At 60.9% G+C, this 57232-nt stretch carries 53 protein-coding genes, 1 tRNA gene and 1 other RNA gene (1 of these 55 cut by a window edge); 29 read left to right on the forward strand and 26 right to left on the reverse strand.

Going from position 1 to position 57232, the window contains the following annotated elements; genetic code table 11:
* The first annotated feature begins 271 nt into the window (after nt 1–271).
* The 3 genes from ffs to GFM02_RS28050 all read left to right on the forward strand — a co-directional run bounded on the left by ffs (nt 272) and on the right by GFM02_RS28050 (nt 2637).
* Nucleotides 272–368: signal recognition particle sRNA small type (gene ffs, locus GFM02_RS28040), an RNA gene on the forward strand.
* A gap of 45 nt (nt 369–413) precedes the next feature.
* Nucleotides 414–2291, forward strand: a complete 1878-nt coding sequence (locus GFM02_RS28045; RefSeq protein ID WP_168323460.1) for a DNA polymerase III subunit gamma/tau — start codon at nt 414–416, stop codon at nt 2289–2291.
* Nucleotides 2292–2313: 22 nt separating this feature from the next.
* Nucleotides 2314–2637 carry a YbaB/EbfC family nucleoid-associated protein gene (locus GFM02_RS28050; RefSeq protein ID WP_003544342.1) on the forward strand — a complete coding sequence of 108 codons (324 nt, stop codon included), beginning with the start codon at nt 2314–2316 and terminating at the stop codon, nt 2635–2637.
* A gap of 25 nt (nt 2638–2662) precedes the next feature.
* Here the strand turns inward: GFM02_RS28050 and GFM02_RS28055 are convergent, their stop codons facing one another.
* A complete protein-coding gene (locus GFM02_RS28055; RefSeq protein WP_205930494.1) occupies nt 2663–3280 on the reverse strand; it encodes an MOSC domain-containing protein in 618 nt (205 codons plus the stop codon).
* Nucleotides 3281–3337: 57 nt separating this feature from the next.
* Here GFM02_RS28055 and recR point away from each other — a divergent pair, with 57 nt between their 5' ends.
* Both recR and GFM02_RS28065 read left to right on the forward strand, forming a co-directional pair.
* Complete coding sequence (gene recR, locus GFM02_RS28060; RefSeq protein WP_003544338.1) at nt 3338–3943, forward strand: recombination mediator RecR; 606 nt, start codon at nt 3338–3340, stop codon at nt 3941–3943.
* 11 nt (nt 3944–3954) lie between these two features.
* Nucleotides 3955–5202: a lytic murein transglycosylase gene (locus tag GFM02_RS28065; RefSeq protein ID WP_168323462.1), complete on the forward strand. Its 1248-nt coding sequence runs from the start codon at nt 3955–3957 to the stop codon at nt 5200–5202.
* 108 nt (nt 5203–5310) lie between these two features.
* On the opposite strand, the gene GFM02_RS28070 is transcribed toward GFM02_RS28065, so the two are convergent.
* Together GFM02_RS28070 and GFM02_RS28075 are read right to left on the reverse strand one after the other, a co-directional pair.
* Entirely contained in the window at nt 5311–5766 is a 456-nt protein-coding gene (locus tag GFM02_RS28070; RefSeq protein WP_168268202.1) for a GNAT family N-acetyltransferase, read from the reverse strand.
* Between the two features lie 9 nt (nt 5767–5775).
* Complete coding sequence (locus tag GFM02_RS28075) at nt 5776–7455, reverse strand: MFS transporter (RefSeq protein ID WP_205930495.1); 1680 nt, start codon at nt 7453–7455, stop codon at nt 5776–5778.
* Between the two features lie 198 nt (nt 7456–7653).
* Between GFM02_RS28075 and rimP the strand changes: the two genes are divergently transcribed.
* The 10 genes from rimP to GFM02_RS28125 all read left to right on the forward strand — a co-directional run bounded on the left by rimP (nt 7654) and on the right by GFM02_RS28125 (nt 19913).
* Nucleotides 7654–8259, forward strand: coding sequence for a ribosome maturation factor RimP (gene rimP, locus GFM02_RS28080; protein WP_168323464.1), 606 nt, complete (start codon nt 7654–7656; stop codon nt 8257–8259).
* A 59-nt stretch (nt 8260–8318) separates the two neighbouring features.
* Nucleotides 8319–9920, forward strand: a complete 1602-nt coding sequence (nusA, locus tag GFM02_RS28085) for a transcription termination factor NusA (RefSeq protein ID WP_003555785.1) — start codon at nt 8319–8321, stop codon at nt 9918–9920.
* A complete protein-coding gene (locus tag GFM02_RS28090; protein WP_205930496.1) occupies nt 9917–10609 on the forward strand; it encodes an RNA-binding protein in 693 nt (230 codons plus the stop codon). The genes nusA and GFM02_RS28090 overlap by 4 nt, the downstream gene beginning before the upstream one ends.
* A 101-nt stretch (nt 10610–10710) precedes the next feature.
* Complete coding sequence (gene infB / locus GFM02_RS28095; protein ID WP_077977146.1) at nt 10711–13464, forward strand: translation initiation factor IF-2; 2754 nt, start codon at nt 10711–10713, stop codon at nt 13462–13464.
* A gap of 150 nt (nt 13465–13614) precedes the next feature.
* Nucleotides 13615–14019 (forward strand): 30S ribosome-binding factor RbfA, encoded by a 405-nt coding sequence (gene rbfA / locus GFM02_RS28100; protein WP_020052333.1) that lies wholly within the window; start codon nt 13615–13617, stop codon nt 14017–14019.
* Nucleotides 14020–14032: 13 nt separating this feature from the next.
* The gene (gene truB / locus GFM02_RS28105; protein ID WP_168323466.1) at nt 14033–14965 is read left to right on the forward strand and encodes a tRNA pseudouridine(55) synthase TruB; all 933 of its coding nucleotides are present in this window, start codon (nt 14033–14035) and stop codon (nt 14963–14965) included.
* A gap of 96 nt (nt 14966–15061) precedes the next feature.
* On the forward strand, nt 15062–15913 hold the full coding sequence (locus tag GFM02_RS28110) for an alpha/beta fold hydrolase (RefSeq protein WP_168323467.1): 852 nt from the start codon (nt 15062–15064) through the stop codon (nt 15911–15913).
* A 153-nt stretch (nt 15914–16066) separates the two neighbouring features.
* The gene (gene rpsO / locus GFM02_RS28115; RefSeq protein ID WP_003544317.1) at nt 16067–16336 is read left to right on the forward strand and encodes a 30S ribosomal protein S15; all 270 of its coding nucleotides are present in this window, start codon (nt 16067–16069) and stop codon (nt 16334–16336) included.
* Between the two features lie 347 nt (nt 16337–16683).
* Nucleotides 16684–18822: a polyribonucleotide nucleotidyltransferase gene (gene pnp / locus GFM02_RS28120; protein ID WP_168323468.1), complete on the forward strand. Its 2139-nt coding sequence runs from the start codon at nt 16684–16686 to the stop codon at nt 18820–18822.
* A gap of 74 nt (nt 18823–18896) precedes the next feature.
* Entirely contained in the window at nt 18897–19913 is a 1017-nt protein-coding gene (locus GFM02_RS28125; RefSeq protein WP_168323469.1) for a class I SAM-dependent methyltransferase, read from the forward strand.
* A 3-nt stretch (nt 19914–19916) separates the two neighbouring features.
* Here the strand turns inward: GFM02_RS28125 and GFM02_RS28130 are convergent, their stop codons facing one another.
* The 5 genes from GFM02_RS28130 to fabA form a co-directional block, all read right to left on the reverse strand.
* Nucleotides 19917–20312 (reverse strand): type II toxin-antitoxin system HicB family antitoxin, encoded by a 396-nt coding sequence (locus GFM02_RS28130; RefSeq protein WP_020052328.1) that lies wholly within the window; start codon nt 20310–20312, stop codon nt 19917–19919.
* Nucleotides 20309–20506, reverse strand: a complete 198-nt coding sequence (locus tag GFM02_RS28135; RefSeq protein WP_020052327.1) for a type II toxin-antitoxin system HicA family toxin — start codon at nt 20504–20506, stop codon at nt 20309–20311. The genes GFM02_RS28130 and GFM02_RS28135 overlap by 4 nt, the downstream gene beginning before the upstream one ends.
* Nucleotides 20507–20609: 103 nt before the next feature.
* Complete coding sequence (gene fabI, locus GFM02_RS28140; RefSeq protein ID WP_168304625.1) at nt 20610–21416, reverse strand: enoyl-ACP reductase FabI; 807 nt, start codon at nt 21414–21416, stop codon at nt 20610–20612.
* A gap of 7 nt (nt 21417–21423) precedes the next feature.
* Nucleotides 21424–22656 (reverse strand): beta-ketoacyl-ACP synthase I, encoded by a 1233-nt coding sequence (fabB, locus tag GFM02_RS28145; RefSeq protein ID WP_168323470.1) that lies wholly within the window; start codon nt 22654–22656, stop codon nt 21424–21426.
* 45 nt (nt 22657–22701) lie between these two features.
* The gene (fabA, locus tag GFM02_RS28150) at nt 22702–23217 is read right to left on the reverse strand and encodes a 3-hydroxyacyl-[acyl-carrier-protein] dehydratase FabA (RefSeq protein WP_011649939.1); all 516 of its coding nucleotides are present in this window, start codon (nt 23215–23217) and stop codon (nt 22702–22704) included.
* 301 nt (nt 23218–23518) lie between these two features.
* Between fabA and irrA the strand changes: the two genes are divergently transcribed.
* Nucleotides 23519–23938 (forward strand): iron response transcriptional regulator IrrA, encoded by a 420-nt coding sequence (irrA, locus tag GFM02_RS28155; RefSeq protein WP_028743599.1) that lies wholly within the window; start codon nt 23519–23521, stop codon nt 23936–23938.
* A gap of 221 nt (nt 23939–24159) precedes the next feature.
* On the opposite strand, the gene GFM02_RS28160 is transcribed toward irrA, so the two are convergent.
* Nucleotides 24160–24795, reverse strand: coding sequence for a trimeric intracellular cation channel family protein (locus tag GFM02_RS28160; RefSeq protein WP_131640083.1), 636 nt, complete (start codon nt 24793–24795; stop codon nt 24160–24162).
* A gap of 325 nt (nt 24796–25120) precedes the next feature.
* Between GFM02_RS28160 and GFM02_RS28165 the strand changes: the two genes are divergently transcribed.
* Nucleotides 25121–25594: a hypothetical protein gene (locus GFM02_RS28165; protein ID WP_003544300.1), complete on the forward strand. Its 474-nt coding sequence runs from the start codon at nt 25121–25123 to the stop codon at nt 25592–25594.
* A gap of 3 nt (nt 25595–25597) precedes the next feature.
* Here the strand turns inward: GFM02_RS28165 and GFM02_RS28170 are convergent, their stop codons facing one another.
* Nucleotides 25598–26386, reverse strand: a complete 789-nt coding sequence (locus tag GFM02_RS28170) for a YdcF family protein (RefSeq protein WP_168323471.1) — start codon at nt 26384–26386, stop codon at nt 25598–25600.
* 68 nt (nt 26387–26454) lie between these two features.
* Complete coding sequence (locus tag GFM02_RS28175) at nt 26455–27177, reverse strand: YoaK family protein (RefSeq protein WP_168323472.1); 723 nt, start codon at nt 27175–27177, stop codon at nt 26455–26457.
* Nucleotides 27178–27410: 233 nt separating this feature from the next.
* Here GFM02_RS28175 and GFM02_RS28180 point away from each other — a divergent pair, with 233 nt between their 5' ends.
* Nucleotides 27411–27647, forward strand: coding sequence for a DUF2798 domain-containing protein (locus tag GFM02_RS28180; RefSeq protein WP_018244246.1), 237 nt, complete (start codon nt 27411–27413; stop codon nt 27645–27647).
* A gap of 351 nt (nt 27648–27998) precedes the next feature.
* On the opposite strand, the gene GFM02_RS28185 is transcribed toward GFM02_RS28180, so the two are convergent.
* Nucleotides 27999–28355: an SPW repeat protein gene (locus tag GFM02_RS28185; RefSeq protein ID WP_168323473.1), complete on the reverse strand. Its 357-nt coding sequence runs from the start codon at nt 28353–28355 to the stop codon at nt 27999–28001.
* Between the two features lie 118 nt (nt 28356–28473).
* Entirely contained in the window at nt 28474–28905 is a 432-nt protein-coding gene (locus tag GFM02_RS28190; RefSeq protein WP_168323474.1) for a DUF3775 domain-containing protein, read from the reverse strand.
* A 203-nt stretch (nt 28906–29108) separates the two neighbouring features.
* On the opposite strand from GFM02_RS28190, the gene GFM02_RS28195 reads away from it, so the two are divergent.
* Nucleotides 29109–30092, forward strand: a complete 984-nt coding sequence (locus tag GFM02_RS28195; protein ID WP_168268230.1) for a zinc-dependent alcohol dehydrogenase family protein — start codon at nt 29109–29111, stop codon at nt 30090–30092.
* Nucleotides 30093–30101: 9 nt separating this feature from the next.
* Here the strand turns inward: GFM02_RS28195 and GFM02_RS28200 are convergent, their stop codons facing one another.
* On the reverse strand, nt 30102–30941 hold the full coding sequence (locus GFM02_RS28200) for a 3'(2'),5'-bisphosphate nucleotidase CysQ family protein (protein ID WP_168323475.1): 840 nt from the start codon (nt 30939–30941) through the stop codon (nt 30102–30104).
* A 64-nt stretch (nt 30942–31005) separates the two neighbouring features.
* Here GFM02_RS28200 and GFM02_RS28205 point away from each other — a divergent pair, with 64 nt between their 5' ends.
* From GFM02_RS28205 to GFM02_RS28215, 3 genes are all read left to right on the forward strand, one after another.
* Entirely contained in the window at nt 31006–32592 is a 1587-nt protein-coding gene (locus GFM02_RS28205; protein ID WP_168323476.1) for an AAA family ATPase, read from the forward strand.
* Nucleotides 32593–32845: 253 nt separating this feature from the next.
* Nucleotides 32846–33178: an ArsR/SmtB family transcription factor gene (locus tag GFM02_RS28210; RefSeq protein ID WP_168323477.1), complete on the forward strand. Its 333-nt coding sequence runs from the start codon at nt 32846–32848 to the stop codon at nt 33176–33178.
* 240 nt (nt 33179–33418) lie between these two features.
* Complete coding sequence (locus GFM02_RS28215; protein WP_168323478.1) at nt 33419–33874, forward strand: hypothetical protein; 456 nt, start codon at nt 33419–33421, stop codon at nt 33872–33874.
* 1489 nt (nt 33875–35363) lie between these two features.
* On the opposite strand, the gene GFM02_RS28220 is transcribed toward GFM02_RS28215, so the two are convergent.
* The 5 genes from GFM02_RS28220 to GFM02_RS28240 all read right to left on the reverse strand — a co-directional run bounded on the left by GFM02_RS28220 (nt 35364) and on the right by GFM02_RS28240 (nt 39311).
* Nucleotides 35364–36755 (reverse strand): reverse transcriptase domain-containing protein, encoded by a 1392-nt coding sequence (locus GFM02_RS28220; RefSeq protein WP_168323479.1) that lies wholly within the window; start codon nt 36753–36755, stop codon nt 35364–35366.
* Between the two features lie 508 nt (nt 36756–37263).
* Nucleotides 37264–37977, reverse strand: a complete 714-nt coding sequence (gene socB / locus GFM02_RS28225; RefSeq protein WP_168323480.1) for a type VI toxin-antitoxin system SocB family DNA replication inhibitor toxin — start codon at nt 37975–37977, stop codon at nt 37264–37266.
* On the reverse strand, nt 37955–38503 hold the full coding sequence (gene socA / locus GFM02_RS28230) for a type VI toxin-antitoxin system SocA family antitoxin (RefSeq protein WP_130772019.1): 549 nt from the start codon (nt 38501–38503) through the stop codon (nt 37955–37957). The genes socB and socA overlap by 23 nt, the downstream gene beginning before the upstream one ends.
* Nucleotides 38504–38701: 198 nt before the next feature.
* Nucleotides 38702–38777: transfer RNA gene (locus GFM02_RS28235), tRNA-Ala, on the reverse strand.
* Between the two features lie 150 nt (nt 38778–38927).
* Nucleotides 38928–39311 carry a TIGR02300 family protein gene (locus GFM02_RS28240; RefSeq protein WP_168323481.1) on the reverse strand — a complete coding sequence of 128 codons (384 nt, stop codon included), beginning with the start codon at nt 39309–39311 and terminating at the stop codon, nt 38928–38930.
* A gap of 276 nt (nt 39312–39587) precedes the next feature.
* Here GFM02_RS28240 and aroA point away from each other — a divergent pair, with 276 nt between their 5' ends.
* From aroA to rpsA, 3 genes are all read left to right on the forward strand, one after another.
* A complete protein-coding gene (gene aroA / locus GFM02_RS28245; protein ID WP_168323482.1) occupies nt 39588–40946 on the forward strand; it encodes a 3-phosphoshikimate 1-carboxyvinyltransferase in 1359 nt (452 codons plus the stop codon).
* A 72-nt stretch (nt 40947–41018) separates the two neighbouring features.
* The gene (cmk, locus tag GFM02_RS28250) at nt 41019–41666 is read left to right on the forward strand and encodes a (d)CMP kinase (RefSeq protein ID WP_020052312.1); all 648 of its coding nucleotides are present in this window, start codon (nt 41019–41021) and stop codon (nt 41664–41666) included.
* A gap of 176 nt (nt 41667–41842) precedes the next feature.
* On the forward strand, nt 41843–43546 hold the full coding sequence (gene rpsA, locus GFM02_RS28255; protein WP_168323483.1) for a 30S ribosomal protein S1: 1704 nt from the start codon (nt 41843–41845) through the stop codon (nt 43544–43546).
* Between the two features lie 77 nt (nt 43547–43623).
* Here the strand turns inward: rpsA and GFM02_RS28260 are convergent, their stop codons facing one another.
* The 3 genes from GFM02_RS28260 to GFM02_RS28270 all read right to left on the reverse strand — a co-directional run bounded on the left by GFM02_RS28260 (nt 43624) and on the right by GFM02_RS28270 (nt 47040).
* Complete coding sequence (locus GFM02_RS28260; RefSeq protein ID WP_168323484.1) at nt 43624–45189, reverse strand: hypothetical protein; 1566 nt, start codon at nt 45187–45189, stop codon at nt 43624–43626.
* A 231-nt stretch (nt 45190–45420) separates the two neighbouring features.
* Nucleotides 45421–46047 (reverse strand): ribonuclease D, encoded by a 627-nt coding sequence (locus GFM02_RS28265; protein ID WP_020052310.1) that lies wholly within the window; start codon nt 46045–46047, stop codon nt 45421–45423.
* A 183-nt stretch (nt 46048–46230) separates the two neighbouring features.
* On the reverse strand, nt 46231–47040 hold the full coding sequence (locus GFM02_RS28270; protein WP_168323485.1) for a MerR family transcriptional regulator: 810 nt from the start codon (nt 47038–47040) through the stop codon (nt 46231–46233).
* Nucleotides 47041–47209: 169 nt separating this feature from the next.
* Here GFM02_RS28270 and GFM02_RS28275 point away from each other — a divergent pair, with 169 nt between their 5' ends.
* Both GFM02_RS28275 and GFM02_RS28280 read left to right on the forward strand, forming a co-directional pair.
* Nucleotides 47210–48490 (forward strand): 4-aminobutyrate--2-oxoglutarate transaminase, encoded by a 1281-nt coding sequence (locus GFM02_RS28275; RefSeq protein ID WP_168323486.1) that lies wholly within the window; start codon nt 47210–47212, stop codon nt 48488–48490.
* A gap of 66 nt (nt 48491–48556) precedes the next feature.
* Nucleotides 48557–50038, forward strand: coding sequence for an NAD-dependent succinate-semialdehyde dehydrogenase (locus GFM02_RS28280; RefSeq protein ID WP_168323487.1), 1482 nt, complete (start codon nt 48557–48559; stop codon nt 50036–50038).
* A 45-nt stretch (nt 50039–50083) separates the two neighbouring features.
* Here the strand turns inward: GFM02_RS28280 and GFM02_RS28285 are convergent, their stop codons facing one another.
* Nucleotides 50084–50293, reverse strand: a complete 210-nt coding sequence (locus tag GFM02_RS28285; RefSeq protein WP_168323488.1) for a SlyX family protein — start codon at nt 50291–50293, stop codon at nt 50084–50086.
* Between the two features lie 181 nt (nt 50294–50474).
* On the opposite strand from GFM02_RS28285, the gene uxaC reads away from it, so the two are divergent.
* Together uxaC and GFM02_RS28295 are read left to right on the forward strand one after the other, a co-directional pair.
* Nucleotides 50475–51890, forward strand: a complete 1416-nt coding sequence (gene uxaC / locus GFM02_RS28290) for a glucuronate isomerase (RefSeq protein WP_168323489.1) — start codon at nt 50475–50477, stop codon at nt 51888–51890.
* On the forward strand, nt 51887–53344 hold the full coding sequence (locus GFM02_RS28295) for a mannitol dehydrogenase family protein (protein WP_168323490.1): 1458 nt from the start codon (nt 51887–51889) through the stop codon (nt 53342–53344). Before uxaC ends, GFM02_RS28295 begins: the two co-directional genes overlap by 4 nt.
* 164 nt (nt 53345–53508) lie before the next feature.
* Here the strand turns inward: GFM02_RS28295 and GFM02_RS28300 are convergent, their stop codons facing one another.
* The 3 genes from GFM02_RS28300 to GFM02_RS28310 form a co-directional block, all read right to left on the reverse strand.
* Nucleotides 53509–55959: a GcvT family protein gene (locus GFM02_RS28300; protein WP_168323491.1), complete on the reverse strand. Its 2451-nt coding sequence runs from the start codon at nt 55957–55959 to the stop codon at nt 53509–53511.
* Nucleotides 55960–56835 (reverse strand): phosphotransferase, encoded by an 876-nt coding sequence (locus tag GFM02_RS28305; protein WP_168323492.1) that lies wholly within the window; start codon nt 56833–56835, stop codon nt 55960–55962.
* A gap of 70 nt (nt 56836–56905) precedes the next feature.
* Nucleotides 56906–57232, reverse strand: the final stretch of a protein-coding gene (locus tag GFM02_RS28310; RefSeq protein WP_168323493.1) for an ABC transporter ATP-binding protein. 750 nt of this gene lie beyond the right edge of the window; 327 of the gene's 1077 nt are visible here — the last part of the coding sequence; its start codon lies beyond the right edge, outside the window — the gene reads right to left on this strand; it ends in the stop codon at nt 56906–56908.

Raw genomic sequence — 57232 nt, forward strand, 5'->3', positions numbered from 1 at the left:
ACCGGCCGGCGCGCGTCGTAGCCAAGCTCTACGGCCAAGCCGGCCGGTCGATCAGGCGGCCCGTTTCAGCCAACCCGAAGGGCCGGGCATCTTTCCGCCAGGGCAGAGGCGATCGGCTCGGACGTACCAAGGGGTATGCCCTTCGCCAATCGCCTCTGCCCTGACGAAAATCTGCTCCGGCAGAATGCTGCAATCTGATCGGGAAAGGCTCTAGCAGTTTTTTCGCATGTTGGCTTGCTTTTGATGACGATATTGCCGATATGTGCATCCGGGAGGTTGGTGGTGGACGAGCCACTCGCCAACCGGGTCAGGTCCGGAAGGAAGCAGCCCTAACGAGCCCGGCACGGGTCATCGTGCCAGCCTCCCACCTTCTCTCCACGAAGTGCCCGACGATCCGGGCGACAAGCAGGGCGATGAGCGACACCGAGCGACAATCAAAAGATGCCGCCTCGACGGGCACCGGATACCGAGTGCTGGCTCGCAAATACCGCCCCAAGGATTTCACGGACCTGATGGTCGGCCAGGAGCCGATGGTCCGTACCCTCACCAACGCCTTCGAGACCGGCCGCATCGCGCAAGCCTACATGCTGACCGGCGTGCGCGGCGTCGGCAAGACGACGACGGCGCGCATCCTGGCGCGGGCGCTGAACTACAAGACATCGGAAATCGACAAGCCGACGATCGACCTTCGCACGCCGGGCGAGCACTGCCAGGCGATCATGGAAGGCCGGCATGTCGACGTAATCGAGATGGATGCCGCTTCTCATACCGGCATCGACGATATCCGCGAGATCATCGAGCAGGTGCGTTACCGGCCGGTTTCGGCGCGCTACAAGGTCTATATCATCGACGAAGTGCACATGCTGTCGACACAGGCTTTCAACGGCCTGTTGAAGACATTGGAAGAGCCGCCGGAGCATGTGAAGTTCATCTTCGCCACCACCGAGATCCGCAAGGTGCCGATCACCGTGCTGTCGCGCTGCCAGCGCTTCGACCTGCGCCGCATCAGCGCCTCCGATCTCGTCGGGCTGTTCACGACGATCGCGGCCAAGGAAGGCATCGAGGCGGAAGCCGACGCGCTGGCGATGATCGCGCGTGCTGCCGAAGGCTCGGCGCGCGACGGCCTGTCGCTGCTCGACCAGGCGATCGCCCATGGCGCGGGCGTCGTGCAGGCGGAAGCCGTGCGCGGCATGCTCGGCCTTGCCGATCGCGCCCGGATCGTCGATCTCTTCCAGCATATCGTCAAAGGCGATGTCGCCGCCGCCCTCGGCGAGTTCCAGAACCAGTACGAAGCCGGTGCCAATCCGGTGGTGGTGCTGACCGATCTTGCCGATTTCACCCATCTGGTGACGCGGCTGAAATATGTGCCGGATGCGGCAAACGATCCTTCGCTCAGCGAGGTCGAGCGCACCAAGGCGGCGGAATTCGCCAAGGGCGTTGCGGTGACGACGCTGTCGCGCATCTGGCAGATGCTGCTCAAGGGCATTCCGGAAACGGAAGGCTCGTCGCGGACGGCAGGGGCGGCCGAGATGGTGTTGATCCGGCTTGCGCATGCCGCGCATCTGCCGGCGCCCGAGGACGCGGCGCGGCGGCTTGCCGAATTTTCCGGCGACAATGCCGGGACACGGCCCTCCTCCTCGCCGTCCGGCAATGGCGGCGGCAACGGTACACGGGTTCCCTATCAAAGCAGTGTCGCGGCGCGTGCAGCGGAAACCGCGCCGAGCCAGCCGCCGTCTTCCGCGCCGGTGGCGATGCTGCGTGCCGTGCCGAGCAGCCAGCCGGAGACCATGCCTGTCGGGCGGATCGAGCCAAAACCGGCGGAGGCACCGAAGCCGCTCGTCCCGGTCAATTCGGTCAATGATATCGTCAACCTCGCCACCGAGAAACGCGATCCGAAGCTGAAGGCGATGGTGCGCACCTTCTTGCGCCCGGTTCGGATCGAAGCCGGCCGGCTCGACGTCAGCCTGGCTCCCGGTGCGCCGACGACGCTGCTCAACGAGCTTGCCGTCAAGCTGAAGGAATGGACCGGCATCCATTGGATCGTCAGCCTCAGCCGCGACGAGGGTCAGCCGACGCTTGTCGAAGCGGAGGCCAGGGTGCGGGAACAGCATGTGATCGACGCGCGCCAGGACCCTGACGTGGCGGCAATCCTTGCACATTTTCCCGGTGCTAAGATCATCGACGTGCGCGTACGGGCGCCCGAACCGGAGGAGGAAGGCGAGGCGACGCCACCGGCCGCCGCCGAATCCGAGGAAGGTGACATCCTGCCGGGCGACGACATAGAATTCTAAAGTTTCAACAAGGAGCGAGACGATGCGCGACATCATGGGCATGATGGGCAAAGTCAAGGAAATGCAGGCCAAGATGGAGCAGATGCAGGCGGAGATCGCCGAGCTCACGGCCGAAGGCAAGGCGGGCGGCGGTCTCGTCGCCGTGGTCATCACGGGCAAAGGCGAGCTGAAGAGCCTGAAGATCGATCCGTCGCTGTTCAAGGAAGACGATGTCGAGATCCTCGAGGACCTGATCGTCGCCGCCCACAAGGACGCCAAGGACAAGGCCGAGGCGCTGGCCGCCGAAAAGACCAAGGCGCTGACGGCAGGCCTGCCGATCCCGCCGGGCTTCAAGCTGCCGTTTTGATCTATACGCCACGTATGCCCAGTGGTCAGCGTCCGGCTTCCAACAACGCTCTCAGCTTGTAGTGGATCGGTGCGGCGAGATATCGCGATCGGTCCGCCTCGGACAGGCGGCGGCCGAACGTCTTTATCAGCTCCGGCATCGTGACTTTCTCTCCCGCAAAGGGTCGATAATCGACAGGCATCCCAGCCTCGGCTACGCCACCTTGGATGACGCGGCAGTAGATGCCGGGACGAGCAGCGGCTGTATAGCGTTTGACGAATTTCGGATCGGCCATCCTGGCGGCGAAGGTGGCGCAGGGCATGCGACATGCGGTGACTTCGAGGATGATGTCCCCCGATGTGAACCGGTCGCCGACGGCGACGTCGCGATTGTCGAGGCCTGAGATCACCATGTTTTCGCCGAAGGTGCCGGGCTCGTAGGGCTGGCCAAGCTCCGTGCCCCACCAGTCGAGCGTCAGCGATCCCTCGACATAGACCGCCTGGTCGACGCCGCCATGATGTTTGCGGTTGCAGATCGCATCGCCGACGAGACCTTCGGCGTCGATCATCACCGCGCCGTTGACGGCGTGTTTGAAGATGCCGGTCTTGTAGCTCTTGCCCGGCAGTCTTTCCGGATTGCTGATGCACAGGGCCAGGATTTTCATGAGATGGCCGATCCTTCCGCGATTCCGTTTTCGTTCCATATCAGTTAAGAACGGCGCATGGCAAAACGAGTCACCGGACCCGAAATCGAAAAACTCATCCAGCTTCTGGCGAAGGTGCCGGGCCTCGGGCCGCGCTCGGCGCGCCGGGCGGCACTGCATCTGATCAAGAAGAAGGACCAGCTGCTCGGCCCGCTGTCGAATGCGATGGGCGAGGCCTATGACAAGGTGAAGATCTGCTCGCGCTGCGGCAATGTCGATACGGTCGACCCCTGCATTGTCTGCACCGACGTCCAACGCGATCAATCCGTCATCATCGTCGTCGAGGACGTATCGGATCTCTGGGCGCTGGAGCGGGCAGGCGCGATGAACGCCGCCTATCATGTGCTCGGCGGCACCCTGTCGCCGCTCGACGGGGTCGGTCCTGATGATCTCAACATTCGCGGCCTGATCGACCGGGTCGGGGAAGGCGGTATCCGGGAACTGATCATCGCGGTCAATGCCACCGTCGAGGGACAAACGACGGCGCATTATATTACCGACCAGTTGCAGGGGCTCGACGTGAAGATCACGCGGCTGGCGCACGGCGTGCCCGTCGGCGGCGAGCTCGACTATCTCGACGAGGGCACGCTTGCGGCCGCGCTTCGAGCGCGGACTGTGATATGAGGGGTTTGGCTATGCCGAAGAGCACGGGGATATTCGCACTCGCTTTAACGGCAGCTCTCCTGCCCCTCTCCTGTTACGCGGCCCCTTCAAAAACCGATGTCGAGGTGCAGTTCGAAAAATGGGTGCAGGCCGACCTCTGGCCGGAGGCGAAGGCGAACGGCATTTCGGAGAGGGTCTTTCAAGCCGCTTTCTCCGGCATCACGCTGAACTGGAACCTGCCCGATCTCGCTCCGCCGGGTTTCCCGCCGCCGAAGGAGCAGAAGCAGACGCAGGCCGAATTTTCCTCGCCCGCTCCCTATTTCAACGAGGACCAGCTGAAGAAGCTTGCCGCAACGGGACGCGGCTTTGCCGCCCAATACGGCTCGACGCTGAAGCGGATCGAAAAAACCTATGGCGTGCCGGGCTCGATCGTGCTGGCCATCTGGGGCCGGGAGACGGGCTTCGGTGCGGCGAAGATCCCGAATTCGGCGATCGAGGTGCTGGCGACCAAGGCCTTCATGTCGACGCGCAAGGAGATGTTCCGCACCGAGTTGGTGGCCGCACTCCATATTCTCGACGGCGGCGACGTCACACCTGCCAACTTCAAGGGTTCGTGGGCGGGCGCACTCGGCCAGCCGCAGTTCATGCCGACCAGCTATCTGAAATATGCCGTGGATTTCGATGGCGACGGTCACCGCAATATCTGGACCTCGGTGCCCGATACGCTCGCCTCGATCGCCAATTACCTGGTCAAGAAAGGCTGGCAGCGCAACCGCGACTGGGGCTTCGAGGTGTCGATACCGGAGGCGGTCTCCTGCGCGCAGGAGGGACCCGATCTGGCAAAGCCGCTGTCGCACTGGGCCTCGCTCGGCATCGACCGCATCTCCGGCAAGGGCTTTCCCTCCGGCGAAATGAAGGCTGAGGGCATGATGCTGGTTCCGGCCGGCCGCGACGGACCGGAATTCATCGTCACGCCGAATTTCTACATCATCAAGGAATACAATAATTCCGATCTCTACGCGCTTTATATCGGCAATCTTGCCGACCGGATCGCCTATAATGGCGGCGCCTTCCAGGGCAGATGGGGCGACGTCGGCAAGATGCTGCGATCGGACGTCGCCGCCATGCAGAAGGCGCTGGAACGGCAGGGTTATGATGTCGGAGGTTCCGACGGTCTGCCGGGCTACAAGACCCGACGTTCGATCGGCCAGTGGCAGGCTAAGAACGGCATGAAGCCGACATGTTTTCCCGAGGCGACGATGAAAGGCAAGCTGAAGTAATCGGCTTTAGAGCGGTTCAGCTTTTCATGGAAACGCCGAACCGCTCTAACCTTTTGTTTTGACGCAATTCCGGACGGAAAACCGCTTCGCACTTTTCCTGGAATTGCTCTAGAGAGTGCGTTTCAGCCCTTCATGGCTGGCAACGAAACCGAGCCTCTCGTAGAAGCGAATCGCATCCTGTCGCGCCTTGTCCGATGTCAGCTGCACCAAGCCGCAGCCGCGCTCGGCGCACTGAGCAATCGCCCATTCGATGAATTGCGCGCCGAGGCCCGAGCCGCGAAGATCCCTTGCCACACGCACGCTTTCGATCTGGCCGCGCCACATGCCCGTCCTCGAAAGACCGGGAAGAAAGCTCAGTTGCAGACAGCCGACGACCTGATCGGCCGCGTCGGTCGCGACAGCCAACAGCTGGTTGGCATCCGCCTCGATCGCGGCGAAGGCCGAGAGATAACGTGCATCGACGGGATCGGAGACGATTTCTCTGGCTCCGCCGAGATCGTCATCGCCAAGAAGCCGGACGATGGCGGCAAGATCGGATAGGCGGGCGAGCCTGAAATTATGCATTGACTGTTCTCAATGATGCAGATCGATCGGCGCTTTGTGGAAGACATCGTCACCTGGCGCAATGGCCTGGCGCTCGATCATGCGGTGAACATGAGGCGGGCCTTCGCCGCGATGGAGCGCGCGCAGCCTGTCGATATTTTCGGCATCGGCCTGCGTGCGCCGCTGGTTGTGCCTTATATATTCGACCCATGTCGGCGTATGATAGGTCTCCGTCCACAGCCCCGGATTTTCAAGATCGCGCATCAGCGCCCAATTACGGGCGCCGTCGCGGATGCGGATGCGGCGGCGCTCGCCCATCAGCGCCATGAATTCCGCAAGGTCGTCGTCGGCAATCTCATAGTCGACCTGGATGACGATCGGGCCGCTGCGCGGCGTGATGTCGAGGCTGAGCGCCGGCGCTGTGAAGCGGTTCAGCGGATCGAGGTTCAGCGAGGCGAAGGCCGGCATGGAAAAACGCAGACCGATCGCGATGCCGAGCAGCATGACGGCGGATGACATCAGCAGCGCATCGGCGACGCCGTAGCGATCGGCGGCAATGCCCCACAGCCAGCTGCCGCCGGCAATGCCGCCGAAGGTGACGGTCTGATAAAGCGACAGCGCCCGGCCGACCACCCAGCGCGGCGTCGAAAGCTGGACGATGGTGTTGAACAGCGAAAGTGCGGAGACCCAGCAGGCGCCGGAAACGAGCAGCCCGGCGGAGGTCAAGACGGCGTTCGGGCTCACGGCTGCAATAACCGCGCTCAATGCGAAGCCGGCAAAGGAGAGGCGGATGATTATCTCGCTGGACAGCACCTGGCGAAGCCTGGCATTCAGCACCGCACCGCCAATCGCGCCGATGCCGAAGGCGCCGAGCATGAAACCATAGGTCAGCGGGCCGCCGGCAACGAGATCGAGGGCGACGACCGGCAGCAGCGCCAGGATCGAGCTGGCGCCGATGCCGAAGAGCAGCCCTCTGACGAGGACCTTTTCGAGATTGGGCGACATCGAGACATAACGCAGGCCGGCAAAGATGGCGCTGCCGAGCGCCTCCCGCGGCAGGGTCGAGACGAGCGCGGCTGGCCGCCAGCGCAGCAGGGCGTAGATCAAGGCGAGGTAACTCAGCGTGTTCACCGCGAAGGCCGCGGCCGCGCCGGCAGCCGCGACGATGACGCCGCCGATCGCCGGGCCGACGCTGCGGGTGATGTTGAAACCCATGCTGTTCAGCGTGACCGCTGCCGGCAGATCGGCGCGCGGCACCATATCGCCGACCGAGGCCTGCCAGGAGGGATTGTTGAGCGCGGTGCCGCAGCCGATCAGGAAGGTGAAGAAGAGCAGCAGCCAGGGCGTGATCCAGCCGAGCAGGGCTGAGGCCGTCAGCAGCGCCGAGACGGTGAGCATCATGCACTGCGCCGTCAGCATGACCCGGCGCCGGTCGTAATTGTCGGCCAGCGCACCCGATATCAGCGAAAACAACATGATCGGCAGCGCCGTCGAGGTCTGCACCAGCGCGACCATGTCCTCCGACGCGGTGATCGTCGTCATCATCCAGGCCGCACCGACCGCCTGGATCAGGCCGCCGAAATTCGAAGAAAGGCTCGCGAACCAGATGGTGCGGTAGGTATCGTGCCGCAAAGGCGCCAATGTCGACGAAGTGTAGGCCACGATTTCTCCCGCTTTTGTTATTGCGCGCCAACGGCAATATATGCGCAAGACCGGCGCTAGCCATAGGCCTCATCACGTCACCGGAAGCGAATTGGCCGAATCGGTCGCAGACCTTGCAATTTCGGAAAAACCCGACTATATGCCTCTCAAATTCTTGATCGCTTGATGAAGAGTGGGCCGCAAGGACCCGCTCTTTTTTATTACCGCGATCGCTTAAACAGCATGAAATTGCGAGGAGCGCACCGCTTGTCGGACATGACAAACGCAGACAATGAACGTGAGCCGCGGCTGATTACCGAAACCGGGCTCGACCAGCGTCTTGCCGATATCATCGAACCCGTTCTCGTCGGCATCGGCTTTAGGCTTATCCGCGTCCGTATGCTGAACCAGAACGGCGCGACGATGCAGGTTATGGCCGAACGCAACGACGGCACGATGTCGGTTCAGGATTGCGAAGAAGTCTCGATGGCGATTTCTCCCGTCCTCGATGTGGAAGATCCGATCGATAAAGAGTATCATCTGGAAGTGTCTTCGCCCGGCATCGACCGTCCGATGGTGCGGAAATCCGATTTCGTCCGCTGGCAGGGCCACCTTGTGAAATGCGAGACGTCGATCTTGATCGACAATCGCAAGCGCTTCCGCGGCAAGATCGTCGAAGCAGGCGCAGATGGTTTCACGCTCGAGCGTGACCAGGTTGCCTATGGGGAAGAGCAGAAGGTCACCATTCCCTTCACGGCGCTTAGCGATGCGAAGCTCATTCTGACCGACGACCTAATCCGCGACGCGTTGCGCGCCGACAAGCTGGCGAAAGCCCAGGCCGCCAACCAGAACGAAGCGGACGACCAGGAATAACCGATCAACAGACCGCTCCAGGGACGGGAACCCTGGGGTAAAGACGGAGAAACAAGACAATGGCAGTCAGTGCGAACCGGCTCGAACTTCTGCAGATCGCAGATGCAGTGGCGCGCGAAAAGGTCATCGACCGCGAGATCGTGCTGGCCGCAATGGCCGATGCCATCCAGAAGGCGGCACGCTCCCGTTACGGCACCGAGTCCAACATCCGGGCCGACATCAATCCGAAGACTGGCGAAATCCGCCTGCAGCGCCTGCTCGAAGTCGTCGAGAAGGCCGAGGATTATTCGACGCAGATCCCGCTGGAGCTTGCCCGCGACCGCAACCCGGACGCCGCACTCGGCGATTTCATCGCCGATCCGCTGCCGCCGATGGATTTCGGCCGCATCGCCGCACAGTCGGCCAAGCAGGTGATCGTGCAGAAGGTGCGTGAAGCCGAGCGCGACCGCCAGTTCGACGAATTCAAGGATCGCGTCGGCGAAATCGTCAACGGTACCGTCAAGCGCGTCGAATACGGCAATGTCATCGTCGATCTCGGCCGTGGCGAAGGCATCATCCGCCGCGACGAAATGATCCCGCGCGAAAACGTCCGCTATGGCGATCGCGTCCGTGCCTACGTCTATGACGTCCGTCGCGAGCAGCGCGGCCCGCAGATCTTCCTGTCGCGCACGCATCCGCAATTCATGGTGAAGCTCTTCACCATGGAAGTGCCGGAGATCTACGACGGCATCATCCAGGTGAAGTCGGTCGCCCGCGACCCGGGTTCGCGCGCCAAGATCGCCGTGATCTCGAACGACAGCTCGATCGATCCGGTCGGCGCCTGCGTCGGTATGCGCGGCTCACGTGTTCAGGCCGTGGTCGGCGAGCTTCAGGGCGAAAAGATCGACATCATTCCGTGGAGCCAAGATCCGGCGACCTTCGTCGTCAATGCCCTGCAGCCGGCCGAAGTCGCCAAGGTCGTTCTCGACGAGGATGCCGAGCGTATCGAAGTCGTTGTTCCCGACGAGCAGCTGTCGCTTGCGATCGGCCGCCGCGGCCAGAACGTCCGCCTCGCTTCGCAGCTGACCGGCTGGGATATCGACATCATGACGGAGGCCGAGGAATCGGAACGCCGCCAGAAGGAATTCAACGAGCGCACCAACCTGTTCATGGATTCGCTCGATGTCGACGAGATGGTCGGCCAGGTTCTGGCTTCGGAAGGTTTTGCCGCGGTTGAAGAACTGGCTTATGTCGATCTCGACGAAATCTCGTCGATCGACGGTTTCGACGAGGAGACGGCGCAGGAAATCCAGCAGCGCGCCCGCGAATTCCTCGAGCGTCTCGAAGCCGAGATGGACGAGAAGCGCAAGGCGCTCGGTGTCCAGGACGAACTGCGTGAGATCAACGGCATGACCGCCCAGATGATGGTGGCGCTCGGCGAAGACGGCATCAAGACGATCGAGGACTTTGCCGGCTGCGCTGCCGACGATCTCGTCGGCTGGTCGGAGCGCAAGAACGGCGAAACGAAGAAGTTCGAGGGCCTGTTCTCGAAGTTCGACGTCTCGCGCGTCGAAGCAGAACAAATGATCGTCCAGGCCCGCCTTTCGGCTGGCTGGATCACGCAAGAGGACCTGGCGAAGGGGACCGAAGAAGAGGTCACCGAAGCCGAACAAGAAGCATGATGACCGCGCATGAACCGGACGCTCCTCTCGAGGACGACGATCTTGCAGGTTATGACGTGAACGGACGCATGTGCATCGTGACGCGCGAAAGCGGATCGCCGGAAGAGCTGATCCGCTTCGTCGCCGCTCCCGATGGAACAGTTGTCGCCGATCTGAAGCGCGAGCTTCCGGGACGCGGATGCTGGGTAAAGATCGACCGGTCGCTGGTCGACAGGGCGGTGGCGAAGAAGCTCTTCGCGCGCGCGCTGAAGACGGATGCGAAGGCGGCGGACGATCTCGGCGCGAGTGTCGATCGGCTGCTCGCGGCGCAATTGATGCAGATGATGAACATGGCGCGGAAAGCCGGCCAGTTCGTCAGCGGGTCCTCGAAAGTGGATGCCGCGGTCAGAAGCGGAGCAGCCCTTGCGGTGTTCCACGCGACTGGCGCAGCGGACGACGGCGTCCGGAAAATCGACCAGGCCCGCAAGGCCTGGCACCTCGGAATGGAGACCGAGGAGGAGATACCTTCCTTCCGTCTCTTCTCGGAGAGCGAAATGGAAGGCCTGATGGGCCAGAATGCTTTTATCCATGCCGCAGTGCTTGCAGGGCAGGCGGGTGAAGGTGTAGTGAAGCGCGCAAAGATGCTCGAACAGTACCGTAATGGCGGTCAGTCCCGGGCAGCGGGCGGCGCTGGCCGGCAAAAACAATGAGGCGGTCACCGGCATCGGCCGGTCCCATACTCATTGATCGACAGTATTGAACGACAGGGTCTGATCTAGTCATCGCTCCCTGTCCGAAGGAACGGGAACGAATGACTGATAGTAACGACGACAAGACAATCAGCGTAGCGGGCAAAAAGACACTCACCCTGAAACCATCGGGGATGAGCCAGGGCACCGTTCGCCAGGATATGGGTCGAGGTCGCACCAAGGCGGTCGTCGTCGAGACCCGTAAGCGGCGTCCGATGCGCCCGGAAGACGAAAAGCCGATCACGCCCGTCGCTCCGGCGGCCCCCGTGCGCGCAGCCGAACCGGCGCCCGCACCCGTGCAGGCGCGTCCGCAACAGCCGACGCCGGCTCCGCGGGTTCAGCAGGGCAACAACAACCAGACGAACCAGCGTCCGCCGCAGCAGTCTCACCAGCCGCCGCGCCAGAACGATCGTCCGCGCCCGGTGGTGCTGAACCATCTGTCGCCGGAAGAGATGGATGCCCGCCGCCGCGCGCTTGCCGACTCCCAGGCGCGTGACGCCCAGGATGCGATCCGCCGCGCCGAGGAAGAAAAGCGCCGTGCCGCCGAAGAGGTTGTCCGCAAGGCAGCCGAAGCGGAAGACGCTGCCCGCCGGGCCGCTGAAGAGGCTATCCGGCAGGCTGAGGCACCCGCTGTTGCTGAATCCGCAGCCGCAGAACCGGCTCCGGCCGAAGCACGCACCGACGCGGCACGGCCGCAGCAGCCCGCATCGTCGGCACCGGCCGCACGCCGTCCCGATGCGGCTGGAGCACCTGCTGCTCGTCCGGCACCCGGCGCTGCCGTCCCCGGCGCCGTTCGCGGCCGCCGCGACGAAAAGGAAGAAGACGATCGTGGCGCAGCGCGCGGCGGTCCGGTCCGTGGCCGCGTCGTTCGCCCGGAACCCGCAAAGCCGGTCACGACTCGTCCAAAGACGGATGAAGAGCGCCGTCGCGGCAAGTTGACGATCACCACTGCCAACGTCGACGGCGAGGACAATGCCCGCGGCCGTTCGCTCTCGGCGATGCGTCGCCGGCAGGAGAAGTTCCGCCGCGGTCAGATGCAGGAAACCCGCGAGAAGATCTCCCGCGAGGTGATTCTGCCCGAGACCATCACCATTCAGGAACTGTCGCAGCGCATGTCCGAACGCGCCGTCGACGTCATCAAGTACCTGATGAAGGAAGGCCAGATGATGAAGCCGGGCGACGTCATCGACGCCGACCTCGCCGAAATCATCGCCGGCGAATTCGGCCATACGGTCAGGCGCGTGTCGGAATCCGACGTCGAACTCGGGATCTTCAACGTGTCCGACGACGATGGCGAACTGGTTTCCCGTCCGCCCGTCGTTACCATCATGGGCCATGTCGACCACGGCAAGACCTCGCTGCTCGACGCCATCCGCCATGCCAACGTGGTCTCCGGCGAAGCCGGTGGCATCACCCAGCATATCGGCGCCTATCAGGTGGAGCAGAACGGTCAGAAGATCACCTTCATCGATACGCCCGGCCACGCCGCCTTCACGGCAATGCGTGCCCGCGGTGCGCAGGCGACCGACATCGCGATCCTGGTCGTCGCAGCCGACGACAGCGTGATGCCGCAGACGATCGAATCGATCAACCACGCCAAGGCGGCCGGTGTTCCGATCATCGTGGCGATCAACAAGGTCGACAAGCACGAGGCTGATCCGCAGAAGGTCCGCAACCAGCTGCTGCAGCACGAAGTCTTCGTGGAATCCATGGGCGGTGAAGTGCTTGACGTCGAGGTTTCGGCCAAGACCGGCAAGAACCTCGACAAGCTGCTCGAGGCGATCCTGCTGCAGGCGGAAATTCTCGATCTCAAGGCGAATGCGAACCGGACCGCCGAAGGCACGGTCATCGAAGCCCAGCTCGATCGTGGCCGTGGTTCGGTCGCGACCGTGCTCGTCCAGAAGGGCACGCTGCGTCCGGGTCAGATCATCGTCGCCGGCGACGTCTGGGGCCGCGTGCGCGCTCTCGTCACCGATAAGGGCGACCATGTGAAGGAAGCAGGTCCGGCAACGCCGGTCGAGGTTCTCGGTCTTTCCGGCACGCCGCAGGCCGGCGACAAGTTCGCCGTCGTCGAAAGCGAAAGCCGTGCCCGCGAAATCTCGGAATATCGTCAGCGTCTGGCCCGCGACAAGGCGGCTGCCCGCCAGTCGGGACAGCGCGGTTCGCTGGAACAGATGATGATGCAGCGCCAGAGCGTCGGCATCAAGGAGTTCCCGCTGGTCATCAAGGGTGACGTGCAGGGCTCGATCGAAGCGATTGCCGGCGCACTGGAGAAGCTCGGCACCGACGAAGTCCGCGCCCGCATCGTCCATTCGGGTGCCGGCGGCATCACCGAGTCGGATATCTCGCTCGCCGAAGCCTCGAACGCGGCCATCATCGGCTTTAACGTTCGTGCGAATACGCAGGCACGCCAGTTCGCCGAGCGCGAAGGCATCGAAATCCGCTACTACAACATCATTTACGACCTCGTGGATGACGTGAAAGCAGCGATGTCGGGTCTCTTGTCTCCGGAACGGCGCGAAACCTTCATCGGCAACGCCGAGATCCTCGAGGTGTTCAACATCACCAAGGTCGGCAAGGTTGCAGGCTGCCGTGTCGTCGAAGGCAAGGTCGAACGTGGTGCGGGCGTCCGCCTCATCCGCAACGACGTTGTCGTTCACGAAGGCAAGCTCAAGACGCTCAAGCGCTTCAAGGACGAAGTGTCCGAAGTGCCGATGGGTCAGGAATGCGGCATGGCCTTCGAAAACTACGAGGACATGCGCGCCGGCGACGTCATCGAGTGCTTCCGCGTCGAGCATATCACGCGCACGCTCTAAGCTGCTGCGCCTGAACTTTTCCGAAAGCCATCCGCCAGCCGGCGGATGGCTTTCGGGCATCTGCTGACTTGACCTTTTCGACCAAAAGAGTCATGGACGCTCTCCTTTGACGGGTTCGATTCCCAGCCGCATCGGCAAATAGAGATAACAATGACCAGACCAACTTCTTCCGCGCCTTCGCAGCGCATGCTGCGCATTGGCGAACAGGTTCGCGCCGCGATCACCCAGGTGCTGCAGCGCGGCGAAGTGCGTGACGACGTCATCGAAGCGACCGTGATCTCGATCTCGGAAGTGCGCATGTCGCCGGACCTCAAGATCGCCACCGCCTATGTGACGCCGCTCGGCGTTTCCGACCACAGCATTGTCATCCAGGCGTTGAACCGTCATGCAAGGTTCATCCGTGGCCGGCTCGGGCCGCAGCTTCGGCAGATGAAATACATGCCGGAGGTGCGCTTCCGCGACGATACCAGCTTCGACAACTACAAGAAGATCGACGAGCTGCTGCGTTCGCCCGAGGTGAGCCGCGACCTCGACGGCGATAATGACGAACAATAAACAGAAGAGACGCATGTCCAAACCACGCAAACCCAAAGGCCGGCCGATTTCCGGCTGGCTGATCCTCGACAAGCCGGTGGATTTCGGCTCGACGGAAGCCGTCTCCAAGATCAAGTGGCTCTACAAGGCCGAGAAGGCCGGTCATGCCGGCACGCTCGATCCGCTCGCCTCCGGCATGCTGCCGATCGCGCTCGGCGACGCGACAAAGACCGTTCCCTACGTGATGGACGGCCGCAAGATCTATGAATTCACGGTGAGCTGGGGCGAGGAGCGTGCGACCGACGATCTCGAGGGCGAAGTGACCAAGAGTTCGGACAAACGCCCGAGCGAACAGCAGATTCGCGATATCCTGCCTGGATATATCGGTACCATCAGCCAGGTGCCGCCGCAGTTTTCCGCTATCAAGATCGCAGGTGAACGCGCCTATGATCTGGCGCGCGAAGGCGAAACCGTCGAAATCCCCTCGCGTGAGGTCGATATCTTCCGGCTGACTTTGCTCGCCAGCCCGGACGTCGACAGCGCGCATTTCGAAGTGGAATGCGGCAAGGGCACCTATGTCAGGGCGCTGGCGCGCGATTTCGGCCGCGAGCTTGGCTGCTACGGCCATGTGTCCGGCCTGCGGCGCACCTTCGTCGCGCCTTTCGCGGAAGAGGCCATGGTGCCGCTCGCAGATCTCGTGGCACTGGAAGCGATCGAGGATATGGACGAGCGGCTGGCGGCCCTCGACGCGCTGCTGATCGACACCTGCGAAGCGCTATCCTCCCTGCCCCATCTCGTCATCAACGACGACCAGGCGCACCGGTTGAAGATGGGCAACCCGATCCTGGTGCGTGGCCGCGATGCGCCGGTTGCCGAAAGCGAAGCCTATGCGACGGCCCGCGGCAAGCTGATCGCGATCGGCGAGATCGGCCAGGGTGAGTTTCGCCCGAAGCGGGTTTTCGCCTGAGCCTATCTGGCTTTCTGACAACGACAGCGATTGTCAGGCGGTAGCGATGCGATATCTTCCCTGTCGGGCCATGGGAGCCCGACAGAGGGAAAGATCATGCGCCGAACTGCTATCGGAATCCTAACGTTCTTTTCGATGTTTCTCGCCGTTGCCGGCGCCCGATCCGCCGAGCGCTGGGCCGAGCTTCCGGCCTTTCCTTCGATGCCGGCGGCAAAGACGAGCGGCATGGCCGAGGTGAACGACATCAAGATGTATTACGCCGAATATGGCGAAGGCGACCCCATCCTGTTCATTCATGGCGGTCTTGGAAATGCCGACGTCTGGGGTCACCAGGTCGTCGATTTTGCGAGGGATCATCGGGTCATCGTTGCCGACAGCCGCGGACATGGGCGCTCGACGCGCAGCCAGCAGCCCTTCGGTTACGACCTGATGACGTCTGACTACGTCGCCCTTCTCGACTATCTGAAGATCGACAAGGTGACGCTTGTGGGATGGTCGGACGGCGGCATCATCGGCATCGACATGGCGATGAAAAATCCGGAGAAGCTGACGCGCGTCATTGCCCAGGCCGCCAACGTCACGACTGACGGCGTCAAGGCCGACGTGATGAACAACAAGACCTTCAACGACTACATCAACGTCGCCGGCGACTATTACCGGAAGCTGTCGCCGACGCCGAACGAATACGACGCCTTCGTCAAACAGATTTCCCACATGTGGGAGACCCAGCCGGCCTGGACGGCAGCGGATCTTGGAAAGATCACGGTGCCGGTCACGCTCGCCATCGGCGACCATGATGAGGCCGTAAAGCTCGACCATACGGAGATGATGGCGAAAGACATTCCGGGCGCCAAGCTCGTGATCCTGAAAGATGCCAGCCATTTCGCCATGCTGCAGGATCCCGCGGGTTACGATGCGATGATCCGGGACGCCATGGCGGGCCGCTGAAAACCGCTGCGGGAGCTCCCCTCTTTCCATTGCTGCTTATTTGGTTTATAGGCAGCGCCAGCGTCAGGTTTGCCTGCTCGCATTCACGGCCAAAGCTGGACGACATCCCGGCTTTTGGCGACTTTATCTCCTCCTCTTAGAAAGGATCACCCGATGTCGATCACTGCTGAGCGCAAGTCTGCGCTGATCAAGGAATATGCGACCGTTGAGGGCGATACCGGTTCTCCGGAAGTCCAGGTCGCGATCCTGACCGAACGCATCAACAACCTGACCGAACACTTCAAGGACCACAAGAAGGATAACCATTCCCGCCGTGGCCTGCTGACGATGGTTTCGAGCCGCCGCTCGCTTCTTGACTATCTCAAGAAGAAGGATGAAGGCCGCTATTCCAAGCTGATCACCAGCCTGGGTATCCGCCGCTAAGATTGTCCGGCGGGTGCTTTCTGAGCGCCCGCCGGATGTGTTTCGGGACACGGTTCCCAATGAAATATTCCAGCCGCGCCCTATCTTTTAGCGGTGGAAAGACCGGCAGACCCGGATGGGCCGGTTCTGCCAAACCAACCGTTGACCTGTCATGGGGCAGGATTGCCGGATGCTTTGGCCAAGGCTTGTCAATGAGCTTTGGCCCGGTTTCTCTGGAAAGCCTGAGGAAACCGAGGATGAAAAGCCTCCCGTTGTCTTGCCCGTGATACGTCACATTGATTGCGGTCGACTGTGCGCTGCGCCTTGATATCGGCGATGGCGCGTGCTCCCGCATTGAAGGACAAGACATGTTTGATACACACACAGTCGAAATCGAGTGGGCCGGCCGCCCGCTGAAACTCGAAACCGGCAAGATCGCCCGTCAGGCCGACGGCGCGGTTCTCGCCACCTACGGCGAAACCGTCGTTCTCGCCACCGTCGTCTCGGCCAAGGCGCCGAAGGCCGGCCAGGACTTCTTTCCGCTCACCGTCAACTACCAGGAAAAGACCTATGCGGCCGGCAAGATTCCCGGCGGCTATTTCAAGCGCGAAGGCCGTCCGAGCGAAAAGGAAACCCTGGTTTCCCGCCTGATCGACCGCCCGATCCGCCCGCTTTTCCCTGAGGGCTACAAGAACGACACGCAGGTTGTCGTTACCGTTATCCAGCATGACCTCGAAAACGACCCGGACATCTTGTCGATGGTCGCTACCTCGGCAGCGCTGACGCTGTCCGGCGTTCCCTTCATGGGCCCGGTCGGCGGTGCACGCGTCGGCTACATCAACGGCGAATACGTTCTCAACCCGCATCTCGACGAGATGGACGAATCGAGCCTCGACCTCGTCGTCGCCGGCACCTACGACGCCGTGCTGATGGTGGAATCCGAAGCCAAGGAACTTAACGAAGACGTCATGCTCGGCGCCGTCATGTTCGGCCACAGGGGCTTCCAGCCGGTCCTCGATGCGATCATCAAGCTCGCCGAAGTGGCCGCCAAGGAGCCGCGCGACTTCCAGCCGGCAGACTACTCCGCTCTCGAAACCGAAATGCTCGGCCTTGCCGAAGGTGAACTTCGCGAAGCCTACAAGATCACCCAGAAGGCCGACCGCTACGCCGCCGTTGACGCCGTCAAGGCGAAGGTGAAGGCGCACTTCCTCCCCGAGGAAGACGAAGCCCGGTACACGGCCGAAGAAGTCGGCGCGATCTTCAAGCATCTGCAGGCGAAGATCGTCCGCTGGAATATCCTCGACACCAAGAGCCGCATCGACGGCCGCAACCTCGAAACCGTCCGTCCGATCGTTTCGGAAGTCGGTCTTCTGCCGCGCACGCATGGTTCGGCGCTCTTCACCCGCGGCGAAACCCAGGCGATCGTGGTTGCCACCCTCGGCACCGGCGAAGACGAGCAGTATGTCGACAGCCTGACGGGCATGTACAAGGAGCGCTTCCTGCTCCATTACAACTTCCCTCCCTACTCGGTTGGCGAGACCGGCCGCATGGGCTCCCCGGGCCGCCGCGAAATCGGCCACGGCAAGCTCGCGTGGCGCGCGATCCGTCCGATGCTGCCGACGCCTGAGCAGTTCCCCTACACGCTGCGCGTCGTCTCCGAGATCACCGAGTCGAATGGCTCGTCCTCGATGGCGACCGTCTGCGGTACCTCGCTCGCTCTGATGGACGCCGGCGTTCCGCTGGCAAAGCCGGTTGCCGGTATCGCCATGGGTCTGATCCTGGAAGGCGATCGCTTCGCTGTCCTTTCCGACATTCTCGGTGACGAAGACCACCTCGGCGATATGGACTTCAAGGTCGCCGGTACCGCCGACGGCATCACCTCGCTGCAGATGGACATCAAGATCACCGGTATCACCGAAGAGATCATGAAGGTCGCCCTTGGCCAAGCCCAAGGCGGTCGCGTCCACATCCTCGGTGAGATGTCCAAGGCGATCACCGAAAGCCGCGGCCAGCTCGGCGAATTCGCTCCGCGCATCGAAGTCATGAACATCCCGGTCGACAAGATCCGTGAAGTCATCGGCTCCGGCGGCAAGATCATTCGCGAAATCGTCGAAAAGACCGGCGCGAAGATCAACATCGAGGATGACGGCACCGTCAAGATCGCCTCGTCCTCCGGCAAGGAGATCGAAGCGGCCCGCAAGTGGATCCACTCGATCGTCGCCGAGCCAGAGATCGGTCAGGTCTACGAAGGCACGGTCGTCAAGACCGCCGACTTCGGCGCCTTCGTCAACTTCTTCGGCGCCCGCGACGGCCTCGTCCACATCTCGCAGCTTGCTTCCGAGCGTGTTGCCAAGACGCAGGACGTCGTCAAGGAAGGCGACAAGGTCTGGGTCAAGCTGCTCGGCTTCGACGAACGCGGCAAGGTTCGCCTGTCGATGAAGGTCGTCGACCAAGCCACCGGCCAGGAAATCCCGAACGAGAAGAAGAAGGAAGAAGCGGCCGAATAAGCCGCCTTCCAGATTTGCTACCGGGCGCGGGAATGCTTCCGCGCCCTTTTTGTATGAGAAGACGAGACGAGACCATGAGCAGCGAGACGCTGAAGACCCTGTTCCATCCCTTTGCCAGCGGCACAGTCGCGGCGCCCGGCGAGGGCGAGCGCGTGCTCTTCCTCGGCGCCGAGGCAGGCTTTGCGCTGCCGGAAGGCTTTGCCGCCTCGCTCAGCGCCGTTCAGGGCTTCCGGCCGCTCTATCGGCAGCTGCTGGCGCAGCGGATCGAAGCGAAGCCGGAGATCGACGGCGAGGACTACGATGCGGCTCTGGTGCTCTGCACCAAGCACAAGGGCGAGAACGAGGCCAATCTTGCCGCTGCTATCGCCCGTACGCGGCTCGGCGGCCTGATCGTCGTTGCCGGCGCCAAGGAGGACGGTATCCAGCCGCTGCGCAAGCGGATGGAAGGTTTCAATCTTGCCGTCGATCATATGCCGAAATATCACGGCGTCGCCTTCTGGTTCGGCCGGCCGGCGGAGGTAGACGAGATTATCTCCAAGCTGGCAAAGGCGCCGGTGCGCGTCGACGGCCGTTTCAATGCAACCGCCGGCATGTTCTCGCATGACCGCATCGATGCCGGATCGGAGCTGCTGGCCTCGCGCCTGCCTGAGGATTTCACCGGCGACGTGGCGGATTTCGGAGCCGGATGGGGCTATCTCTCCGTCGAGATGGCGCAGAAGTCGCGTGGACTGACGCGCCTGGACCTCTACGAGGCCGATCACGCGGCTCTGGAGGCTGCCAAGGATAATCTGGCTCAGAACTGCCCGAACGCGCCTGTGCGCTTCTTCTGGCACGATCTGGCGGGTGAGCAGGTCAAGGATAAATACGATCTCGTCATCATGAACCCGCCGTTCCATGAGGGACACGCGGCCGAGCCGGCGCTCGGCCAGGCAATGATCAAGACTGCCGCATCCGCCCTTCGCGGCGGCGGCCGCCTGATGCTCGTCGCCAATCGCGGCCTGCCTTACGAGCCGGTTCTGGCGGCGAATTTCAGGGAAAGCGGCGAAACCTGCCGCAACGCCCGGTTCAAGGTGCTGTGGGCAAAGAAATAGGGCTCAAGCAGCCTCAATTTCCTTGCGTGCGGCACTCGCAAGGAAAGCCGAACGGGTAAGGCCGCGCTCTTTCGCGGCCTTGTCAATCGCATCCAGCATGCCTTTGTCGAAGGTGACATTGGCTCGAACGGTGCGCGTCGCATCTTCGATAAATGGAATGCGCGTCAAAAAAGCGCCCGCAGCCAGTTGCTCGCGGATGTCCTGCTTGGAACTGATCTCATCGTATGAGGACGGCATCGGCAGGGTTTCATCCTCTGCCCAGAGACGAAGTGCTTCGATAGCGTTTGCGGTCAGATCCTCCTCCTCATCGGCAGCGGAGAATACTGACGGCAGGTCCGGAAAGCTGATTCCGAAAGCGCTGTCCCTGTCCTTGTGCACGAGAGCAATGAAATATTTCATGATTTGTCACTCGCATTCCATCCAGCCTGTTTCGCAATCGCAAGCGCGGTGCCGATCGGCAGATCCTTCTTCGGGTGCGGGACGATGATTGTCTGATTGCCTCTTCGAAGCTTGTGGTGCGAGCCCTTGATCGAAACGACTTCGAAGCCTTCCCGCTTCAGCCTAGCGATAATCTTCTGACTGTTTCGCTCCACAAGACCGCCCCAAATCCTTTTCCAATATAACTCTTCTGGGTAAAAACAACAAGGCCATGCACATTATAATGCGCATGGCCCTTTCAGAACTATCGGACAGATCTTATTCGACGTCCGCCCTGCGCAGTGCTTCCAGCGTCGGCATGGAGGTGACGTTGAAGCCGGCGTCGACGAAGTGGATTTCGCCGGTGACGCCGGAGGAAAGGTCGGAAAGCAGGTAGAGAGCCGAGTTGCCGACCTGATCGATGGTCACGGTCTTGCGCAGCGGCGCATTGCGCTGGTTCCAGGAGAGGATCGCGCGCGCATCGGAGATGCCGGCGCCGGCAAGCGTGCGGATCGGACCGGCGGAAATGGCATTGACGCGGATGCCGCGCGGGCCGTAGTCGGCGGCGAGATAGCGCACCGAAGCCTCGAGCGCTGCCTTGGCAACGCCCATGACGTTGTAATTCGGGATGACGCGCGTCGAGCCATTATAGGTCAGCGTCAGCATCGCACCACCATCTTCCATCAACGGAGCGCAGCGCTTGGCGATCTCGGTGAAGGAGAAACAGGAAATAACCATGGTGCGGCTGAAATTCTCACGCGTCGTGTCGGCGTACAGACCCTTCAGCTCGTTCTTGTCGGAAAAACCGATGGCATGGACGATGAAATCGAGCTTGCCCCAGCGCTCGCTTATCGCGTCGACCACGGCATCGACCGAGGCGATGTCCTCGACGTCGCAGGGCAGGACGAAATCCGAGCCGACCTCGGCGGCAAGCGGCCTGACGCGCTTGCCGAGCGCATCGCCCTGATAGGTGAAGGCGAGTTCCGCACCCTGTGCGGCGAGAGCTTTTGAAATTCCCCAGGCGATCGAGTGGTTGTTGGCGACGCCCATGACGAGCCCGCGCTTACCCTGCATGATTCCCGTCATATTATTATTATCCGTTATAGCGCTGGAAGACGAGCGTAGCGTTGGTGCCGCCGAAGCCGAAGGAGTTGGAGAGGGCAATGTCGATCTTGGCGTCGTCGATACGCTTGCGCACGATCGGGACGCCTTCGAATTCGGGATCGAGCTCGGTGATATGGGCGCTTTCGCCGATGAAGCCTTGCTGCATCATCAGCAGGGAATAGATCGATTCTTGCACGCCGGCAGCGCCAAGCGAATGGCCGGTCAGCGACTTGGTCGACTGGATATGCGGGATCTTCGAGCCGAATACTTCGCGGATGGCGCCGATTTCCTTGCTGTCGCCGACCGGCGTCGAGGTGCCGTGGGTGTTGACGTAGTCGACATCGCCTTTGACGGTGGCGAGCGCCTGGCGCATGCAGCGAATAGCGCCTTCGCCCGACGGGGCGACCATGTCGTAGCCGTCCGAGGTTGCGCCGTAGCCGACGATTTCGGCATAGATCTTGGCACCGCGGGCCTTGGCGCGTTCCAGCTCCTCGAGCACCAGCACGCCGGCGCCGCCGGCAATGACGAAACCATCTCGGTTGATGTCATAGGCGCGCGAGGCGCTGTCCGGCGTGTCGTTATATTTGGAGGACATGGCGCCCATGGCGTCGAAGAGGTTGGACATCGTCCAGTCGAGATCCTCGTGGCCGCCGGCAAACATCACGTCCTGCTTGCCCCACTGGATCATCTCGGCGGCGTTGCCGATGCAATGCGCCGATGTCGAGCAGGCCGACGAGATCGAATAATTGACGCCGTGGATCTTGAACCAGGTGGCGAGCGTGGCCGATGCAGTCGAGGACATCGCCTTCGGCACGGCAAAGGGGCCGATGCGCTTCGGGCTGTTGTTTTTTATGGTGATCTCGGCAGCTTCGATCAGGGTGCGGGTGGACGGGCCGCCGGAGCCCATGATGATACCGGTGCGCTCATTGTTGCCGATATCCTTGTCCTCGAGACCGGAATCGGCAATCGCCTGCTTCATGGCGACATGGTTCCAGGCGCCGCCCTGCGACAGGAAACGCATGGCGCGGCGGTCGACCAGTTCGGCAAGTTCCGCCGAACCGAGTTTTGGACTGCCCCAGACCTGGCACTTGAACCCATGTTCGGCGAAATCGCTCGAAAAGGAGATACCCGACTTTGCCTGCCGCAAGGATTCGGTGACTTCGGTCGCGTCGTTTCCGATCGAGGACACGACACCCAGACCCGTGACAACTACCCGTCTCATCTGATCAAACCTTTGTTGTTTTCGTCAGCCGCTCGAAATGCGGTTTCAGGCCGTCTTGTCTTTCGATAGACCGACGCGAAGATCGGCCGCCTGATATATGGTCTCGCCGTCCGCCTTTAGCCAGCCGTCGGCGGTGCCGAGGACCAGACGGCCGCGCATGACACGCTTGAAGTCGATGCCATATTCGATCAGCTTCGTCTGTGGCCGGACCATGCCCTTGAATTTTACTTCGCCGGTCGAAAGCGCCATGCCGCGGCCTTCTTCGCCGAGCCAACCCAGAAAGAAACCGGTCAGCTGCCACATGCCGTCGAGACCGAGGCAGCCCGGCATGATCGGATTGCCTTCGAAATGGCAGGGAAAATACCAGTCGTCCGGGCGCACGTCGTATTCCGCCCTGAGGTAGCCCTTATCGAAGGTGCCGCCCGTTTCGGAAATCTCCGTGATGCGGTGAACCATCAGCATGGGCGGCAGGGGCAGCTGCGCATTGCCGGGGCCGAACAGCTCGCCATGTGCGCAAGCGATGAGTTCTTCATACGAGAAGCTGGACTGTCTGGTCGTCATAAAGTTTCTTCTTCCCCCCGCGTCAAGCCGATGGATGTGAACGTGTAGTCCAAGTTCTTCAGAAAATGAAGCACAAGCAAGGCAGCTTCATTCATCGCCCCGGACCAGGCTTGCGCCATTATTTGGTGGTCGCATACAGGAAGGCTAGGGCTGGGACCAGACCTAATTGCGTCAAAAGCCCGTTTTTGCCGCGTTTATCAGGCTCCCGTCCCCATTGAACTATTGAAAGGCTCCGATGCAAAAGTTATACCGCTTAAAGAAACATGATTGCTTTATGCCAGAATAACCGGAGTTGGTTTTGATGACGGGTGCATTCCCGATCGCAATAGAGGTAAGGCTGCGCGGTGCGGGCCTGCGGCCTACTCGCCAGCGTGTCGCGCTTGGCGACCTCCTGTTTGCCAAGGGCGACCGGCATTTGACCGTCGAGGAACTGCATGAGGAGGCGGTTGCCGCCGGTGTGCCGGTGTCGTTGGCAACCGTTTACAACACGCTGCACCAGTTCACGGAAGCCGGTCTCATCCGCGTTCTCGCCGTCGAGAGCGCCAAGACCTATTTCGACACCAATGTTTCCGACCATCACCATTTCTTCGTCGAAGGCGAAAACGAGGTTCTCGACATTCCCGTCAGCAACCTCACGATCGCCAATCTGCCGGAACCGCCCGAAGGCATGGAGATCGCCCATGTCGACGTGGTGATCCGCCTGCGAGCGAAGCAGAGCTGACGACGCCTCTAAAGCGCGACGCGATCTTTCAGATTCGCTCCTCGCGCTTTAGATCTTTGTTTTTACGCATGTCGTTGTCGCAAAACCGCTTCACACTTTTGCGCGACATGCTTTAGCGCGTCGCACCGAATCGGCCTCATGCGACGCCCTTTAGATCTTTATTTTTATGCATGTCGTTGTCCCAAAACCGCTGCGCACTTTTGGGCGACATGCATTAGGCTTCACATGACATCGTCGGGATGCCGGCCGGGCTTGTGCCTGTAGGTCGGGAAGGTCCAGCCGAACCACAGCGCTCCACCGCGCACCCCAAAGGCCGCCACGACGCCGCAGGCAGACGCCAGATAGAGCTGCATTCCAAGCGCATTGGCGAGCGTAAACACGCTGGCGCCGATGAGGGCCGCGGTCACGTAGATTTCCGGCCTCAACAGCACCGAAGGCTCGTTTGCCATCAGATCGCGCAGGATGCCGCCGAAGGTCGCCGTCAGCGTGCCGGTGACGATCGCAATTGTCGGCGAACCGGTGGCGGCGAGGCCCTTGGCAGCGCCGATCACGCAATAGGCGGCAAGGCCGATCGCATCCAGCCAGATCAGCAGCCGATAGCGCGATTCCAGCAGGTGAGCGGTGAAGAAAACGATGACGCCCACGATGCAGCAGACGAGGATATAGGCGGGGTTCAGCACCCAGAAGACCGGCACGCGGCCGAGCACGATATCGCGCACGGTGCCGCCGCCGGTTCCCGTCACCATGGCGAAAAACAAAAAACCGATCAGGTCCAGTTGCTTGCGCGAGGCGGCAAGAGCGCCTGTTGCGGCAAACAGCGCAATGCCGGCATAATCGAGATAGACGAGCAGAGACATGCGAGCCCCGGAACCGGCGGAAGTTCAGAGCATGATGCCGAAAAGTGTGAGCGGTTTTCGGACGACATCATGCTCTCACTCTTGAATTGAGAACAGGATTCAGATTTTAGGCCAACTAGGCCTAAAATCATCCTGTTCTCGGGAATCAATCACGGCGGCAAGGGCGGCGCAAGGCGGCGGCGCCATAAAGCCAAGCGCGTCTTGTCGAGTCGGATTCGTGCGACGCGCTTTAAGTCTTTATTCGATGCATGTCGTTGTCCCAAACCGCTGCACAGTTTTGGATGACATGTATTGCTACAGAGCCTTTATCCAAAAGAGGAAAGCCGTGAAAACGCTGGTGCTCGCCGTTCTGAATATCGTCCTGCTGCTTGCCATGCCGGCTGTCGCCCTCAGTCAGCAATCACTGATCTCCGACCCTGAGATCTACGAGAAGAAACATTTCCAGGAGCAGTGCAAGACGGCCGAGTTTGCCGACGGTTTCATCATCCGGCAGGACATCAACAATGACGGCCTGATCGACGCGGTGGTCAACGAGGGCCAGCTGACCTGCGACGGGCAGAAGGGGCCGCAATGCAATGACGACGGCTGCACCTATAATTTCTACCTGCAGGTTGCCGAAGGCGGTTATTTCATGATCGCGACGGCACAGATCTATGGCTACGATTTCGTCCAGCGCTTCGGCAACATGGTCCTGGCGATGAAGATGCATCCGCGCTTCTGCGACCGCACCGAAGGTGATCCCTGCATCGTGACGGCCCGCGTCCGCGGCACGAAATTCGTCACCATCTCGAAGAAGTAGCTCTCAGCTCGGATAGAGTTCGGACGTGCGGCCGGCGAGATAATAACCGACCAAGCCGTACCATTCGCGGATCGCCGTCGCCATGTTCTGCGCATTGAGGTTCGGCTGGGTAAAATCCAACCCCGGCCTCACCTGGCCGTCGGTGCGATAATCGGTCGGCCAGGGCACGATATCGATGCCGAGCTTGCGGAAGATGCCGACGGAGCGCGGCATGTGGAAACCCGACGTGATCAGCAGGCAATTGGAAAGCCCCTGGCTTGCCAGGAATTCCTTGGTGTTGACGGCGTTTTCGAAGGTCGTGCGCGATTGCCTCTCCTCGATCAGGCGATCCCTGCCGACGCCGAAGAGCGGGAAGAAACGCTCGGATGCCGCCGCATCGCCTTCATAGATGCCTGAGATGGAGCCGTCGCCGCCCGATACCAGAATGCGCGACTGCGGAAATTTCTGCGCCAGCCGCAGGGCTTCGACGAAGCGGTCGGCTCCACCATTGAATTCTATGCCGTGGCGCGCCGTGTTCACCTCGTTTTCGAAGGCGCCGCCGAGCACGATCATGCATTGCAGGCTATCGGGATCGACGACGGGCTTTGCAAACCGCTGCTCGAGACCCTGCATCAGCAGGTTGCCGGCCGTGGTGTAGAGCGTGACGAAGAGGATGAGGGCTGAACCGGCTGCGCCGAGGACACTTAAGATACGCCAGCGCAGAAGTCCGGCAAGCAGGGCAAAGAAGACGAGGAAGAATGCCAACGACAGCGGCTGAGCGAAAATCCAGACAAGCTTCGAAATCAGAAACAAGACCCACTCCTTTAGGATTGGCGGCGGTCCTTTTTATCCGATTCGACGGTAACGGGAATGCGACGGTTTTATTTCGCGCGCGTGATGGCCGATCCGCTCGGTGCGATCTTCTGATTGAAGCGGCGCTGAAGCGGCCGCGGGATGAGCATGGCGACAAGCGCAAGCACCATGGCGAAGATGGAGACCAGCCACAGCGCGTGCGCACCCGTCAGCCGTGTCAGGACGGCCCCGGCGATCGCGCCGAGCACCATACCGCCCCAGGGCACGATCTGGATCGTCCATTCGACACGACGATCGCCGATGATCCAGCGGCCGATGCCGCGGCCGAAACGCGACAGGGCGCCGGTCACGTAGGTCAGCCCGATCGGCAGGCCTTCGATGTGTTCGACGGCAGCATTCACCATGCCCATGGAAAAAACGATCATGTAGAACCGTGCGAAGAGCATGTTCTGCACCGTCATCATCGAGGCGAGTGCCAGAACCAGCCCGACGCAGCCAAGCACCACGAAGATGCGGCGCTCGGAGACATGGGAGATGACGATGCCTGCCGCATTGCCAAGCACGAAGACGATGATGGCGCAGACCAGGACTGCCGCGTGATAAAGATTGCCCTCGCTCAAGGCCAGTGCGGCACGCGTCGTATTGCCTGTCATGAAGGAAACGAAGTCGCCGGTGAGCAGAAGACCGGTCGCATCGGTCATGCCGGCCAGAAAGGAAATCGAGCCGACGAGGGCGAGCCCGGTCAGGGTTCGGCGGGTCCGGATGATGCGGCGGCGTCTTGATCTGGTCATTGGGTGAGGGTCCTGGAGCCGAATCGCTGAGATTGCGGCAACAACATACATCTACTCATTGAGGAATTGGCAAAGGCGATCGGAAGGTGGGGCGGACTTGAACGACAACATATTTTCGGCCATAGAGGCGGCGTTGCTTCAGATCGAAGCTCCGTAAGCGTTTACGTCAATCAACGCGCAACCCGTCGATCGGTGCTGCGCAATTGTCTGATCGACACCTTACGGAGATCAAAATGCCCAAAGGCAAACTCCCCAAACGTTACAATACGATCGTCATGCCACTCATCCTCTCGCTGCTGATGACATCAGTCGTCTCGGCGATCAGCATCGTGAGAGCACAGGGCCTGACCGCGCCTGCACTTGCCATGTGGCCCTCCGCATGGGCACTCTCCTGGGCGATCGCCTTTCCCGTCCTGCTATTGGTTCTGCCAGTAGTCAAGCGGGTGACGGCTGTTATCGTCGAGATGTGAAGAGCGTGAGGCGCCGGCTGGCTGCGCAAGCGGCCCGCCGGAGTTCAGGTCGGGGGAGCGCCTTTTCCAAGACACTGCGGGAAAATATCGATCTGTTCAGCCGGATTGCGTCCGCGAAATATGATCGTGGCGAGGTCGAACCGGATGGGCGCATCCGAATGGCGCAGATGATCTCCTTGCATGGCGGCAACGTGCGCATGTCAAAACCAAGCCGGAAAACGTTGGACGGATTTCGGAGTGAAAACTCTGCAGCTGGAGCGTGATCATCCGATGGGTCCAGACGTTGCCGGCCCATCCAATCGTGAAGGCACCTGCGCCGTATATGTCATTTCGTCATCCGCAAGCCGTCCTTCAGCGACGTTCAGATAGGTTTGCGCCGCGAAGCGCCCATACGCCGAGAACAACGAGGAGAATGCCGCAGATGAAAGCATTCCAAACGAGGAGCGGCTCTTGAACGTACTGGAGAATCCATGGCGAGGCGACAAGCCAGACACCGATCAGAAGATTAACCCATTCTTCCCAAAAACGGTACGATGCCAGAGCAGCCAAGCCTAGGATAGAGATAGCGGTTCCGCAGACAAGGAAATTCCAGGCGGCCGACCCCATAGGCATGGAGTCCGGACTAAATCTTCCGAATGCCCAAGGGGAACTGATGAGCCATATTCCCACGATAAAGGCGACGTGGTCTTGCCAACGGCGACGGTTCATTGCTGATCTCCTTGCTCTCCAGAGCCATTCACAGTCATGCAGCTCAGGTCATGGCGTTGGATCGACATTCATTGCAGCTGAGGAAATTCCCCGGCTGCCGCTTTGGGTGCCGGCGATATCAGAGCCGGCCCAGCGCGTCGTCCGTGGACGTCTGCCCGAACTGGTCGAGCGCCTCTTCGAGATAATCCGGCAGGAGGGGCAGGCCGAGAAGATAAGCCGCCGTGCGCGTATTGTGCGCATCGGCAGCCAAGCTGCGCAGTTCATCCCAATCATCGACATTCCCATCGCCTCGGCCGAGCCATGCCAACGCGACCAGGTCGATCTGTTCGTCTTCGTTGAGAGCCCAGATTGCACTCCTGAGTTCCGCCTCGACGGGATCGTCGTCATGGTCCTCCAGCACTTCGATCATCCCATCGTCACTCGCATTCGAGCCCGGATCGGGTTCAGTGACAACATCCTTGACGTCGAACTGCTTGCCCTTGAGGATGAGAAAGCGGACGGTCTCCGGCGAAATGCTCGGCCTCCATGCCTCGTTCACAGCGTCATTCATGAAGTGGCCTCCGCGCCCGCTATTTCATTTCAACTATACCACATGTGACATTGGAATGCCGTTGCATTGAGAAGGATCAATCTGGGCCGTCGTCACGTAACGAAAACGGCAAACGAGAATGGGCAGGACGTATCCTTGACGCGCGTCCATGCCGATTGACGCGTTTTCAAAAGGGTGCCGGTTTGCGAGATGAGGAGAAGCTGATGCAAGCGATGATTTTGGAAAGGATCGGGACCCCCTTGCGTCTGGTAGAGCGCGCTAATCCCGCACCTGGAACGGGCCAGTTGATGTTGAGGATCGAAGCTTGCGCCGTCTGCAGGACGGATCTTCACGTCTGTGACGGCGATCTTCCGAACCCGAAGCTTCCACTCGTTCCCGGCCATGAGATCGTCGGCATCGTCGAGGCTGTTGGGGAAGGTGTCGCGTCATCGCGCATAGGGCAAAGGGTTGGTGTGCCCTGGCTCGGCCACACATGCGGCTGCTGCTCGTTCTGCCGCACCGGAGATGAAAATCTCTGCGACGAGCCGCAATTTACCGGCTATACGCGCGACGGAGGTTTTGCCACCCATGTGGTTGCCGACGCAGATTATGCATTTGCACTTGACGGCGAGACCGATCCGGTCGCTCTTGCGCCGCTGCTATGCGCGGGTCTCATTGGCTGGCGTTCGCTGAAAAAGGCTGGTGACGGTGCCCGAATCGGACTTTACGGATTCGGTGCAGCCGCCCATATCATCGCGCAAATATGCCGCTGGCAGGGCCGTCAGGTCTATGCTTTCTCACGCACCGGCGATGAGGCAGCGCAACGTTTCGCGCTCAGCCTTGGCGCTTCGTGGGCGGGAAGCTCGGATGAACCTTCGCCCGTCATGCTCGACGCGGCAATCATCTTCGCTCCGGTCGGCGAACTCGTGCCGGCAGCGCTGAAGGCGGTGCGCAAGGGCGGCAGGGTCGTCTGCGGAGGTATCCACATGAGTGATCTTCCGGCTATGCCCTATGCGCTGATTTGGGGGGAGAGAAGCGTTGTTTCGGTCGCAAATCTCACGCGCAAGGATGCGGAGGAATTCTTCCCCATCGCCCGCCAGGCAGGCATCAGAACCCATACGATTGTCTATCCGCTTACCGAAGCCAATACGGCGCTTGACGACTTGCGTGCCGGTCGATTGAGCGGAGCGGCCGTCTTGAAGCCTTGAGCCACGGGCCTATTGCTGGGCTGCAACTGCGGATGTGGTTTCGAGTTCCCGCAGGGTTGCACTCAGCCGTGCAGCAAGCGGTGGCGTTCGCGCGGCGATGAAGCCATTCAGCTTGAGTTTCCCCTTGCAGTCGCAAATGAGGGACGTTCCGTCCGTCTGCAGGACGCCGCCAGCTGCTTCGATGATCGCCTGGCCGGCAGCGCAGTCCCAGATCATCGTCGGGGCGAGGCGCAGACAGAAATCGGCCTCGGCCGTGGCCAGCAGAGCGAATTTCAGTGATGAGCCGATTTCTTCAAAATCGTAGGGCTGCAGCACGGCCAGGAGCGCTTCGGTCCGGGGATCGTGATGAGAGCGGCTGACGACCGCGATCGGATGACGCCGCGGAGCGGAAGGGCGGCGCAGACTGCGGCGCTGACCGCCGGCTGTTTGCTCGAATGCAAGTCCGGCGCCGTAGGAGAAGAAAAGCCGGTCACGGGCGGGTGCATAGATCAGTCCCGCGCTCGCATGGCCATCCTCGACCAGGGCGATATTGACAGCAAACTCGTCTCGGCCTTCCATGAATTCCTTCGTGCCGTCGAGCGGATCGATTACGAGAACGGCATCTGAGTCCTTGCGGGCCTCGAAGACAAGGCTATCTTCTTCGCTGACGACAGGCATTGCCGAAAAGAGCGCCAGGCATGCTGCGCGCAGGATGTCATTGCTGGCAAGATCGGCGGAGGCGACGGATGAACCGTCCTGTTTGGCTCTTACCGCAACGTCGTCGTCCTGCAACGCGAGCGCGGCATCGCCGGCTTTCCGGATCACCGGGATCAGCGCTTCGACAAGCTGCCTTCTCGAAGACAGGTTCATTTTCATCATTGATGCGGGTCAATGCATTGTCGCGGAGGCAGGGCGATGCTTTCGATAGTGCGGCATGTCAGCTGAAAGTTTGCAGATGATCACGGAAGACCAGTCGGCAACCATTTCCTTTCTCAACGACGCATTGCCCCAGGATGGGCAGCCGGTCGAAGTGATCGAGACGCATATCTCGCGCATTTTTCTTGCCGGGGACCGCGCCTATAAGATGAAGCGCGCCGTGAAGCTGCCCTATGCCGATTTCTCCTCGGCGGAGAAAAGGCTGGCGACATGCCGGAGAGAGGTGGAATTGAACACGCCCACAGCGCCCGGCATCTATCTCGGTGTCAGGACGATCACGCTGGAAAAGGACGGTGGCCTTGCGCTTGATGGTCAAGGGACCCTGCATGATGCTCTGGTGGAAATGCGGCGTTTCGATCAGTCGCTGCTACTCGATCATATCGCCACCTCCGGCGGATTGACCTCGTCGATGATGACATCCCTTGCAAGGGCGATCGTCGGTTTTCATCGTCTCGCGCCGGTCGTGAATGCCAACGGCGGGGCGGCTAGCATGGCTGCGGTGCTGAAGGTCAATAAGGCCGGCTTTGCGACCAGCCATGTCTTTTCCGCCAAGGAGATCGAGGAACTGACCGGGGCCTTCGAGAGGCACCTCGCGCGGCTCGCCCAGCTCCTGGACCGACGGGGGCTGGCCGGCAAGGTCCGGCGTTGCCATGGCGACTTGCATCTCCGCAATATATTCTTGCTTGATGGCGAACCATGCCTGTTCGATTGCATCGAGTTCAACGATCAGATTGCCACCACTGACATTCTCTACGACCTCGCCTTCCTGCTGATGGATCTCTGGCATCGTGGGCATCCCGAGTTCGCGAACCTCGTGATGAACCGTTATCTCGACGAGACGGACGAGGACGACGGCTTTGCAGCACTGACGTTCTTCATTGCCGTACGCGCTGCCGTGCGGGCTCATGTGATCGCCACTCAGACGGAGGATGCCGGTGATCGTGCGGCCATGTTGACCGATGAGGCGCGCTCCTATTTCCAGCTCGCCCGGTCTCTCCTGCATCAGGTGCCGGGACAACTCGTCGCGCTCGGCGGCCTCAGCGGATCGGGAAAGACAACGCTTGCAGAAGTGCTGGCGCCGCGGATCGGCCTCGCGCCGGGAGCACGCATCATCGAAAGCGACCGCATCCGCAAAGCAATGCACGGCGTTCCGGCGGAGACCAGGCTGCCGAAGGCCGCGTACCGGCCAGAGGTCTCGGCAAAGGTCTATCAGGAGATGGCCTGGCGCGCTCGTCTCATCCTTGCGGAAGGCAGTTCGGCGGTGGCCGATGCGGTCTTCGACAAGCCGGTCCACCGGCGGATGATCGAGGAAGCGGCGGAAGAAGGCCACCATCCCTTTTCGGCCTTCTGGCTCGAAGCCGATCCGGCACTGCTGTGGCAGCGCGTTGCGGCACGGGTTGGCAGCCCCTCCGACGCGACGGTCGATATCCTGGCGCACCAGCTCGCGCATGAGACAGGCGCCGTCGCATGGCCGCGCCTCGACGCCACGCAGCCCGCCGAAAGGCTCGCCGAGGAGATCATGCTGCGCATTAAGGCAAAAGTCCTCGATCCCGTCCCCTGTCAACCGGCAGACTGCTCGTCCTGAGCCGCATCAGCCGTCCGCTAGCGCGACCGCATGATGCCGTCAGGCGAAATGGCTGGCATAGTCAAGCTGAAGCCAGCGCCCTGCTTTCGTCGCCGGACGATTGCGGATCGAACAGCGTCCGTTTTCACCACGGGCCGTGCTGACCTTCAGCGCGTTTTGATGACGCGGCCTTCTCACTATGCGATTTGCGTTAGGTCAATGAGCAAATCTCGCCCGCCGCTAATGTACATTTCGTGTTCAGAGGAGGCACGCGATGATCGTAAATGACCGTGAACTGGCGGACTATTTTTCCGCGCTCGCCAACGCCAGCCGTTTATCTGTGCTGCGCACGCTGGCCAAGGGTGAGATCTCAGCCACGGAACTCGCCACAAGTGTCGGCCTCAGCCAGTCGGCGTTATCGCACCATCGGAACGTGCTCAAACGCCAGCAGGTCGTCAAGGCGCGCCGCGAAGCTCAAACGATCTATTATTCGCTCGCCAGCCATCGAAGCGAGAAAGCCGTCTCTCTTCTCAACGGCATATTGTTTCCCGGCGGGCTGCAGATGTCGAAGTTCGGCTTCTCGGACTTCAGCCCCGAGGCCGCGTGAAGATCGACGATCGGCCGGAGCCTCGATCCTGCCAAGGTGGCCTGCCGCAGATCCCACAGTGTGATGGTGCGATCCATTCGGTTGAATGGAGGCAAGCGCTTAGTCTCAAATTGTCAATCGTACTTGTGTGAGGCTCAAAGGCGAGGCTTGGTACGGACTCACAACGGCTTGCTCTAGTGAGACGATTGGTGTAGCAAAAATAGTTCTGTAATAGTAGAGCGCCTAGGAGCGGAGAACTCAATGTCCGACATCTCGATTGCCATCCCACAGCACCTCGTTTCCGAAATCGTTATTCGGTCGAGAGGACGTGCCGACGTTGCTGGCCTTATCTCAAATATTGTTGGTGACTACCTTGATCGGACGCTAGGGGACGCCGTTATCTGGTCGGATTCGCACGCAGAAGAGGTTGCCGAAAGCCTGCAGAGCGAAGAAGAGCACTTCGGGGACCCGACGAAAGGATATTACTGGCATCGGGTCTTCCTTCCCAACGGGACCTTACTCAAAGCTCACTACAAGGGAAAAGAAAGCACCGCAGAAGTAAGGCATCAGCAGATTTACTTTGACGGTAACCCGTGCTCCCCATCGCAATTCGCCAGCATGGCCGCCAACAATACCTCGCGCAACGCGTGGCGAGACCTTTGGATACGTCGGCCCGGAGAGAAGTGGCACCTCGCGAACAGCTTGCGAGATGCATAGAGGTATCGAAAGCTTGAACCAATCTAGTGCCGGCGTGGCTCAGAAATCGCATGTATTTGGGTCCCATCGAGGGGTACCGGGGGGAAATCGCGCGGTCACTGGCACGTAGCTGGCCTCTGAGATGCGTGACCCCTAAATTCAAGGGGGACTCTCCCTCGGTAGCGTTCCGTTCGTCGCAATTGATCTTGTTTGGCACGCTCACCTAGCGACCGCCCATTATGAGAATGACTGCCGCAAGATTGTTGGGCGCGTTGCGCTTCATGACGCCAGCCAAGATGCTAAAAGCCGGGAGGCCTGGAAGCGCAGCAAAGAGCTGTTCCTCCCGACCTTCGGAATTGACCTAGCGCAGATCCCAACGCGAACATTGGGCATGTCAGCTAACTGCATCATGTATCGCGGTGTGCTCGACGGCTAGCTGCAATGGTGCAGGCCGAGTCTTAACCGCATGATGACATTAAGCGTGGGAAGTGCAAGGAGAAGGCCTCCCTCACTGCATTCCACCCTTCGATATCATGGGGGTGTTTCCATTTGACTGTATTGAGTACCCTGTATCCGGCGGATTTCAGCTCCTCCGCAAGGACCTTCTCAAACGCACCGACAATATTTCGAACCGGTATATGCAATTCCATCAACGCCGCGCGGTCGTCACCGTCCTTTCTTCTCACCTCTTCGAAAAGGGGGCCATGCGAAATGAGATGAAAGGTCCCACACTCCTCGGCCTCTATGCCTTCAGCTTTGAGGTGTCTGCGTAGTGCGTTCTGATTGGGAGCATAACCTAGATGTTGGCCCATGCGAGTGAACGGAGCGGTTGCGTGGGGGCTGGAATTGTCGCCTGTGCGGCCAACATAGAGCATCTCACCCTTCGTGGTCTCCACACGCCAAACATACAGCCAAAAGCCCCTGCGGAGCATAGCGGCAGGGAGGGTTAGAATATGCGTGCCAGCCGTCAATCGCTCATCCTCCCCCAACAAGGATAGGGCCTTGCACACTCCGCCACTTGCGGACGCCGAACGCAGCGTCTTGATTGTCTTTTTGGCAATAGAGTTGAGAGGGTCGGCTGCCCAGCTTCTCGTGGGTGCCGGTCAAGCTCATAGTTCCGAACGTTATCAGCTTACCAGAGCCGAAAGTATTGTCGTCGCGCTCAAACTCGATATCCGTCTCGATAGGCGGCTCAGTCGTTTGCCAGTCAGATGTGTTGCTCAACTCCAGACCTCCCCTGGTCCCTTTATCATCACCCGGTTCTTGCGCCAGCTGGTATAGTCAGCGGCCATCACCAATCCGCTTGGCGTGAAGGCATCCGGGGTGGCCTCCATTTCATACACCATGTCTCGATCTGCTCTGATCCGTCTAGGTGGGAACGCCTTTTTCGTTCGAAAGCAGCAGTCCTCGAAGTGCCTGCATTATGACGCTCGTCCGCTTCTAGCAATCGGCGGCGCTCAAAAGGCGTCACGCTATTAAGAAGTGAACACGCGAGGATTTGGAACACGTGCTAGGCCTTCTTTTCTAAGGCTCTCTTCACATGGTTCCGCATGTTTCGCCGATAGTTGCGGAGCTGCTTGAAAATTGGGAGTCCAAGTGGGGCGGTGATGCTTGCTGCCTTGGTGGCGTACGTCCAGAAAGTCCAATTCTTGACGTTGTCGGCCTTAGACTCGAAGTCGTGGACTCGGCCGTATCGTTGAAGGAAAGTGCTTAGGTTGACATCGGTAAGAATATCGCTTGACGATTTGCCGGGGTAACGCTGGACCAACGAAAGCGCTAGCCTCATTGCACTTGACGCAGCCTTCCTTTGGAGCCCGCTTAGCGTGCTGTCTCGAAGGAACATGCTGTTTCCATCATAGCGAAAACCCAGGTACTCGATGCCATTCTTACCCTGTTCTCCAGCAATTCTGATCCAAGTTTGGTCTCCACCGGTTCCCCAATATCGGAAGATGGCAGACTTCTCAGCCTTGATTTGAAGCTTCGGACCGTGACAGACAATCTCTTGACGAACCCACGCTTCCAGGTCGACAGCAGCATCTGCCTCGATTGGCGCAACGATAAGAATGTCATCGGAGTATCTGAAGTAGGCCCCTCCCAGCTCTCTCACTCTGGTTGCTACAACCTTGTCAAACTGCATGAGATAGAAATTTGCGAGCAGGTCCGAGATGGGGGAGCCTTGTGGTATTCCGTAAGGTTTGCGGTGAACTTCGATGAGCGAACGTAGACCATTTCCGCCTGCGATCTTCTGACGGAAATCCGTCCCGTTGCAAAGCTGTAATGGTATCGCGCTCTCATCCACCAGAAACCCTTTGATAGGGACGCCATCTCTGGAGACGTGCTTTTGTCCCCAAAAACCGAGGCGCTCGTAAAGCCCCTCTCGATCTATCACAGAATACCGGGTCATTGCCTTGAACACTGCATAGTGATCGGGCGGGAGGCGGCTGACCTTTAGTAAATCGCACCAACGGGCCCGAAGCATTTCGTGATCAAGGCTTTCGAAGAAGCTACTGATATCGAGAGCGATTGCGCTGCAGTTACCAAGTTTCCTAATTGCGTTCACGGCATCCAGCGCAAAGTGGATGTTGCACTTGCCGCCACCACCTGGGTTCGCGATTCGCCGATATGCAAGAACACTGTCACCGAGGTCGAGTTCCTTGAGCCTGGCTTCGAATGGAGCTGAAAGAAGGTGACGATAGTAGCTGAAGATATAGGCGTCGGCGCGAGCCGCGAAGCGAATGGGCCGCTCCTTGACTTTGCCCTTCGTGCCCTTTGCGGTGAACTTGGTCCATCGCTGGTGATACAAGATGAACGGATAGAAGGAATGAGCAGCAACTCTTGCAGGGTCCGAAGCAAGCGCACGAGCCTCTGTCTCAGTTAGAAAAGAATCAAAGTGAGGATACATTTTCGGCCTGAAGGCCCAACCGTCCAAAGCAGACGAGCGAGAGGGAGCAAGGTGACCATGTGCCCTTATAGTCACAACCTTGCTCCGCACCGTTTAGGATGTAAGGCACTTCTTCGATGTAATCGTCTATATTGTCAGTATGCTGTCCAGCATATGGCATCGTCGTCATCACAAGGAAATCCTAATGGATCTCATCATAAATATTCTCGGAAACCTTGACAGTTTCAACTAAAGCTCGGACGCCTCCAGTCTGAAGACTATCGCGCCAGATGCGACCCATTTGCGGAGCGCGAGTATATATAGGAGATGCAACCGCTTAATTGCAAGTCTCCAAGTTGCAAAAGAAGTGTTTCCCCCAACCTGGATGCAGACCTGCATGCTACAGCTAGCGTTGGTAGCCACAGGTGGAAATGGCAATGGTTCCCGCTCCGCTCGCCATCACCCCTGCGCCCGGCCGATAAGTTTCTGTTGCGGACCACGTCATGATGAACTCGACTAGGCTCTGATCCTAGAAGAAGCTGCCGGTGCCTTTGCGCCGCCGGGTCTCGGCGGTGCGCTCGTCCCAGACTTCCTGCCAAATGCGATAGGTAGAGGCCACCAAACTTTCCAGCTCGTCCAGCGAATAAAGGTCAACGCCGTCATCACTGAAGAACCGAACGGCGCGGCAGTCCTGCTCGTCATCAGCACCGAAGCGGATAATAGCAAAGTTGATGTCTGAAAAATCGTCATCAGAGGCCCGAATGCGCTCATGCATCATGGAGAATGCAAATCGCCGCGCATCTTGGGTCAAACCTCGGGTCCGGCGAGGGTCTATGAAGACTGCGTAGGGCTGCTCCTCGAGCGCCAAGACCATAGGTAGCCAGAAACTTACCTTGCGCCCAATCCCCATAGCCAGCGGAAAAAAATCATGGTGCCTTCCTGTAACCCCGGCTGAGGTGGCGAACGCGTGTAGCGCCTTGGCAATTTGCCTATTGTTCTTTAGCTCAGCGCCCGCCTTGCAGACCCGAACCAACCGCTCATCAACCTTGTCGTAAGGTGTCGCCTCGGAGAGACCAAACAAAGCAGGCTGTATGTTGAAGAGGTCACCGAAGCAGGAGCGAACATGCTTGTAGGAGAAGGTAGAGAAGCCGGACTTCATTTGCCTCAGAGCGGCCCGCTTCATGTCGTCCGGGAGGGGAGCAATCCGCGCTAGATCAGTGTCAGGCAAAAGGGGTGTCGTCACTTGGGTCTCCAGATAACGGTTCCGCACCGATCGAGACCTTATGGTGACGGAATCGATCAATGATTACAGTATCGGAGATTCGCAAACCGAATGCAACTTCTGCCTTTGCCCGGTCCACCACATGCGACCATGGAGAGTCCTTTGCGTGAGAAAGGTCCACGAGACGGCCGGTGGGCATGCGACCATAGGAATTGAGAACCTGCTGAAGCAAGCCGGTCAACCGAACGTCGCTAGGAGTCGTTATCGCGCGGGGTTGGCCTGTGAGGATGTCTTGGCCTTTAGCCCGAAACGTGATTGCCGATGAACCGGCATCCTTGAATGCGCGATAGGCGGACGGGTGCACCGGACCGTACTGCCATGCCTCGAAATAGCCTGAGACAAGTGGCGTCTTGGTCTGCATCAGGTAAATGCCATGGGCGAAGTAAAGCAGCTTTTGGAGGGAGAGGTTCGTGAGCTGAATGCCAAGCCTATCCGCTTCATCCAGCATGAGGTTCGCTACAGCCCGTGGGTCATATCCCCCGCTCATGACATATTGCTCATCTCTCCGATGGTTGGCCTGTAGTTTCGCCTAACGCGAATCGAAAAGCTACGCTGCTGGTGGTTAATATCCTCGATACCCACGGCGGTGGGTACTTCCCGTGGGTACTTTCTTGGGTACTTAGGCCGACTCATGGGTTGCCATATCCCATTGATTTCAATGAACAACAGCGTACCCGAGGAAATTTGGTGGAGCTAAGCGGGATCGAACCGCTGACCTCTTGCATGCCATGCAAGCGCTCTCCCAGCTGAGCTATAGCCCCATCAAGGTGGTCCGGCTCATGGCCGGTCCTGGGATACTCGTAAGGCACGTGCCCTGCGGAGTGGCGGCTTATTACTTCCGGATTCCGGAGATAGCAAGCCTAAAAAATCTGGCCCGGAGAATTTTTTCCTCGCCGGGCCGAAATGCGGTCTCAGACTTCGTCGTCGTCGCCGGTCACGCCGATGATATCGCTCATGTCGTCATCATCGTCATCTTCGTCGGGGGTGAGGAAGGTATCGTCGTCGTCATCGCCTTCGATTTCGACATCGTCGTCGCCGATATCGGGGATGTCGTCGCCAGAGGCGGCATCATCGGCATCTTCCAGCGAAACCAGTTCGACTTCGGTGTTTTCAGTATCGACTTCCGCGACCTCCTCTTCCTCGGCAACGTCGGCGATCGCCGAGGTTTCTTCGAAGAAGGACAGAGGGTAGGACTTGCCGGTATAAGGAGAGACGATCGGATCCCGGTTCAGATCATAAAACTTCTTGCCGGTTTCCGGATCGGTACGCTTGGTTCCAAGTTCCGCTTTCGCCACTATAAGCCTCGTGTGAATAGCCGAATATGAGATTCGGCAGATGCCGTTCAAGCCGGCGTTCCATCGGAATTTATAAGCCGGTCCCCTTAATCGCTGTGGCTTCCCATGTCAAAGCCAAACTTTGCGATCGGAGCGCCGGGTTTTTGGCAAGCCGACGGATGACCGCCCGGCGCGTTTATGTTAACGAGCCGCAACAGCTGCAGAAGCGGGCGGGAATTGCGACCGGCCAAGCCTGTCTTGCGGCAAAAATAGACTGCGTTTGCAAAGGATTACGCCATGCTGCACGGCTCTGCGTCCAGGCCCGCCACCGCCCGCAAATCCGCCAGTCTCAGTGGCAGCGTCCGCATTCCGGGCGACAAGTCGATCTCGCATCGTTCCTTCATGTTCGGCGGGCTCGCCTCTGGCGAAACGCGGATCACCGGCCTGCTCGAAGGCGAAGACGTGATCAATACCGGCCGGGCAATGCAGGCGATGGGCGCCCGAATTCGCAAGGATGGCGCGCAGTGGGTGATCGACGGCACCGGCAACGGTGCGCTGCTCGCGCCCGACGCGCCGCTCGACTTCGGCAATGCGGGCACCGGCGTGCGGCTGACAATGGGCCTCGTCGGCACCTACGATTTTCGCTCCACCTTCATCGGCGACGCCTCGCTTTCGAAACGGCCGATGGTCCGTGTGCTCGCTCCGCTGCGCGAAATGGGCGTGCAGGTCAGCGCATCCGAAGGCGACAGGATACCGGTGACGCTCAGAGGCCCGGGAACGCCGAGCCCGATCCGCTATCGGGTGCCGATGGCATCCGCCCAGGTGAAATCGGCCGTGCTGCTTGCCGGTCTCAATACGCCGGGTGTCACCACGGTCATCGAGCCGGTGATGACGCGCGACCATACCGAAAAGATGCTGCAGGGTTTTGGCGCCGCCCTTTCCGTCGAGACGGACGGGGATGGCGTCCGCACGATCCGGCTCGAAGGCCGTGGCAAGCTTAAGGGCCAGGTGATCGACATTCCGGGCGATCCCTCCTCCACCGCCTTCCCGCTGGTTGCGGCGCTGCTTGTCCCCGGCTCCGACATCACCATCGTCAACGTGCTGATGAACCCGACCCGCACCGGGCTGATCCTGACGCTGCAGGAGATGGGGGCCGATATCGAGGTGGTGAATGCACGTCTTGCCGGCGGCGAGGACGTGGCGGATCTGCGCGTGCGCCATTCCGAGCTCAAGGGCGTCACCGTTCCCGAAGAACGGGCGCCGTCGATGATCGACGAATATCCTATCCTCGCCGTCGCTGCCTGTTTCGCCGAGGGCGCGACGGTCATGAAGGGGCTGGAGGAACTGCGCGTCAAGGAATCCGACCGTCTTTCCGCCGTCGCCGACGGGCTGAAGCTGAATGGCGCCGACTGCGACGAGGGCGAGGATTTTCTCATCGTGCGCGGCCGGCCAGACGGCAAGGGCCTCGGCAACGCTGCCGGCGGTAAAGTCCGGACGCATCTCGACCATCGCATCGCCATGAGTTTCCTTGTCCTGGGGCTTGCCTCGGAGCATGCTGTGACGATCGACGATGCGGCGATGATCGCGACCAGCTTTCCGGAATTCATGCAGCTGATGACCGGCCTTGGAGCGAAGATCGAGTTGGTGGCGGAATGATCTGCCAGCTGCCGCATTTCCGCGAAGACAAACTCATTCGCCGTTTCGGTGCGCTGCCGCAGGATTGATCGTATGACGAACGAGACCTTCACCATCGCCATCGATGGCCCGGCGGCAGCCGGCAAGGGGACGCTCTCGCGCCTCATCGCAGAGCGCTACGGATATCACCATCTCGATACCGGCCTGACCTATCGCGCCACGGCCAAGGCACTGCTCGATGCCGGCCTGCCGCTCGACGACGAGGCGGTGGCGGAAAAGATCGCGAGAGAGGTTGAACTCGCCGGATTGGATCGCGATATACTTTCCAAACATGAGATCGGCGAAGCCGCCTCGAAGATTGCCGTCATGCCGGCGGTGCGCCGGGCGCTGGTCGAGGCGCAGCGACGGTTTTCGACGAAAGCGCCGGGAACGGTGCTCGATGGGCGCGATATCGGCACGGTCGTCTGCCCGGATGCACCGGTGAAGCTCTATGTGACGGCGTCGCCGGAAGTCCGCGCAAGACGCCGTTATGACGAGATCCTCGGCAAAGGCCTGACGGCGGATTTCGATGCGATCTTCGAGGACGTCAAGCGGCGCGACGAACGCGACATGGGACGGGCCGACAGCCCTTTGAAACCAGCTGATGATGCGCACTTGCTTGATACGTCGGAAATGAGTATAGAGGCCGCGTTTCAAGCTGCTCAATCGATCATCGATGCGGTCTTGAGCCGAAATGCCTAAATTCAAGCGATTTTGCGTGCTCTGAGCATGGATCGCTTCTAATATAGCAAGCCTGAAATTCCGTCCAAGCGCCGGATTGCCTTCGTAAGAGAGGGCGGACTGGGTTCAGGCCCGTTCAACGCAAACCAACCGGCGCATACGTGTCCGCTTCCGTTTCAGGACACGCAGGAGATTTTATGTCAGTAGCTACCCCCTCCCGCGAGGATTTCGCGGCTCTTCTCGAAGAGTCCTTTGCCAAGAACGACCTGGCCGAAGGCTACGTCACCAAGGGCATCGTCACGGGCATCGAGAAGGACGTCGCCGTTGTCGACGTCGGCCTGAAGGTTGAAGGCCGCATCGCGCTCAAGGAATTCGGCGCGCGCGCCAAGGACGGCCTGTTGAAGGTCGGCGACGAAGTCGAAGTTTACGTCGAGCGCATCGAAAACGCGCTTGGCGAAGCCGTTCTGTCGCGCGAGAAGGCTCGCCGCGAAGAAAGCTGGGTCAAGCTCGAAGCCAAGTTCGAAGCTGGCGAGCGCGTCGAAGGCGTGATCTTCAACCAGGTCAAGGGCGGCTTCACGGTCGACCTCGACGGTGCGATCGCCTTCCTGCCGCGTTCTCAGGTCGACATTCGTCCGATCCGCGACGTGACCCCCCTGATGCACAACCCGCAGCCCTTCGAAATCCTCAAGATGGACAAGCGCCGCGGCAATATCGTGGTTTCGCGCCGTACGGTTCTGGAAGAATCCCGTGCCGAGCAGCGTTCTGAAATCGTTCAGAACCTCGAAGAAGGCCAGGTTGTCGACGGCGTCGTCAAGAACATCACCGATTACGGTGCGTTCGTTGACCTCGGCGGCATCGACGGCCTGCTGCACGTCACCGACATGGCATGGCGCCGTGTGAACCATCCGTCGGAAATCCTGAACATCGGCCAGCAGGTCAAGGTTCAGATCATCCGCATCAACCAGGAAACCCACCGTATCTCGCTCGGCATGAAGCAGCTCGAGAGCGATCCGTGGGATGGCATCCAGGCCAAGTATCCCGAAGGCAAGAAGATTTCCGGTACCGTTACGAATATCACCGACTACGGTGCATTCGTCGAGCTGGAGCCGGGCATCGAAGGCCTGATCCACATCTCGGAAATGTCCTGGACCAAGAAGAACGTTCACCCCGGCAAGATCCTGTCCACGAGCCAGGAAGTCGAAGTCGTCGTTCTCGAAGTCGATCCGTCCAAGCGTCGTATCTCGCTCGGCCTCAAGCAGACGCTGGAAAATCCGTGGGCAGCATTCGCCCGCAGCCATCCGGCCGGCACTGAAGTCGAAGGCGAAGTCAAGAACAAGACCGAATTCGGCCTGTTCATCGGCCTCGACGGCGATGTCGACGGCATGGTGCACCTCTCCGACCTCGACTGGAACCGTCCGGGCGAACAGGTCATCGAGGAGTTCAACAAGGGTGACGTCGTCAAGGCGGTCGTTCTCGACGTCGACGTCGAGAAGGAGCGCATCTCGCTCGGCATCAAGCAGCTCGGCAAGGATGCAGTCGGCGACGCCGCTGCTTCTGGCGACCTGCGCAAGAATGCAGTCGTTTCCTGCGAAGTCGTCGCGGTCAACGACGGCGGTGTCGAAGTGAAGCTCGTCAACCACGAGGACATCACTTCCTTCATCCGCCGTGCCGACCTCGCCCGCGACCGCGACGAGCAGCGCCCCGAGCGCTTCTCGGTCGGCCAGGTGTTCGACGCCCGCGTTACCAACTTCTCCAAGAAGGACCGCAAGATCATGCTGTCCATCAAGGCTCTGGAGATTGCGGAAGAGAAGGAAGCCGTCGCCCAGTTCGGTTCGTCCGACAGCGGCGCTTCGCTCGGCGACATTCTCGGCGCAGCCCTGAAGAACCGCGGCGGCGAATAAGCCTCGCATCCGCCTTTGAATTGAAGAACCCGCCGGATCGCTCCGGCGGGTTCTTCATTTTCAGGCTTTAAAAAAAGCTATTCCCAGCCGACCATGCGCTGATAGAGAGCATAGACCGGATCGGCGGCCGCGCCTGCCGGCTGATGAGCCACCGGTTCGGCATCGATCATCCTCGGGGTCCTCCGCGCGGGTGCTGCGTCGGTCTCTTCGCCGTCGGGCTCGGCATCCTCGCCGCCGGGCTGCGCCTGCTGCTCGTCCTGGTTCTGATCCCGTGGGGCGCCGTCGCGATGGTGCTGGTGCTGGTGGTGGGTTTCGCCTGCCTTTTCGTTCGACAGGATATCCTTGGCGAACTGATAGGGCAGCTGGGTGTAGGCAAGTCCCTCCGGCATTCTTGCCACCAGCGGCACATAGGGGGATTCGATCGTCGCCGGGAGCGGCATCATTTCCGCTTGTGCGGAGACTTCCCTCGGCTGGCGGGTCTCGACAACCAAGGGCGGGATACCCGGCTGCGACGGGCGGAGCGCTGCGGTCTGGCGGACGTCCGGCACGGCAAGTTCCACCGGCTGCTTGGTCAAGCTCCCGGTCGCCTCGCTGATGACGGCCTCATCGAGGATCGTATCGATTTCCACCGCCGCCTCGACGGGAACATCCTCCAGCACGGTTTCGATTTCCTGCTCGCGGATGAGGGTGGCGATCATCTCCGAGGCTTCTTCGGTCATGGAGGCGACGATCCCTGCCCAGTTCCTGGGAATGACGGGATCGGCCTTGTCGGACGCTATACGGGGCTGAACGGCCGATTGCTCCACCGCCTCCTGCGTATCCTCGATTTTGTCCAGATCCGTTGACAGTAATTGTTGGGCTTCGATCTCCTGCGGCAGGGATTCTTCCGCGGCGACTTCCGCTGCCGCCACCGGGGCAGGCTGGACCGAGGCTTCTTCAGGCTGTGGCGTTTCCGGATCGGCGGCCTCGACAGTTTCGGCGATAAGCGGCTCTTCGGCAGTCACGAGCGCTGCAGCCTCGGTCAGCGGAGCGACCAATACCGGCACCTTTTCCGCCAGCTGGCGCGTGGCGGCAGCCGGCCTGTTGTCCTCATGCAGCTGGATTTCCGGGCGGGCTTCGGCGCGCATCGGCGAAGCGTCGTTCTGGCGATAGGAGCGCATAACGGCGCGGGCGGCGAGATCGCGATCCTTGTAGCGAACGATTTCCAGATAGGCGACGATGCGGGCGGCTTCCGGGCCTGTCGGGTTTTTCAGAGCTTCGGCAATGGTCCGCAGCGGCAGACCGTGGCCTTGCGCGGTCAGCTGGCGCTCGACCTCGTCGATTCTCGCGGCCGGCAGCCGCCGGATCGCATCGGCAAGCCGGGAGGCGAAGGCAAGATTGCTCTCATCATCTCCACGATCGAGCGAAATCGCGCGGCCTGCCGCATCGATGACATCGAAAAGGGCTTCGACCATGCGCTCGCGCGCTGCAAGGAGCAGAATATTGAGCTTGCCGGCAATGGCGGAATTGAGGTCTGCGGCTTCGACGGCGTTGACAGGCGCAGGGGCAATCACCGAGCGGCCGAGACCACTGGCGACGATCGCCGCTGTCTGACCCTGGGACGAAAAGCTTGCATTGGACGCTGCACGAACGGGAGTCAACATGGCATGCTCCTTTCGTAAAGTAACGATGAAAGCAGGCTCTAGAAAAGGACCGCGCTCATCCGGTCCCCTTGCATCCCAGCAGATCCTCCTGTCCGCATGACGCAGTTCCGGCGCCATCGAAATGCATAAAAATTAACAGGAATATTAATGAACAAGCGTTAATGAATCGCTAACGGCCGCCGGCAAGCCTGCCGTACGGCTATTGGCAAACGCAGAATGAAAGCAATTCGCTCAGCTATGGGCGAAGATATCCGCCTCTTCCCAGCCGAGCAGATCGAGCTTGGCGCGGGTCGGCAGGAATTCGAAGCAGGCCGTCGCATGATCGTAACGGCCGTCGCGGATCAGCCGCTCCGTCAGCTTGTCGCGCAACGCATGCAGATAAAGCACGTCGGAGGCGGCATATTCGAGCTGGGCCGGGGACAGCGTCTCGGCTGCCCAATCGGAGGATTGCTGCGCCTTGGAGACATCGACGTCGAGCATCTCCTTGAGATTGTCCTTGAGGCCGTGGCGATCCGTATAGGTCCGGATCAGGCGCGAGGCGATCTTGGTGCAGAAGACCGGGGTCGTCGTGACGCCGAAGGTATGGAAGAGCACGGCAATATCGAAGCGGCCGTAGTGAAAGATCTTCTGATGGGTGGGGTCTTCAAGCAGGGCGACGAGATTGGGCGCCTCTTTCTGACCGGCGGCGATACGGATGATATCGGCGGTGCCGTTACCCGGCGAAAGCTGGACGACGCAGAGCCGGTCACGGCGCGGCACTAGGCCAAGCGTTTCGGTGTCGATCGCAATCGCGCCGGTGTAGCGAGCGGCATCGGCCGCGGAAATATCGCCTTCGTGGTAACGTATGGTGGCCGCCATGAGACTGTCTTTCGTACGAATGCATCTCTTTGGGCTATAGCGCAAAGGCGCAGAGTGCGAAACCGCTTTGCTGCGGTAGAGCGCCATGTGTCCTCTGGATGCACAAGGACGCTCTACCTTTTTCAATCTCCGCATCGCGCTTTCCGGAAATCGAATCCGATTTTCGGGCCGATGCGCTGCAGTTCAGAATGTCGGCGGCGTGTTGATCCAAAGAAGCACGGTTTCGCCATCGTGGCGGTTGCGCCAGGAATGATCGCGGCGGCTTTCGAAATAAAGTGAATCGCCGGGGCCGAGATCGAAGAACTGATCGCCGTCGAGCACCAGTTCGAGCCGGCCGGACAGAACATGCATGAATTCCTCGCCCTCGTGGCGATAGGCGCCCTCGCTGGCAGCACCCGGCGCCAACACGAAACGATGGCAATCCATCATCCGGCGGCCTTCGGCGAGGAGCTGTACGGTGACACCCGGCGTCGTTTCCGGCCAGGCGCGACATTCACCGGCGCGCACCAGCGCCGGCACCTCCCCGCTTTCCTCACCTGAGAGGCGCGAGACGGTGGTGCCGTAATACTCTGCCAGATCGTGCAGCGTCTTGAAGCTGACGCCCTGCGAGGTGCGCTCCAGTGTCGAGAGCGTCGACGAGGTGACGCCGATGTTGCCGGCCACCTGATCGAGCGTCTTGCCGCTCGCATGGCGCAGGCTGCGCAGCTTACGGCCGAGGCCGGTATCCTGACTTGCCTCGGCGCCATTGGCGGAAGGTTCCTCGCTCTCCAACGCCTCGCGGATTGCCGCGGGATTGAGCCCGCGCTCGACACGATACCAGGAGATGCGCTTCAGCCGCGCCACATCGTCGGCGCTGTATTGCCGATGGCCGGTTTCGGAACGACCGGGAACCACCAGGCCCTGGCTTTCCCAGAGGCGCAGCGTCGAGGCCGAAACGCCCGCCAGCCGCGCGGCTTCCGCCACCTTGTAGCGCACAGGCCCGTTATCGTTCATCCGCCAATATCCCTGATTCCAATCGCCCCAGAGCTTTCATCAAAAAACGTGATGTTTGAAGCAAAAAATGCCGCTTGTTTTCTTGCAGGAAAAATGTAGGTGTTTTATATACGCCTTGCAGAAATTATGCAAGATAGCTTTCAAACCCCTTTCAACGCAGGAGCCATCGATGAACGCGACAAGCCTTACCGACCGGAAGAACGCCGCTATTTCACGCGGCGTCGGCATGACCACGCAGATCTATGCCGATCGCGCAGAGAATGCGGAGATCTGGGACAAGGAGGGCCGCCGTTACATCGATTTCGCCGCCGGCATCGCCGTTCTCAATACCGGCCACCGCCATCCCCGGGTCATCGCAGCGGTCAAGGATCAGCTCGACCGCTTCACCCATACCTGCCATCAGGTGGTGCCCTATGAAAGCTACGTGCACCTTGCCGAACGGCTGAACGCGCTGCTGCCTGGCGATTTCGAGAAGAAGACGATCTTCGTCACGACGGGCGCCGAAGCGGTCGAGAACGCCGTCAAGATCGCGCGTGCCGCAACCGGCCGCTCGGCCGTCATCGCCTTTGGCGGCGGCTTCCATGGCCGCACCTTCATGGGCATGGCGCTGACCGGCAAGGTCGTGCCCTACAAGGTCGGCTTCGGCGCGATGCCCGGCGACGTGTTCCATATTCCCTTCCCGGTCGAGCTGCACGGCGTCACCGCCGATCAGTCGCTGGCGGCGCTGAAGAAGCTCTTCGCCGCCGATGTCGATCCGCAGCGCGTCGCAGCCATCATCATCGAGCCGGTGCAAGGCGAAGGCGGCTTCTACTCCGCACCTGCCGCCTTCATGAAGGCGCTGCGCGAGCTCTGCGACCAGCACGGCATTCTGCTGATCGCCGACGAGGTGCAGACCGGTTTTGCCCGGACCGGCCGGATGTTCGCGATGGATCATCACGAGGTGGTGCCCGACCTGACGACGATGGCAAAGAGCCTGGCCGGCGGCTTTCCGCTCGCCGCCGTCACCGGCCGCGCCGAAATCATGGATGCGCCGGGACCGGGCGGGCTCGGCGGCACCTATGGCGGCAATCCGCTCGGGATCGCGGCCGCCCATGCCGTGCTCGACGTCATTGTCGACGAAGATCTCTGCAACCGCGCCAACCAGCTTGGCGGACGGCTGAAGCAGCGGCTGGAATCATTGCGCGAGACGGTGCCCGAGATCGTCGATATCCGCGGACCGGGCTTCATGAACGCCGTCGAATTCAACGACCGGACGACGGGACTGCCGAGCGCGGAATTCGCCAACCAGGTGCGTCTGATCGCGCTCGACAAGGGCCTGATCCTGCTCACCTGCGGCGTCCATGGAAACGTCATCCGCTTTCTTGCACCGATCACCATCCAGGACGAGATCCTCGGCGAAGCCCTCGATATCCTCGAAGCTTCGATGCTCGAAGCAAGCGCGGCCAAGTGATCGCACCCGAACCTGATTTCAATGGCTGCCGGCAACCGGCAGCCGCACTCCCAAGGAGGATATGACATGGCTTTCACCAGCGCACTGACCAAGCACGTTCCCTTCTCCTCGCCCTTGCTGCGTGATGCCGGCTATATCGACGGCGTCTGGACATCAGGCGATGCCACAAAGACTTTCGACGTGCTGAACCCGGCAACCGGCGAGCTGCTCGCCTCGCTGCCCGGTATGGGTGCGGCGGAGACGCGGGCGGCGATCGATGCGGCCCATGCCGCCCAGCCGGGTTGGGCGGCCCGTCCGGCCAAGGAGCGCAGCGCGATCCTGCGTAAATGGTTCGACCTGATCGTCGCCAATGCCGATGAACTCGCCGCGATCCTGACCGCCGAAATGGGCAAGCCGTTCCCGGAAGCACGCGGCGAGATCCTTTATGCCGCGGCCTATATCGAATGGTATGCGGAAGAGGCCAAACGCATCTATGGCGAGACGATCCCCGCGCCTTCCGACGATAAACGGATGATCGTCATCCGGCAGCCGGTCGGCGTCGTCGGAACGATCACGCCGTGGAATTTCCCGGCAGCGATGATCACCCGCAAGATCGCCCCGGCGCTTGCCGTCGGCTGCACCGTGGTCTCGAAGCCCGCCGAACAGACGCCGCTGACGGCGATCGCGCTTGCCGTGCTCGCCGAGCAGGCAGGCATTCCGTCCGGCGTCTTCAACGTCATCGTCGGGGTCGACGGTCCGGCAATCGGTCGCGAGCTCTGCGGCAATGAAAAGGTGCGCAAGATCAGCTTCACCGGCTCGACCGAGGTCGGCCGTATCCTGATGCGGCAATGCGCCGACCAGATCAAGAAGGTGAGCCTGGAGCTCGGCGGCAACGCGCCCTTCATCGTCTTCGACGATGCCGATCTGGACGGTGCCGTCGAAGGCGCGATCGCCTCGAAATACCGCAATGCCGGCCAGACTTGCGTCTGCGCCAACCGCCTCTACATCCAGTCGAACGTCTATGACGCCTTTGCCGCCAAGCTTGCCGCCAAGGTCGCCGAGATGTCGGTCGGCGACGGCTTCAAGCCGGGTGTCGTGATCGGGCCGCTGATCGATGAACAGGGCCTTGCCAAGGTGGAAGACCATGTCAGCGACGCGCTTGCCAAGGGCGCCAAGGTGCTGACCGGCGGCAAGCGCATCGACGGCGCCGGCACCTTCTTCACACCGACGGTGCTGACCGGCGTTGCGCGCGGCATGAAGGTGGCGCGCGAGGAAACCTTCGGGCCGGTGGCGCCGCTCTTTCGCTTCGAGACGGTCGAAGATGTCATTGCCCAAGCCAATGATACGGAATTCGGTCTTGCCGCCTATTTCTTTGCTGGCGACCTGAAGAAGGTCTGGCGGGTGGCGGAAGCGCTGGAATACGGCATGATCGGCATCAATACCGGCCTGATGTCATCCGAGACGGCGCCCTTCGGCGGCATCAAGCAATCCGGCCTCGGCCGCGAAGGCTCGCGGCACGGTGCCGACGACTATCTGGAAATGAAATATCTCTGCATCGGCGGCGTCTGATTCATCATCCTAATGAGAGGGCACGCGGCATTGCGCCGCGTGTCGTCAATAATGCGGCGGGCGGGTGATCGCTGGCGCGTCCAGCGACTGCTCCTCCAGCGACAGGAAGCGTTCGGCCAGCCGGTCGAGCTTGGTGCGCAGCTGCTCGACGGTCTTCCATTGCTCGGCGAGCTGATCGGAAAGCTCTTCGATCGTCTTTGCCTGGTGGGCCAGCATTTCTTCCAGTTGGGTGATGCGGCTCGTCTCGTCGGACATCGATCCTCCTTTGCCGAAACCGGCAGAACAGATGGTTCTCCCAAAGCGGAAATAGGCCACCTCGTCAATGCTTTCCATGCCCGGCGCGGCCACGCGCAAAACTGTACCGTTTGGTTACTAAAAGACCTTGCCGTGCCTGATGTTGTGGGGTAGGCCAGTTGTCCATCTGGGAGGAATACTGATGGATGCAGGAAACGGCTTTCTTCATCCGGACCGGCTTTTTCCGGCTGATCCGGCAACACGGACCATCGCGCGAGACCTCTACGAGACGGTGCGCAATCTTCCGATCGTCAGCCCGCACGGGCATACCGAACCCTCCTGGTTCGCCGACGACAAACCCTTCGAAGATGCGGCCTCGCTGCTGGTCATTCCCGATCACTATCTCTTCCGCATGCTGCACAGCGTCGGCGTCACCTTGGACGAGCTCGGCGTGCCGCGGCTCGACGGCAAACCGGTGGCTGAGGGACGGACGATCTGGCGGACCTTTGCCGCGCACTACCACCTTTTCCGCGGAACGCCTTCGAGCCTCTGGGTCGACCACGCCATCTCGGCCGTGCTCGGCTGCACCGAGCCGCTGACGGCTGATAATGCCGATGCGCTCTACGACCATATCAATTCCCAGCTTGCCCTTCCCGAATTCCGCCCGCGGGCGCTGCATCAGCGATTCGGCATCGAAACGATCGCAACAACGGATGGGGCGCTCGACCCTCTGGCACATCACCAGAAGATGGCGGCCGACGGCTGGATCGGCAAGGTGCGCACCACCTACAGGCCGGACAGCGTCACCGATCCCGATGCCGTCGGCTTCCGCGACAATCTCGTCAAGTTCGGAGAGATCACCGGCACTGAGGTCACGCGCTGGGACGGCCTGATCGAGGCGCATCGGCGCCGGCGCGCTTATTTCCGCCAGTTCGGCGCCACCGCGACCGATCACGGCGTGCCCACCGCCTTTACATCAGACCTGCCGCTTGCGGAAAAACAAGCGCTGCTCGCCAAGGCGCTGAAGGGTCCGCTTTCGCCTGAGGAAGCCGAGCTCTTCCGCGGCCAGATGATGACCGAGATGGCCGGGCTTTCGGCCGAAGACGGCATGGTCATGCAGATCCATGCCGGTTCCAGACGCAATACCGACCGTGGGCTTTTCTCGACCCGAGGCCCCAATATGGGCGCCGATATCCCGACACGCACGGACTGGGTCGGCGGCTTGAATGCGCTGCTATCAAAATATGGCCACGCACCGGGTTTGCGTGTGCTGCTCTTCACGCTCGACGAGACGACCTATGCACGCGAGCTGGCGCCGATGGCTGGCCATTGGCCCTGCCTGATGATCGGCCCGCCCTGGTGGTTCCACGACAGCCCGCTCGGCATCCGCCGTTACCTCGACCAAGTCGTCGAGACGGCGGGTTTTGCCAATATGGCGGGTTTCAACGACGATACGCGCGCGCTGCTTTCGATCCCGGCCCGGCATGACGTCTGGCGCCGCGAAGTCTGCCGCTTCCTTGCCCAGCTCGCCGCCGAGCACCGGCTTTCCAAGCGGGAAGCCGAGATCGTCGCAGGCGAGCTCTCCTATGGCAATGCAAAGAAGGCTTACAAGCTGTGACCGAACGACTGCAGACCCTTTCAGGCCTCGCCTCGACGGCGAAGCTTCCCGCCTATGACCGCAACCAGCTGAAAAGCGGCATCCTGCATCTTGGGCCGGGCGCCTTCTTCCGCGCGCATTTCGCGCCGTTTACCGATGCCGCACTTGCCGCAGAGGGCGGAGACTGGGGCATCGAGGTGGCAAGCCTGCGAACGGCCGATGTCGCCGATCACCTGAGCGCTCAGAACGGGCTTTATACGACGCTGATCCGCGACAGCTCGGGCACGACGGCTGAGGTGATCGGTTCGATCCTGAAGGCGCATGTGGCGCCGCGCGATCCGGCCGGCCTGCTGGCGCGGCTCGAAGATCCCGCTATCCGCATCGTCAGCATGACGGTGACGGAAAAGGCCTATGGTTTCGATCCGGCAACCGGCGGCCTCGATCTGAAGCACCCCGATATCGTCGCCGATCTCGCCAGCCGGCATGCGCCGCGCGGCGTTATCGGTTACCTCGTCGAAGGCCTTGCGCGCCGCCGGCAGAAGGGGATCGCGCCCTTTACGCCGCTCAGCTGCGACAACCTGCCGAGCAACGGCGCCGTTCTGAAACGCCTCGTGCTCGAATTCACCTCCCGCATCGATCCCGACCTGCATCGCTGGATCGAAGCGAATGTGCCCTTCCCTTCGACGATGGTCGACCGCATCACGCCGGCAAGCACCGAAGCGACCTATGCCGATGCCGAGCGGCTCACCGGCCGCACCGACATGGCGGCGGTCGAGACAGAGCCTTTTACGCAATGGGTCATAGAAGATCATTTCGCCAATGGCCGGCCGGCCTGGGAAAAGGTCCGCGGCGCGCTGATGGTCGAGGAAGTCTCGGCCTACGAAAAAATGAAGCTGCGGATGCTGAACGGCGCCCATTCGCTGCTCGCCTATCTCGGTTACATCGGCGGCTATGAATTCATCCGCGACGTGATGGACGATGCAGCCCTGGCAGCACTTGCCTACCGCCACATGCATGCGGCCGCGCGTACGCTCGATGCGGTTCCGGGCATCGATCTCGATGCCTATGCCAGCGAATTGATAGCACGCTTTGCAAACAAGGCGATCGCACATCGCACCTATCAGATCGCCATGGACGGCACGCAGAAACTGCCGCAGCGGCTGCTGGAGCCGGCAAGCGAGGCGCTGGCGCATGGCGACAGGGCGGAGACCTATGCGATCGCCGTTGCAGCGTGGATGCGCTATGCGATCGGCGAGCATGGCAACGGTGAGCGCTACGAACTGCGCGATCCCAGGGCTGCGGAAATTGCCGCTCTCATTGCCGATATCCCGCGCACCGGCCTGGCGATCTCAGCGGCTCTCTTCACCCTTCCGGGACTTTTCCCAGCGGCTTTGACAGGCCACCGGGCATGGACGCAGGATGTGGCTGACAAGCTGGAGATCCTGATCCAGGACGACCGGCTGCCGCTGTTCTGAGGCTTGGGGTTGCCGTATGGCACCCCCCTCTGCCCTGCCGGGCATCTCCCCCACAAGATCGTAAAGAGTCTTTCACCGCGCCGACGCGCGTGGCTGGATTCCTGTGACGGGCACAGGAATGAGGGAGTTCGGGGTTACAGGCTCTTCTCAACCATACGGGATGGTCAGACCTTCACCCGCGCCATATCGGGATCGTAGAGCGGCGACAGCGATACCTTGCAGGGGATGCGTTCCCGCGCGACGTCAAGCTCATAGGTGCCGGAGAGGACGAAATCCTCGGTCACGCCGTCGGGGCTGCGGACGTAGCCGTAACCGATCGGCTTGCCCAGCGTATAACCGAAGCCGCCGCTCGACAGCCAGCCGACGCGCTTGCCATCGCGATAGATCGTTTCACGGCCGAGCAGCACGGCATCGGCATCCTCGGGAATGAAGCAGGCGAGGCGCTTCTTGACGCCGCCCGCAAGCTGCCGCTCGATCGCCTCACGGCCGCGGAAGGGAATATTCTTCCGCATCTTCACCGCCCAGCCGAGGCCGGCTTCAACAGGCGTATGGTCGGGACCGATATCCGAACCCCAGGCGCGATAACCCTTTTCCAGGCGGCAGCTCTCAATGGCGCGGTAGCCGGCATTGACGAGGCCGAGCTCGCCGCCTGATGCCATCAGCACGTCGTAGACCGTGGTCGCATATTCAATGGGAATATGCAGCTCGTAGCCAAGCTCGCCGACATAGGTGATGCGCAGCGCCCGCACGGGGCAGCCTGCAATGCCGATGGTCCTGACCTTGCCGAAGGGGAAGGCCGCATTCGAGACGTCGCTGCCCGTCACCTTTTCCAGCACGGCGCGGGAATTCGGTCCCATTAGCGACAGCACGGAATAGGCGGATGTGACATCGACCAGCTCGGCATGCATCGCCGCCGGGATATTGCGGGCGATCCAGTCGAAGTCATGGGTGGCGAAGCCGGTACCGGTGACGACGTAATATTCGTTCTCGGCGATGCGGGCGACCGTCACGTCGCATTCGATGCCACCCTTATCGTTCAGCATCTGCGTGTAGATGAGCGATCCCACCGGCCTTGCGACATCGTTGGAGGCGATCCAGGACAAGGCTGCCTCGGCATCCCTGCCCTTCAGCACGAATTTGGCAAAGGACGTCTGGTCGAAGATGACGGCCGCCTCACGCACGGCCTTATGCTCGCGACCGACCGCATCGAACCAGTTCTGCCTGGTGTAGCTATAGATATCCTTCGGCTCCTCGTTGGCGAAGAGATCGGCAAACCAGTTCGGCCGCTCCCAGCCGAGCTTTTCGCCGAAACAGGCGCCCTGCGCCTTCAGCCGGTCATAGAGCGGCGATTTACGGCAGGGGCGGCCGCTCGAATGTTCCTCGAGCGGCCAGGCCATGGTGTAATGTTTGCCATAGGCTTCGAGCGTGCGTGTCCGCACCCAGTCGGTATCGAAATGCGGACGTCCGAAACGGCGGATATCGACCGGCCAGAGATCATAGGGCGGTTCGCCCTTCGTCACCCATTCGGCAAGCGCCATGCCGGCGCCACCGGCCGAGGCGATGCCGAAGGCGTTGAAACCGGCGCCGACGAAGAAATTCTTAAGCTCCGGCGCTTCGCCGAGAATAAAGTTGCCATCCGGCGTGAAGCTTTCCGGGCCGTTCAGCAACTGCTTGACGCCGACATTCTCCAGCGCCGGAACGCGGCCAAGTGCCTGTTCCATGATCTGCTCGAAATGGTCGAAATTGCTGTCCAGCAGCGTGTAGTGGAAACCGTCGGGGATACCGTTTTTCGCCCAGGGAATGGGGCTCGGTTCGTAGCCGCCCATGACGATGCCGCCGACCTCTTCCTTGTAGTAGGTCAGGCGATCGGGATCGCGCAGCGTCGGCAGGTTGGAGGGCACGCCGAAAGATTCGGTGATGATGTATTGGTGCTCGACGGAGACCAGCGGCACGTTGACGCCGAAGCGGGCGGCGAAGGCGCGCGTCCATTGGCCGGCACAGACGACGATGTGCTCGCATTCGATGCGCCCTTGCGCCGTGACGACGGCACGGATCCTCCCCTTGTCGATTTCAAGGTCGAGGACTTCGGTATCCTCGAAGATCGAAACACCCGACATGCGGGCGCCTTTCGCCAACGCCTGGGTGATGTCGGAGGGATTGGCCTGGCCGTCGGTCGGAAGGAAAGCGGCGCCGACGAGATCGTCGACCGTCATCAGCGGCCAGAGGTCGAAGGCTTCCTGCGGCGTCAGCAATTGCATTTCGAGGCCGAAGGACTGGGCGGTGGTCGCCTGGCGCCTGACCTCGGTCCAGCGTTCCTCGTTGCAGGCAAGGCGCAGGCCGCCATTCATCTTCCAGCCGGTGCCGAGACCCGTTTCCGCCTCCAGCCGCTTGTAGAGATCGACGGAATAGCCGAGAAGCTGGGTGATGTTGGCGCTGGTGCGCAGTTGGCCGACGAGGCCGGCGGCATGGAAGGTGGTGCCCGAGGTAAGCTTCTTGCGCTCCAGCAACACGGTATCGGTCCAGCCGAGCTTGCCGAGATGGTAGGCTGTCGAGCAGCCGATGATGCCGCCGCCGATGACCACGGCTTTCGCCGTCTTCGGTAATTCCTTCGTCATTTATCGGTCCTGTTCAAAGGCTTGATAGGCGCGCTCGAAGCGCGCAAGATTTTCGGCCGTATAGCCGGCGTAATCGAAATCGATGCTGGAATGAATTTCCGAAATCATGCTCCAGAGCGTCTCGCGCAGCAGCGAGGCACATTTCATCGCGGCATAGCGCTTGCTGAGATCATCGGTCAGCGGCCGGTCGAAATAGGTCTCCAGCATCGTGCGCTCGGCCGCTTGCGAGAGATCGTTGTTGGAGGCCAATCCGCCAAGATCGAAAAGCGGCGTGTTGAAGCCGGCATAGTCCCAGTCGATCAGCCAGAGCCGCTTGCCGTCATCGAGAAAGTTGGCGGCCAGCAGGTCGTTGTGGCCGAAGGCGATCTCGAAAGGCCCTGCCGCTTCTTCCAGCGTCTCAGCCCTGCCGACGAGCCCCGGCAGCAGCGGAAGATAGCTGCTCGCCGACGCCTTCAGATTGGCGGCGTAATCGCGGATGACGTGGAAGACCCAGAAGATCATCGCCTGGCCGCGGAAATGCCGGGCGATGTCGCGATGGCAGGCGCGCACCAGCGGCAAGACCCGGGCGAACATGTGCGGCGTCCTGACATCCTCCGGCGAAAGCGCCCGCGCCTCGATATATTCGAGCACCAGCACGCCCGGCGAATGATGGATGACGGCAGGCGATATGCCGGCGGCATGCGCCGCGCGGCTTGCAGCAAGCTCGTTCTGCCTGTTGATGTGATGGATCGGAATATCGGTGCCGAGCCTGACCACGCAGCGCGCGACGGCATCGCTGACCAGATAGTTTCTATTGGTGATGCCGCCTGCTATCGGCGAGATTGCGATCGGCCCCTGCCAGATGCCAAGCGCATGAATCCTATCTTCAGGCGTCATGCTCAACCCCCTTGCGGCCCCTCGTGAAATGATGGGCCAGAGGAGGATCGGCTGTCAAGCAGCGGTGCGCTTAGATCGTCTTGCCGGCAGCATCGAAGACGTGGCAGCGGGCCGGGTCGAAGGAAGCCCTCACATTGGCGCCGCGCTCCACCTTCTGCTGGCCGTCGAGCGCGACGGTCAAGAGCTGGTTATCCGGCGTCGTGGTGTAGAGCATGGTGGCGCCGCCGAGATTTTCGACGAGATCGACGTTGACGGTCGACAGTGTGATTGCGCCTTCGGCCAGCGAAAGATGCTCGGGGCGGATGCCGAAGGTGACCTCCTCTCCCGTGCCGCCTTTCAGCCGGCGCGGCAGGCGGACGGAATTGCCGCAGACATGGATGCTGGTTTCGGTCTCGCC

Origin of the sequence: Rhizobium leguminosarum bv. viciae (assembly GCF_012276115.1) — a bacterium.
Classification (GTDB): Bacteria; Pseudomonadota; Alphaproteobacteria; order Rhizobiales; family Rhizobiaceae; genus Rhizobium; species Rhizobium leguminosarum_T.

Bases quoted from the DNA above. Each gene is read 5' to 3' on its own strand.
- GFM02_RS28045 (WP_168323460.1), top strand. From the start codon at position 414: ATGAGCGACACCGAGCGACAATCAAAAGATGCCGCCTCGACGGGCACC.
- GFM02_RS28050 (WP_003544342.1), top strand. From the start codon at position 2,314: ATGCGCGACATCATGGGCATGATGGGCAAAGTCAAGGAAATGCAGGCC.
- GFM02_RS28055 (WP_205930494.1), bottom strand. From the start codon at position 3,280: ATGAAAATCCTGGCCCTGTGCATCAGCAATCCGGAAAGACTGCCGGGC.
- recR (WP_003544338.1), top strand. From the start codon at position 3,338: ATGGCAAAACGAGTCACCGGACCCGAAATCGAAAAACTCATCCAGCTT.
- GFM02_RS28065 (WP_168323462.1), top strand. From the start codon at position 3,955: ATGCCGAAGAGCACGGGGATATTCGCACTCGCTTTAACGGCAGCTCTC.
- GFM02_RS28070 (WP_168268202.1), bottom strand. From the start codon at position 5,766: ATGCATAATTTCAGGCTCGCCCGCCTATCCGATCTTGCCGCCATCGTC.
- nusA (WP_003555785.1), top strand. From the start codon at position 8,319: ATGGCAGTCAGTGCGAACCGGCTCGAACTTCTGCAGATCGCAGATGCA.
- GFM02_RS28090 (WP_205930496.1), top strand. From the start codon at position 9,917: ATGATGACCGCGCATGAACCGGACGCTCCTCTCGAGGACGACGATCTT.
- infB (WP_077977146.1), top strand. From the start codon at position 10,711: ATGACTGATAGTAACGACGACAAGACAATCAGCGTAGCGGGCAAAAAG.
- rbfA (WP_020052333.1), top strand. From the start codon at position 13,615: ATGACCAGACCAACTTCTTCCGCGCCTTCGCAGCGCATGCTGCGCATT.
- truB (WP_168323466.1), top strand. From the start codon at position 14,033: ATGTCCAAACCACGCAAACCCAAAGGCCGGCCGATTTCCGGCTGGCTG.
- GFM02_RS28110 (WP_168323467.1), top strand. From the start codon at position 15,062: ATGCGCCGAACTGCTATCGGAATCCTAACGTTCTTTTCGATGTTTCTC.
- rpsO (WP_003544317.1), top strand. From the start codon at position 16,067: ATGTCGATCACTGCTGAGCGCAAGTCTGCGCTGATCAAGGAATATGCG.
- pnp (WP_168323468.1), top strand. From the start codon at position 16,684: ATGTTTGATACACACACAGTCGAAATCGAGTGGGCCGGCCGCCCGCTG.
- GFM02_RS28125 (WP_168323469.1), top strand. From the start codon at position 18,897: ATGAGCAGCGAGACGCTGAAGACCCTGTTCCATCCCTTTGCCAGCGGC.
- GFM02_RS28130 (WP_020052328.1), bottom strand. From the start codon at position 20,312: ATGAAATATTTCATTGCTCTCGTGCACAAGGACAGGGACAGCGCTTTC.
- fabI (WP_168304625.1), bottom strand. From the start codon at position 21,416: ATGACGGGAATCATGCAGGGTAAGCGCGGGCTCGTCATGGGCGTCGCC.
- fabB (WP_168323470.1), bottom strand. From the start codon at position 22,656: ATGAGACGGGTAGTTGTCACGGGTCTGGGTGTCGTGTCCTCGATCGGA.
- fabA (WP_011649939.1), bottom strand. From the start codon at position 23,217: ATGACGACCAGACAGTCCAGCTTCTCGTATGAAGAACTCATCGCTTGC.
- irrA (WP_028743599.1), top strand. From the start codon at position 23,519: ATGACGGGTGCATTCCCGATCGCAATAGAGGTAAGGCTGCGCGGTGCG.
- GFM02_RS28160 (WP_131640083.1), bottom strand. From the start codon at position 24,795: ATGTCTCTGCTCGTCTATCTCGATTATGCCGGCATTGCGCTGTTTGCC.
- GFM02_RS28175 (WP_168323472.1), bottom strand. From the start codon at position 27,177: ATGACCAGATCAAGACGCCGCCGCATCATCCGGACCCGCCGAACCCTG.
- GFM02_RS28180 (WP_018244246.1), top strand. From the start codon at position 27,411: ATGCCCAAAGGCAAACTCCCCAAACGTTACAATACGATCGTCATGCCA.
- GFM02_RS28185 (WP_168323473.1), bottom strand. From the start codon at position 28,355: ATGAACCGTCGCCGTTGGCAAGACCACGTCGCCTTTATCGTGGGAATA.
- GFM02_RS28190 (WP_168323474.1), bottom strand. From the start codon at position 28,905: ATGAATGACGCTGTGAACGAGGCATGGAGGCCGAGCATTTCGCCGGAG.
- GFM02_RS28195 (WP_168268230.1), top strand. From the start codon at position 29,109: ATGCAAGCGATGATTTTGGAAAGGATCGGGACCCCCTTGCGTCTGGTA.
- GFM02_RS28200 (WP_168323475.1), bottom strand. From the start codon at position 30,941: ATGAACCTGTCTTCGAGAAGGCAGCTTGTCGAAGCGCTGATCCCGGTG.
- GFM02_RS28205 (WP_168323476.1), top strand. From the start codon at position 31,006: ATGTCAGCTGAAAGTTTGCAGATGATCACGGAAGACCAGTCGGCAACC.
- GFM02_RS28210 (WP_168323477.1), top strand. From the start codon at position 32,846: ATGATCGTAAATGACCGTGAACTGGCGGACTATTTTTCCGCGCTCGCC.
- GFM02_RS28215 (WP_168323478.1), top strand. From the start codon at position 33,419: ATGTCCGACATCTCGATTGCCATCCCACAGCACCTCGTTTCCGAAATC.
- GFM02_RS28220 (WP_168323479.1), bottom strand. From the start codon at position 36,755: ATGTATCCTCACTTTGATTCTTTTCTAACTGAGACAGAGGCTCGTGCG.
- socA (WP_130772019.1), bottom strand. From the start codon at position 38,503: ATGAGCGGGGGATATGACCCACGGGCTGTAGCGAACCTCATGCTGGAT.
- aroA (WP_168323482.1), top strand. From the start codon at position 39,588: ATGCTGCACGGCTCTGCGTCCAGGCCCGCCACCGCCCGCAAATCCGCC.
- cmk (WP_020052312.1), top strand. From the start codon at position 41,019: ATGACGAACGAGACCTTCACCATCGCCATCGATGGCCCGGCGGCAGCC.
- rpsA (WP_168323483.1), top strand. From the start codon at position 41,843: ATGTCAGTAGCTACCCCCTCCCGCGAGGATTTCGCGGCTCTTCTCGAA.
- GFM02_RS28260 (WP_168323484.1), bottom strand. From the start codon at position 45,189: ATGTTGACTCCCGTTCGTGCAGCGTCCAATGCAAGCTTTTCGTCCCAG.
- GFM02_RS28265 (WP_020052310.1), bottom strand. From the start codon at position 46,047: ATGGCGGCCACCATACGTTACCACGAAGGCGATATTTCCGCGGCCGAT.
- GFM02_RS28270 (WP_168323485.1), bottom strand. From the start codon at position 47,040: ATGAACGATAACGGGCCTGTGCGCTACAAGGTGGCGGAAGCCGCGCGG.
- GFM02_RS28275 (WP_168323486.1), top strand. From the start codon at position 47,210: ATGAACGCGACAAGCCTTACCGACCGGAAGAACGCCGCTATTTCACGC.
- GFM02_RS28280 (WP_168323487.1), top strand. From the start codon at position 48,557: ATGGCTTTCACCAGCGCACTGACCAAGCACGTTCCCTTCTCCTCGCCC.
- GFM02_RS28285 (WP_168323488.1), bottom strand. From the start codon at position 50,293: ATGTCCGACGAGACGAGCCGCATCACCCAACTGGAAGAAATGCTGGCC.
- uxaC (WP_168323489.1), top strand. From the start codon at position 50,475: ATGGATGCAGGAAACGGCTTTCTTCATCCGGACCGGCTTTTTCCGGCT.
- GFM02_RS28300 (WP_168323491.1), bottom strand. From the start codon at position 55,959: ATGACGAAGGAATTACCGAAGACGGCGAAAGCCGTGGTCATCGGCGGC.
- GFM02_RS28305 (WP_168323492.1), bottom strand. From the start codon at position 56,835: ATGACGCCTGAAGATAGGATTCATGCGCTTGGCATCTGGCAGGGGCCG.